Here is a 57,671-nt window from a genome sequence, read left to right as displayed (position 1 = left end):
CTCGGTAACGTGGCGGTCCAGGCGCATCCCCAGCCGCTCCGCCACGCGGAGGGACGCGGTGTTCTCCGGGTGGATGATGGCCACCAGGGGAACCCGCGGCAGGTGACGGGCCGCCAGCGCCAGCGCGACGCGGGACGCCTCCGTGGCGTACCCGGAGCCCCAGGTCTCGGGCGTGAAGCGGTAGGCCAGGTTGAGCACGCGCTGGCCCTCCAGCTCCTTGTGGCGCAGGCCGCTCAGGCCCACGACGACGCCGGGCGCGTCCAGCCGCTCCACCAGCCAGTACCCCACGCCGTCGCGCGCCCAGTCCTCCAGCCAGATGCCCATGATCCGCCGCGCGTCGTCCAGCGTCTGCATGTAGCCGCGGCGGCTGAACCGGTTCGTCGTCGGATCCGAGTGGAGGGCGAAGACCGCGTCCAGGTCGTTTTCGCGAACAGCGCGGAGCAACAGCCGGTCGGTGGTCGTGCGTTCGAAGTGTTGAAACATGCCGGACAGCTTACGTGAACCCATCCCAGTCGATGTCGTCCGGAAGCGGGGACGGCGCACCTCGGCGCCGGGCGGAGACCTCCTCGCGCCAGGCAGCCCGCCCGCCCGGGAGCGGCCAGGAGCGCGAGACGGTTCCCCTGGGGTCGGGGGTGAAGTTGAGCAGGAGCATGCGGTTGACGCGGTCGACGGTCTCCGGCGTCGCGCCCGCGCGCAGCTGGAACTCCGCGCTGAACAGGGCGCCCTCCTCGCGGACGGAGCTCGCGGCACGCGGCGGGGTGACGAAGGGCCACAAGCCCAGCAGCGGAGGCTCCACGCCTTCGAGCAGCGCCGCTTGCAGCCGGTCATGGCCATCCAGCACCAGCCACTTCGCCAGGATGTCCACGTAGAGCAGCAGCACGGGCGGCAACGTCCCGTCCCGTGCGCGCTTGCGCCAGCTCTTCACGCGTCCATCCTCGGCTGAAGAGGGCGCGCGCAGTCCGAGCACGACACCCGGAGTGTGTTCGGTCCGCGCGTCCCACCAGTCCTCATTCCAGGCGTGGAGGAACCGAGTCACGGCGGACAGTGAGTGCGGCGGCATCGGCGGCTGACCGAAGCCCCATTCCATGGGCGAGACAGGATGCCGCTCCGACTTCTCCGCAGCGATGGCGCGCACGGGGCGCAGACACCAGGACCCGGAGTGGAGCACCGACAAAGGGGCCTCCACGAGCGCACGCGCCACCCGCCACTCCCAGGCCTCCCACCAGGGCCCGGTGCCTGGCGCGGCCTCCACGGTCCGGACCTCGGGCGCGGACAGGGACGGCAGGACATGAGGGACGGGGGCTGTTCCCCGGAGGAACGCCGCGCGGTCCCAGTAGGAGTCGATGCGGGCCCAGAGCAGCGTCTGTCCCGCGCCGCGCAACCGGATGCGGTAGTCGGGAGCCGCCTCCAGATGCACGGAGGGACGCCGCGCCCAGCGGCCCGTGGCGGGGACGTGCAGCAGCAGGCCGGGGCCAGGGGTCTCCAACCCCCAGCTCCGGGTGTCATCGGCGACGATGGAGACTCCTGCGTTCATGCGCCGCGCTCCTCCAGATGCCCGGCTCACACGGGCCGCTGGAGCGTAACCGACCGCACGCCAGGCATGCGGCCGTGCACGAACGCCCGCCTCCCCCTGCCGTCTCGCGTGGGCGCACCCCACCTTGGGGCAGGAGGTGATGCGATATGGCGGACAGGATTCTTGAACAGCAGCATGAACACGAGCGGGAGCAGGAGCGCGAGCGGCTGCGCGAGCAGGAGCAGAAGGACCTGGAGGTGGAGTCGCATCGCGGCGCTCGCCCCCTGGAGGGCTTCGCTGGAGGCCACACCACGTGGACTGGCGACCAGGACGACGCTGCCGCCGCCCGCGTGCACGCCGGTGACGCCGAGGCCTCCTGGGAGGCCAGTGAGCGGCAGGCCCGTCTGGAGCCGCCCGAGCCCGACGCCGAGGACGACGTCGGCCTCCGCCGCGAATAGCCGCCCTCCGCGGGCTTCCACACCCCCAGCGCCAGCGCGCCGCGGACCGCCAGGGTCAGGGCGCGCAGTAGCGCACGGACTGGAGGGTATGGGTCGCTATCGGCGTGTTGGTGGCGGTCATCACGAGCGCCCCCATCCAGTGCCCGGGGAGTTCATGCATCCGCACCCATTGCGAGTGGCGGTGCAGGGGCATGGGGCCAGGTCCCGGGCTCCAGTCCGTCGCGATGCCGTTCGGTCCCAGGCCCCAGAACCGGCCTTCATAGTTGAAGAAAGAATCGTCCGTCTTCGCTGGCGACACAGAGTGCACGGCGAGCCAGGCCATCTGGAGACCGCGTGAAGTCATGGTGGCACCGAACCACGGCGTCTCTCCCTCGGTCGCGGTGGCGAGCGTTGCCGGAACGCCTCCAGTGAAGAGGGACCGGACCTGCTTGAGCTGTTGAGGACGGACCGACGTCTCACGATAGAGCAGCAGTGGCTCACCGGGGGTGCCACCTGCCCCCGGAGCCGCGCTCAGCAACAGGGCCGTGGGCGAATTCCCCACGTCCAGCGCTCGCTCCTCGCTCCTGACCGACAGCTCCGGGTCTTGATGCCAGAGCCGGATGCGTGACAGCGCCTCCGGACCGTGGTCCTCCACCACCATCACCAGGAACCCTCCATCCCCGAGCGCCAGCACGGCCGGAGTGGAGAGAACGACCTGTTCCTGCGTCCTGAAGAGGATCCAGGGTCCGCTCAACCGCTTTCCGTCCGCGTCCACGACCAGCCCCTGCGTCTCCCTGTAATCCTCCGTCCCCACGTTCCACACCACCGCGAGCCGCTGCCCGTCCAGGGACACGGCCACCCCCGCGTGGACCGGGAACTGGGGGTATTCGAGAATGACGACGCCTCCCGGAGGGCCCACGGGGTTGCCCTGCTCGTCGAGTTGAACGAGGCGTCCTTGCGAGACGGAGGACGGGCTCATGTACCGGCCCACATAGACAAGCGCCGGTCCGCGCGAGGTCCGAACCAGGCGGACCGACGTGACCGGATCAACGCCGGGCGCCACGGGCACCTGCGTCGTGGCTTGCAGCGCCAGGGATTCATCGAGACGACGAACCTGGACCGTGTCCTGTCCCGCCACGGACACCACGAGGGAGCCCCCTGTCACGGGCAGGCTGTCCACGAGGCTTCCGGTCGGGGGCGTCCCCAGGGGAGCGACCTCCGCCCAGGTGGCCGGATCCGCCACCCCGTCACAGTCATTGTCCAGACCGTCGCAGCGCGTCTCCGACGCCTCGTAGTCCGCGCCATAGGAGCGCGCGGTGCACACGGGCTCATAGGCGCCGTCCACCATCGCCCGCTTCGCCCCCGCGCACACGCCTTGGGTCTTCTCACAGGGCAGGGCTTCCGCCACGCCACTGTCCGGCGTGCCCGCGTCGTCCGTGACGCCTGCGTCGACGGTGACGCCAGCATCCATCTGGGTGCCGGAGTCCGGCATGGACTCGGGTGGCTTCGTGGACGAATCACAGCCCGCGAGCAGCAGGGCCATCACCAACGACACAGGTCCCAACGACATCATTCGCGAATGCATGGTCTCTCGGCTCAAGGAGCGCAGTAACGAAGCGAGTGGAGGGTGTAGGCCTCCGGTGGGACGGTCGTTGCGGTCATCAGGAGCGCTCCCATCCAGTGTCCGGGAAGCTCATGCATCAGTACCCACTCTCCATTGCGGTGGAGAGGCATGGGCGCGGGTCCGGGAGTCCAATCCGTCACGACGCCCGAAGGACTCATGCCCCAGAGCCGTCCTTCGTAGATGAAGCCCGAAGCCTGACCCGGAACGGGCACGTAGCCCATGGTGATCCAGGCCAACTGGAGCCCCCGTGAAGTCATCGTGGCGCCAAGCACGCTGGATTGGCTCCACGCCGTGGACGTCAGCGTCACGGGCGTGCCCCCCGCGAAGAGGTGCCGCACCTCATGGAGCCTGGGATTGTGCCCATCCGGTTCGCGGTAGAGCATCACCGGCTCTTCCCCACCCTCCTTCGCGGGCATCATCAGCAGCGTGGGAATGGCCCCGAACGCCACGGAGAGGCGACGCTCGTCTCCCACGAGTCGCAGCTCGCGGTCATGACGCCTCAACCGGATGCGCGTGTCATCGACCGTTTCCCCCTCGTCGTACGCCGTCACCAGGAAGTTCCCATCCCCCATGCCCATCACCCGCGGCGAGTGGAGGTTGGGTGAGTCCGACTGGAACAGCACCCGGGGTGGGGCCAGGACCAGGCCGGAGGGATCCACGAGCATGCCCTGCACCTCGCGGACACCGAGGATGGACGCGGACCAGACCACGGAGATCCGCTTCCCATCCACGGATGCTGCCACGCGCGCGGCCGGCTGGGTCGTGGGCTGCTCGAAAAGAACGACGCCTCCGGGAGAGCCGATGGGAGCGCCCTGCTCATCCAGCTGCACGAGGCGTCCCTCCGCGGTGGATCCCGTCTGGAAGTGCAGCGCGGTGAAGAAGAGGGCAGGCCCGCGTGAGGTCCGCACCAGTTGCACCTCCATCACGGGAGAGAAGCCTGGATCCAGCGGGATCATCGACGTGCCCTGGAGGTTCAGGGACGCATCGAACCGGAGCACCTGGATCCCCTCCGGGCTGTCGCTGTAGACCATCAGGAAGCCCCCCTCCACGGGCAGGCTGTCCACCGACCTCGCGTAAGGCGCCCACTTCATCGGAGCGACCTCTGTCCAGGTCGCCGGGTCCGTCACGCCGTCGCAGTCATTGTCCAGACCGTCGCAGCGCGTCTCCGTCGCCTCGTAGTCCGCGCCGTAGGAGCGCGCCGTGCACACGGGCTCATAGGCCCCGTCCACCATGGCGCGCCGGGCCCCCGCGCATACGCCCTGAGTCCGCTCGCAGGGCAGGGCTTCCGCCACGCCGCTGTCGGCCGTTCCCGCGTCGTCCGTGATGCCCGCGTCGCCGGTGGTGCCCGCATCCGTCCCGGCATCCACCTGCGTGCCGGCATCCTGCTCGGGGCCCGACGGGCTCGTGGATGAACCACAGCCCGAAACCAGCAGGGCCACCATCAACGACAGGCTTCCCCACAACCCGCCCCACGACGTCATCCGCGATTGCATGTTCCCCTCTTCGTGCTGCCCTGATCCGACAGGTCCCAGTGCCCAAACGGTATCACGCACCCCCGCGCAGCACCGTGAGCCCCCGCAGGAAGTCCTCCGGCAGCGGCGACTCCACCTGGATGAGCTGGCCCGTCGCGGAGGACGGCACTTCCAGCCGCCACGCGTGCAGGGCCTGCCGCCCCACCGCGAGCGCCGCCGGATGCTTGCGCGCCTCCTCCGAGCCGTAGAGCGAATCTCCCAGGACCGGGAACCCGGCCTCCGACAGCTGCACGCGGATCTGATGCGTGCGCCCCGTGTCCAGGTCGATGTCCAGGAGCGCTCCCTCCCGGAACCGCTCGCGCACCGTGAACGTCAGCGCTGCCCGGCGCGCGGAGGGCACACGGGTCGTGAAGCGGCGCGGATCCTTCGGGTCCCTCGCGTACGGTCCTTCCAGGTGCCCCGTGTCCGGCGGACGGCCCAGCACCAGCGTCTGGTAGCGCTTGTCCACGCGCTTCTCCTGGAACGCCTTCAGGAGCGCAGCCACCGCGTCATCCGTCCGGGCCAATGCCAGACATCCGCTCGTCTCGCGATCCAACCGGTGCACCACGCCCGGCTGGACCACGCCCTCCACGTCGAACGGCGGGCACCGCGCCGCGAGCAGCCCCACCACCGACGCCGCCCGCCCCTCCGGCTCCACCACCAGCCCCGGCGGTTTGGCCACGATGACGAGCGCCGCGTCGTCGTACAGCACCGGCAGCTCCGGGCCTTCCACTGAGGCATGAGGCGACGGCCGGGGCTCCGGCGTCTCCAGGGTGAGCTCCTCGCCGCCCCACAGCTTGCGCGTGGCCTGCGCCTTCTTGCCCCGGATGCGCACGCGCCCCGAGTCCAGCATCGCCCGGGCTCGCTCCGGCGTGAGGCCCGGGACGTGCTTCGTCAAGAACCGGTCGAGCCGCTCGCCGGCAATCTCCCGGGGAACCACGAGAACCTTGAGCCGCGTCATGTCTTTCCCCGTCTCCCAAGGCAGCCAGGGAGTCAACCACCGTGTAGGCGTGCGCCCACCGAGCATGCGTCAGGGACGCGCTGTAGAAAGAGTGTCTCCGTGGCCACCTCCCTGTTCTCCCGTTCGGGCTCCGCCCGGGCCCTGTCCCATCGCGACTTCACCCTTCTCTGGTTGGGCACGCTCGTGTCCAACATCGGCACGTGGATGGAATCCGTGGCCCTGGGGGTCTACGTCACGCAGGTGACGGGCCAGGCCGCATGGACGGGCGGAGTCGCCGCGCTGACGCACCTGCCTTCGTTGGTGCTCGCGCCCCTGGGAGGCGCGCTCGCGGACCGCTTCGACCGGCGCACCTTCATGGCCGTGTGCGTGTGCATGCAGGCGCTGCTGGCCGCGCTGCTCACGGTGCTGGCCGGCACGGACAACCTGTCGGTGCCGTGGGTGGCGGTCCTCTCGCTGCTCAACGGCGCGTTCAGCACGCTGGTCATCCCGTGCGCCACGGCGCTCACCGTGGCGGTGGTGCCCTCGGAGGACCTGCACAACGCGCTCAGCCTGGACTCGGCGCAGTTCAACCTGGGCCGCATCATCGGGCCCGTGCTGGCCGCGCTCGTGCTGACGAAGGTGGGCATCGAGGGGGCGCTGTTCGTCAACACGCTGTCCTTCCTCGCCGTGCTGCTGGCGCTCGCGGGGATGCGCGGCGCGGCGAGCACCCTGCCTCCGAAGGTGGAGGCGCTGTGGGACGGCATCATGCGGGGCGTGAGGCTGGCGTGGACGGATCCAGGCATCGCGCTCGCGCTGGGCTCCGGGGCGTTGGTGGGGCTGCTCATCTCGCCCTTCGTGGGCCTGGTGCCGGTGTTCGCGCTGAAGGTGCTGGGTGGGGACGCGACCACCACGTCCATGCTGCTCACGGCGCAGGGAACGGGCGCGGTCATCGCGGCGTTCGGCTCCGGAGCCCTCGTCGCGAGGATGGGGCGGCAGGCCTTCCTGGAGGCGGCGCTGCTGCTCGTGGGGCTGTGCTCCGCCGCGTACTGGCTGTCCCCTTCGCTGCCGGTGGCCCTGGTGACGCTGTTCATCCTGGGCGCGGTGTACCTGGTCGCCTTCACGGGCCTGAAGACGGTGTGCCAGGCGCGCACGCCGCCGGAGCTGCAGGCGCGCGTGAGCAGCCTGTTCCTGCTCCTCGTGAACGCAGGCTACATCCTGGGCGTCTGGGGACAGGGCGCGCTGTCGGACCACGTGGGCGTGCGGCCCATCACCGCGGGCTGTGCCCTGCTCTTCTTCGGCATCGTGGTGGGGATGCGGACCCTGCGCGCCCGGGGTCTGGCCGCGCTGGGCACCTGAGCCTTCAGCCTCCCGAGGTCCCCTTCACCGGAAGGAGCGCCAGCACGCGCGCGAGCACCGCGACACCTTCCTCGTACTCCGGCAGGTCGATGTGCTCGTTCGGCGTGTGGTCCAACGCCGCGTCGCCGGGGCCATACGCCACCGTGGGCACGGCCCACGTGGAGGCCACGGTGTTCCAGTCGGACGTGCCCGTCTTCAGGCGCAGCGTGGGCTTCACGCCGCGCTCGCGGATGGCCTGCTTGAAGACGCGGGAGAGCGCGTCGTTCCCGTTCGTGGACACAGCGTTCTTCCGAGCCACGGTGCGCACCGTCACGGTGGGCACGGTGGCCAGCGCCGCGAGCAGTGCCTCGGTGTCCGTGGACGGGCCGGTGCGGATGCTCACAGCGGCCGTGGCCCATTCCTCCGTCTCCGTGGCGCCGGTGTGGAAGGCGTTGAGGGAGGGAAGGTTCTGCTCAAAGAGGGACGGGCGCTCGCGGTTCCAGTCGTCACACAGGCGTTTGAGTGCGTTCCACGCATCGATGACGTGCTCGGCGGCGGCGCGGTAGTCGCGGCTCGCGGTGTGGCGGCGGCTGGCGCGGTGCTCCAGGTCCAGGCGCAGCAGTCCCTTGTAGCCGATGGTCACCGCGTGCGCGCCGCTGGGCTCGCCGTTGATGACGAAGTCCGGGGCGTACTGGTCGCGCACATGAAGGGCGCCGCGAGTGATGGCGACCTCCTCCTCCACGCAGCCCAGGAGCAGGAACTGCTTGCCGGCGCGCTCCGAGTCGTCCAGCAGCTCCACTGCTTCAATGAACGCGCACAGCGGGCCCTTCGCGTCCACAGCGCCCCGGCCGTAGAGCTTCTGTCCCTCCAGCCGCACGGGCACTTCGCCGGGCACGGTGTCGATGTGGCCCAGGAACGCGATGACGGTGTCCCCGTCCCCGTAGCGAGCGACGGCGTTGCCCACGGCGTCGGTGTGCGCCCGCCAGCCGCGCGTGCCCAGCCGCTCCACCAGCGCTCCAGCGAAGGAGGCCTCCTGGTGGCTGGGGCTGTACTGCTCCACCATCCACCGCAACAAGTCGACGCCTGGCTCACGCGCCCGCATCCGCTCTGCCTCCATCGCGAAGGGTGAACTTCGTGCCGCCCGCCTCCTCCAGCGCGGAGAACACCGGCCGCGCCACGCGTGACGCGCTCACGTACGCGGAAGGGACTCCGCCCTGCAGCGCCCGGCGCACGGCCTCCAGCTTGTAGCGCATGCGTCCGCCCGCCAGCGGCATGCAGCCCTCCACGTCGTCGCTGGAGCGCACCAGCGAAGCGGGGTCCTTCGGATCCGCGAGCAGCCCCGGCACGTTGGAGAGGATGACCAGGGCCTTCGCGCCCAGCGCCGCCGAGATGGACGACGCCACATGGTCCGCGTCCACGTTCACGAGCACGCCGTCCTCCGTCACCGCGGGAGGACACACGACGGGCACATAGCCTCCATCCAGCAGCGTGCCCAGGAGCGCCGCGTTCACCGAGGACACCTCACCGGCCAGATGTTCGCGGTCGATGCGCATCCGCCCGTCGGCGCCCTGCAACTTGAGCGGAGGCCGACGACGCGCGGTGAGCACGCGGCCGTCCGCACCGCACAGGCCCAGCGCGGTGACGCCCTTCACGAGCAGCGCCAGCACCACGGCCTTGTTGACCTCGCCCACCCACGCCATGGTGAGCGCGCGCAGCGTGGGCGCGTAGGTGAGGCGCACGACGTTGCCGTTCGCGGTGGTGGCCTCCGGGCGCGCCATGCCCAGCGAGCCCAGGAGCCGCTCACCCGCCTCCGAGCCTCCGTTGACGACGACGACGCGTTCACCCTGGCGGGCGAGCTCCACGATGTCCGAGCAGACGTTCTCCAGGTCCACGCCCGCCGCGCCGCCAATCTTCACGACGACGGGACGGCGGGGCGAGGCGTCGGGGGTGGCGCTCATCCGATGACGCTCGCGCCACCGTCCACGAGTTGCACGGTGCCGGTGATGAAGGAAGCGCGCTCACTGGCGAGGAACACGGCCGCCGCGGCGAACTCCTCCGGGAGCCCCACGCGCTTGAGCGGGATGTGCGCGCCCATGGCACGAAGGCCTGCCTCCACGTCACCCGCATTACCCGCGGTGCGCTCCACCGGAGGCGTGCGCATGTAGCCCGGCGCCAGCACGTTGACGGTGATGCCGGCGTCACCCAACTCCTGCACCAGCGCGGCGGAGAAGCCGACGATGCCCATGCGAGCGAAGCCGGACAGCGCGAAGCGGGCCACCGGCCGGTGCACCGTCTCCGAGGTGATGAACAGCAGGCGTCCCCATCCGGCCTTCTTCAGGTGCGGGAGCGCCGCGAGCGCCAGGGAGATGGGCGGAAGCAGCACCGCGTCCGAAGCGCTCCGGTACGCATCCACGCCGAAGGTGGAGGCCGCACCCGGAGGAGGACCGCCACTGTTGGTGACGACGACGTGCAGCGCGCCCAGCTTCGCCACCACATCATCCACCCAGCGGCGCACGTCCGCGTCGTCCTTCACATCCACGCGAGTCGCCAGCACCCGGCCGCCCCGGGCCACGGACTTGAGCCGAGCCTCCGCCTGGGCCAGACGGTCCGTGTCCCGAGCACCGATGGCGACATGCGCGCCCTCCTTCGCCAGTTCCTCCGCGACAGAGAGCCCCAGGCCGCTGGAGCCACCAGCGACGAGCGCGACCTTGTTGGCGAGTCCCAGTTCCATCCGCGTCCCTCCAGAAGTTGGCGCACGGCCGCCGCCGAACGAGCACACCGCACGTCACTGAACCGCACCTGCGCGGGTCGAGGCATTCCAACCCAGCCCCGCCCGACATCCGCTCCGCCGACCGCACCACGACCCGCCCCCGCCGAACCCCGCCCGGCACACGTCATCTCCGACCAGGCCCCGCGCCGACGACTGACCCGTCGCGGCAGGCCCAGACACTATCCCTGCCACTTCGAGCCGGACGGAGCCAGGTTGAGGGAGCCCTCTCCCCACCCCTGCCCGGCCGTCCCTCGTGAGCCCGCCCGCGCCGACGTACGGCCCGCCAGCCTCCCGGACAGCCCTGCGCTCCTCCCGCCCGGCTCAGCCCAAACCTGCCCGACTGTCCGACAAGAGTCCGCGGCCCGGCAGGAGCGGGCAGCCCCTCCAGCGACGGCGTTCCAAAACCGGTCCGACTGTCCGACAGGTTTCGGCGGCCCAGATGAACCAGCAGCCTCCCGGCCGCGGTGCGCCAAAATCGGTCCGACTGTCCGACCGGTTCCGTGCCCCAGATGGACCGATGGCCCCCCGGCTGCGGTGCGCCAGAACCTGTCCGACTGTCCGACAGGTTTTCCGCTGCCCGGATGAACCGGCAGCCTCCAGCCACGGTTCTCCACGACCTGTCCGACTGTCCGACAGGTTTCCTGCGGCCCAGTTGGGGCGGCAGCCCTCAAGTACTTGGTTCTCCAAACCTGTCCGACTGTCGGACTGGATTCCTCGGCTCGGGCGGGACGAGGTCCCGGGCCCCGGTTCTTCAAAACCTGTCCGACTGTCCGACAGGTTTCCGCGGCTCGGGCGGGACGAGGTCCCGGGCCCCGGCTCTCCCAAATCGGTCCGACTGTCCGACAGCTTTCCGCTGCCCGGATGGTGCGGCCGGCCCCAGCCTCGGTCCCCCGAACCGGTCCGACTGTCCGACAGGTTTCCGGAGCCTGGCTGGCCTGGAGGCTCCCCACCACGGACCTCCGAACCTGTCCGACTGTCGGACAGGTTTTTTCGGTACGCCTCCGACGGGGGGGTGGCCGGACTCTCGCCTTCGCATCCGCAAGGACAGGGGTCATGTCCGGAGGCTCAGGAACGGGGCTCCGCGCCCGGCGCGGCCCCTCCGATGGGAGCTCGCCGTGCGCCTCTGAAGTACCCGTACTTCGCCATCAGCGGCCACGCGAGCGCCACGGTGAGCGCCTTCGCTCCGGAGGCCAGTTCCCCCTTCCACGCGTCGTCCTCGCCGCGCAGGAGCGTGGGGCCACTGCGGAAGCGGTCCGGGTTGCCGGTAACGGTGTGATTCTTCCCCAGCATTACCGTGCGACCCTTCACCGGGTTCTGCGTGCGTGGCACGCCCGCCAGGTCCAGCACCGTGTCCACGGCGCGGTCCGGCGCGGCGATGAAGTCCTCGTAGCGCAGGAAGAGTGACTGCGCGGGGAACCTCCGCGTCACCTCCTCCGACGCGGCGTTGAAGCCCAGCCAGTACGCCGTGCTGCGCGCGGCGGACATGGGGACGACGTACTGCTTCGTCTTCGTCCACGAGTGCGTCACCGCGCGCGGATCACGCACCAGGTGCAGGTACAGCGGCCGGATGCCCTCCACGCGCGGCAACAGCGCCGCCTCGGACGGGAACTTCCCGCTGTCCACCAGCACCGTGCTCCCCGTCGCCCTCGCGATGGTGCGGTACGTCCGCGCGAGGAAGTCCGCGTGCGATTGAAGCGCGTGCGAATCCCCCGCCTCGTCCAGCACCCGCAGCGTGTGCCGCGTGCGCACGGCGGCCTGCTGCCTGAGCACCACCTCCGCCGCATGCGCGCGCGGCGTCAGGCCCGCCGGCACGTCGGAGGTCAACACCGTGTTCCAGATGCCGCACTCCAACAACTGCTGGCCGCAGCCGCACAACGTGTTGGAGCCGTTCCCGTACGCGTTCTTCCAGAGGAAGCTCAGCTCCCCCACGTGGAAGAAGCCCGGCACCTCGTTGAGGACGTTGCCCAGGATGGTGCTGCCGCTGCGGCACCAGCCGGTGATGTAGAGGACCGTGAGCTGCGCGCCCTCGCCCTTCGCGCTCGCGGAGGCCATCAGGTCAGCGACGCCACGAAGAAGTGGGTGGGCAGGTGCACCGCGAGCGTCGTGTAGACCTCGCCGTAGGCGGCCAGTCCCTCGCGCGGGAAGATACCCGGCGGCGGCTCCGCGAACCGGATGACCGAGCGCTGGCTGTCATACAGCGTCGCCGCGGCGGTGAAGTCCCCGACGATGATGGTGCCCGGGTTCACCATGCGCGTGCGGCACAGGCGGATGCCCATGGCGGCCAGGTCCGACAGGAGCGACTGCTGGCCCACCAGGTGCTCGTAGAAGTCCAACGAGTTGATGACGATGCCGTCAGCGGACCCGCCCATCTGCTCCACCTGCGCGCAGGCGTTGAGCAGCGAGGCCACCGCGTTCTTCTTCGCCGGCAGCCGCACGATGCCCGGCGTGTGCAGGAGGCCGCGCACGCCGTCCCCGCCCTTGCCGATGCACAGCGCCTGGTTCTCCGCCGTGTTCAGCCGCACCAGCAGCCGGAAGTCGATGAACTGCGCCAGCGACTGGGAATCCTCCAGCAGGTTGCGCGGCACTTGAATCCACGCGCGCGTGGGCTTGAGCGCCTGCGTGTCCTGGTGGAACTCGAAGCCCGCTTCCGGGCGCAGGTCCACGTCCTGCACCGGCCCGGTGGGCTTCGCCTGGGGGTGCGTCTCGTACCAGAAGGGCACCGGATCGCGCTCGGCCTTGGCCGTCTTGAACATGCCGCGCACCGCGATGCGCGGACGCCGCTTGAAGCCGGGGAACGCGTCCACGATGGAGTTGTCGTAGTCCACGTGCGCCTGCGTACCGTGCTTCTGGACCGCCGCCGCGAACGCCGCGCCGGGGGACAGCGTCGCGTCCGCCTTCGATTTCGTGCTCAGGATGCTCATGGGGTGAGGCTCCTCGGAGTCAAAAAGCGGGAGTCAGACAGCGGTCTAGAGCGGATGCAAGCCGCGGAAGCCCAGCCCTTCCGTCTCCGGGCGGCCCAGCATCAGGTTCAGCGCATGCACCGCCGTGCCGGCGGCACCTTTCACCAGGTTGTCGATGGCCGCGTTCACCACGATGCGGCCCCGCTCCGCGTCCACGTCCACCGACAAGTCACAGTGGTTCGTGCCCAGGAGCGGCCCGGGCTCCGGGAACGGAGAGAGCGACGCACTGGGGCGCAGCAGCCGCACGAAGGGCTTCTCGCGGTAGCGCGTGGCGATGGCGCGCACCACCTCCGACTCCTCCACCGGTCGCGCCGCGAACGCGTGCACCGTCGCGAGGATGCCGCGCACTCCTGGCACCGCCGTGGCGCTGAAGTGGATGGTGGGCTGCTGTCCGGTGACGCGCGCCACCACGCCCTCCAACTCGCCCGTGTGCCGGTGGCCCACCGGCTTGTAGCAGCGCAGCGCGTTCGCCCGCTCCGGGTGGTGCGAGGAGCGGTCTGGCGTCGAGCCGCCTCCAGACGAACCCGTCTTCGCGTCCACCACCAGCACATCCGGACGCACGAGCCCCGCGTGCAGCAGCGGCAGCAGCGCCAGGAGTCCCGCGTGCGCCATGCAGCCGGGCACCGCGACGTGGCGCGCGTTCGTCAGCGCCTCGCCCATCCACTCCGGAAGCCCGTAGACGAACGCGGGCACGTCATCCGGGCGCGGGTGCTTGCCATACCAGCGCGCGTGCCCCGCGGCGTCCAGGCGGAAGTCCGCGCTCAGGTCCACCACCCGCTCCGCCAGCTGCGACACCTTCGGCCAGCGCTGGAGCAGCTCGCCTTGAGGCATGCAGCTCACCAGCACGTCGCAGGGCTCCAGCGCGTCGTGCGGCGTGTAGCGCAGCGTCCCCACTCCGCGCAGGTGCGGATGCGGGAAGTCCAGGCGCTTGCCGGCGAACTGGCCGGAGGTGGCCTGCACCACCTCCACGGCCGGGTGCGCGAGCAACAGGCGCAGCACCTCGCCGCCGGTGTAGCCTGCGGCTCCCAGCACCGCCACGCGCACGCTCATCGCCGGGCTCCTCCGGCTCCGGACGCGACGTACTCCGCGATGAGGTCCGGCAGCGGGACGCCCGTCTCGTCGATGCTGCGCGCGAACTCCACGCAGTGGTTGATTTCGTTGACGTAGATGTCGCCGCCGCGCGTCTCCAGCAGGTCCACCGCCACCATGTCCCCGCCCACTGCCTCCGCCGCGGCCTCCGCCAGCTTCGCGTGCACCACCGGCACCTCGTAGCGCTCCGGCACGGCGCCTCGCGCGGTGTTGGTGATCCAATGCTCTGAGCGCCGCCTGAGGCCCCCCACCGCGCGGCCGATGACGTAGACGCGCAGGTCGTAGCCCGGCTTGTCCACGTACTCCTGCACCAGCGCCACGTGGTCCTGCGCGCCGCCGGTGCCGAAGCGCGTGGACAGCACGCCTTCCGCCGCGGAGCGCGAATCCAACCGGGCCACCATCCGGCCCCAGCTGCCCAGCACGGGCTTGGTCACCACCGGGTAGCCCTTCTTCTCAATCGCCTCCAGGCACGCGTCCTCGTCGAAGGCCACGAAGGACCACGGCATGGGCACGCCCTTCGCGGCCAGCGCGGCGCTGGTGAGCGCCTTGTCCCCACACAAGGAAATGGTCCTCGCGCTGTTGAGCACGCGCAGCCCCTTCATCTCCAGGAACGTGGCCAGGTAGCGCGCACGCGTGAAGGACATGCTGCGCATCAACACGGTGTCGGCCTCGGTGACGCGCTGCCGGTCCATGGACAGCACCATCCCGGAGTCCTGCACCAGGTTGACGGCGCAGTCGCGCCTGCGCAGCGCCTCGAGGAGGAGCTTCTCCTCGGTGCGCACGCGCGTATAGACGAGGTCGACCTTGCGCATGGCGCGGGGCTACTCCCCCCAGTCTTCCTCGACCTCGGGAGCTTCCTCGAGCCGCAGCGGGTTGACGCTCACCACCTCCAGCTCGGCGGAACAGCCGCCACAGGAGAGCACCTCGCCCACCATCCGGTTGCCGCCCGGCACCGGCTGCGCGCACAGCGGGCACTGCTCCGGCGGCACGGACTGCGTCATCGGGTTCGGGTTCTGGACCTGCATGTCAGTCCCTCCTCGTTGCGGATTCCACGGCAAACACCGGGGTTCTTGGGAGCACTCCCATGATGCGCTCGGCCACCTGCCCGCCCTCCAGCCCATGGCCCTTGAGCAACGCTTCGTGCGAACCGGCGCGCGAGTCGTACCGGTCCTGCAAGCCCACGCGCAGCACGCGCCGCTGCAAATCCAGCGAGCACACGGTCTCGCACACCGCGCTGCCCAGTCCGCCCAGCACGTTGTGCTCCTCCACGGTCACCAGGAGCCGCGTGCGCGCCGCCGTCTCGCGCACCGCCTCCTCGTCCAGCGGCTTCAGCGTGTGCACGTTGAGCACGCGCGCGGAGACACCTTGTGCATCCAGGAGCTTCGCGGCATCCAGCGCCACGGACACGCCCACCTCACCGTGCGCGAGCAACCCCACGTCGTCGCCCTCGCGCAGGAGCGCGGCGCGGCCCAGTTCGAACGGCGGGCGCGGGATGTCCAGCCGGGTGACGCGGTTGCGGCCCAGCCGCAGGTACACCGGTCCGTCGTGCTGGAGCATCGCGCGCGTGGCGTGCACCGTCTCCAGGCCGTCCGCGGGCGACACCACGGTGAGGTTGGGCATCGCGCGCAGCACGGCCAGGTCTTCGATGGCGTGGTGCGTGGGACCGAAGAAGGCGCCCGCCACACCGCCGTAGTCGCACACCAGCTTCACGTTGGCGCGCGCATAGGCCAGGTTCAGCCGCACCTGCTCGCACGCGCGCATCACGCCGAACGCCGCGAAGCTGTGCGCGATGACGGTGTGTCCGCCGTGCGCCAGGCCACACGCCATGTCCAGCATGGTGGCCTCGCAGATGCCCAGGTTGAAGTAGCGCTGGGGGTGGCGCGCCTCGAACGGATCGCCTCCGCCGCCCAGGTCCGCCTCCAGGAAGACGACGCGCGCGTCCTCCTCCGCGAAGCGCGCCGCCGCATGCCGGAACACCAGCCGGCTGGACAGCTCCGGGTGCGCGGCGAGCCACGCCTCCGGCGCCCAGGCCAGGTCCACCGTCGACTCGAGCGACGCGCTCACTGGCCGTCCTCCCCCAGCGACGCGAGCGCCCGGCGCAGGTGCTCCGGCGAGAACACCGCGTAGTGCGGCCCCTTGCCCTTGAGCATCGGCACACCCGCGCCCTTGCGCGTCCGCGCGACGATGGCGCGCGGACGTCCGCCCACGACGGGCGCCTCCAGCGCCGCCACCAATGCGGGCAGGTCGTGCCCGTCCACCTCCAGCGACTGGAAGCCGAACGCGTCCAGCCTCTGCACCAACGCCTCCTGCGACAGGATGGCTTCGGTGGGGCCGTCGTTCTGTCCGCCGTTGCGGTCGATGATCAGCGTGAGGCCGGTGAGCTTGCGGTGCGACGCCACCTGGAGCGCTTCCCAGTTGGAGCCCTCGCCCATCTCTCCGTCGCCGCAGACGACGAAGGTGCGGTTGGGTTCCCCGCGCAGCACATGCCCGAGCGTCAGCCCCACACCCAACCCCAGCCCATGGCCCAGGCTGCCGGTGGCGAACTCCACGCCCGGCACCGCCGCGTTCACGTGGCCGGTGAAGATGCTGCCGTCCGCGTTGTACTCGCGCACCAGCGTCTCCACGTCCACGAAGCCGAACTCCGCCAGCGCCGCGTAGAGCCCCGCCGCCGCGTGCCCCTTGGACAGGATGAGGTGGTCGCGCTCCGGTGACTTCGGCGCGCGCGGATCCACGCGCATCACCCGGCCCAGCAGCGCCACCAGAATCTCCACCATCGACAGCGAGCCGCCCAGGTGACAGCCCGACGGCGTCGCCGCCAGCCGCACGATGGTCCGCCGGATCCGCAGGGCCCGCCGGGGCAGCAACGCCAGCCCCGCATCCGACGCGGCGCCCGCAGCCCCGTCACTGGTGCGGGCAGGCACCACCGGGCCACCGGAGGCCGTGGGTTCATCTGGCGTCCGCGCGTCGCGCGACAGCCCGGGGGTCGTTGGATTCGCCGAGAAAGTCATGCCCGTAGCGTCGCTGTTACAGCCCCGGAATCCGGCTGTTGTGAGACACCCTAGGAAATCGCATCATGCGCCGTCAACGCGGATTTTCTTAAGATATAGACCTACAAGAAAAAACCGTCTTGCCCGGTAATCTCGCGGTGTTACACGCGCGGAAGGCCCGGCATTCCCCGGTTTCGCGTCACTCGGAGGAGACCTTCGCATGGGGCAGCGTTTCCATAACGCAGCGGCATTGGAGAAGGGTTCGGAGTACCGCCGAAAGGGTTGGTGGCGTGACACCACGGTGGTTGACGATCTGCGTCGCTGCGTCCAGGCGCACCCGGACAAGACCGCGATCATCGCCGCACGGTACTTTTCCAAGGACATCACGCGGCTGACGTACGCGGAGCTGGCGCGATACATGGATCGGTTCGCGCTGGGCCTGCGCGAGCTGGGCGTGGGGCGCGAGGACATCGTCGCGGTGCAGCTGCCCAACGGGTGGCACTTCACGGCGCTGGCGCTGGCGTGCGCGCGGTTGGGAGCGGTCATCGCGCCCATTCCGCCGGACTACCGGCGGCGCGAGGTGGAGTTCATCCTCGGGCGCACGGAGGCCTCCGTGTACGTGGGGCCCACGTCGTGGACGGGGCACTCACACCGGGACATGGCGCGCGACATCGCGGGGGTGCTGCCGTCGCTGCGCCACCGGGTGCTGCTGGGCAGCAACACCGACCTCCAAGCGGGCGAGCGGGACTTCGAGCGCCACTTCATCGAGCGCGAGTGGGAGAAGGAAGCGTCTCTGGAGGGCGTGGCCCCGGCGGCCGCGGACGACGTGTGCAACATCCTCTATACGTCCGGCACCACGGGTGAGCCGAAGGGCGTGGTGCACTCGCACAACACGAACTACGGCATCACGCGCGCGCTGTGCGACACGCTGGGCATCGACGGAACGGACGTGGTGGCGCTGCCGTCGCTGCTGACGGCGTCCACGGGGTTCACGTATTCGTACCTGATGCCCATGCTCCTGGGGGCCACGGCCATCTACATGGACGTGGGCGACCCGGAGCTGACGCTCAAGCTCTTCGAGGAGCACGGCGTCACGTTCACGTACGGCATTCCCACGTACCTGATGAACCTCATCGCGTTGCAGCGAAAGCGCCAGCGGAACACCTCCTCGCTCCGGCAGCTGGCCACGGGCTCCATCCCGGTGCCGCCGCACCTCATCGCGGCGGTGCGCGAGGTGTTCGGCGTGCGGCTGCACACGCTGTGGGGCATGACGGAGAACGGTGCGGTCACCATCACCCGGCATGAAGATGCACCGGACTGGCCCAGCCAGAGCGACGGGCGCGCGGTGGCGTGGATGGAGACGAAGATCGTCCCCGCGCTCGCGGAGGACGGCACGCCGTATCCGGACGGGACGGGGCGGCTGATGGTGCGAGGCGCCAGCCAGTGCCTCACCTACTTCAAGCGCGACGACGTGTACGCCGCGGCGACGGACGCGGAGGGCTGGTTCGACACGGGCGACCTGGCGCGCGACGACGGGCGGGGTGGCATCCGCATCGTGGGGCGGCTGAAGGACGTCATCTTCCGGTACGGGTACAAGATCCCCGTGGTGGAGGTGGAGTCCGCGCTGTACTCGCACCCGAAGGTGAAGGAGGTCGCGGTCGTCGCGCACTCGGACGACAAGATTGGCGGCGAGCGGGTGTGCGCCGTCGTCGTGGTGCGCGAGGGCGAGGCCCCGCCCACGCTCAACGAGCTGCGCGACCATCTCAAGCAGCAGGGCATGTCCAACCAGTACTGGCCGGACCGCCTGGACCTCATCGACGAGATGCCCAAGACGGCCACCGGCAAGGTGCGCAAGTATCTGCTGCGCGACAGGCTGAAGCCCGCGTGAGCGGGCGGGAGGAACGGCCATGAACCCGAGCCCTGAAGAAGCCACCAGTCCCACGGACACGGAAGCGAAGCTCGCGGCGTGGTGGAAGGAGTTGCTGGGCGTGGAGGTCGTGCGCCCGGAGGACCACTTCCTGGAGATTGGCGGCAACTCCCTGATGGCCACGGTCCTGTCCAACCGCATCGAGAGCGAATTGGGCGTGGAGGTGTCCATGGCGGAGCTGTTCAACACGCTCCGGGCCGTGGCCACGCTGTGCGACGAACTGCGCCAGGAGCAGTCCGCTTGAGCCGAGCCGCCCCCCGAGGGCGGCCCCTTCCCCGCTTTCCCCCCTGAGCGAGACATGACGACCGAGCACCCCGGCTCCCCTTCCGCCTCCGCGCCGAAGTCCCCGGCGAGGCCCCGTCGTCGAGCACCGCCCGTGGTGCCCGTCCCCCGTGACGCCTTGCTGCCGCTCTCCTTCGGGCAGCAGCGGATGTGGTTCATCGAGCAGCTCACGCCCGGGGGCATCTCCTACAACGTCCCGTACTTCGCGCGGCTCACCGGAGCGTTGGACGTCCCCGCGCTGGAGCGAGCACTTGCCGTGCTGGTGGAGCGGCACGAAGCGCTTCGCACCACCTTCGCCATCGTGGATGGGCAGCCAGTGCAACGAATCGCGCCCTCGCTGTCCCTGCCGCTGCACGTGGAGTCGCTGGAGGCGATACCCGCGTCCGAACGGGAGCAGGTCCTGCGACAAGCCGCGGAGACGGAGGCGCGCGTGCCCTTCGACCTGGGCGCGGGACCGCTGGTGCGTGTGCGGCTCTTGCGGCTGGGAGAAGCGGAGCACGTGCTGCTCCTGATGCTGCATCACATCTGCTGCGACGGCTGGTCGCTCACGGTGATGGAGCGGGAGCTTCAAGCGCTCTACGTGGCCTATCGCGCCGGCACGACGCCCGTGCTGCCCGCGCTGCCCGTGCAGTACGCGGACCATGCGGTGTGGCAGCGGCAGTGGATCCAGGGCGAGCACCTCCAGCAGCAACTGGAATGGTGGCGAGGTGAGTTGTCGGGAGCGCCCGCCGCGTTGGAGCTGCCCACGGACCGTCCCCGCCCCGCCGCGCAGTCCACGCGGGGCGCGGTGTACCGCCATGCGCTCCCTCCGGCATTGGGCAAGGCGCTGGAAGCGCTGTGCCGCAAGCAGGGCGTAACGTTGTTCATGGCGCTATTGGGTGGGATGAATCTGCTGCTCTCGCGGCTGAGCGGCCAGGACGACATCGTCATCGGCTCCCCCATCTCCGGACGCACGCGCCAGGAGGTGGAACCGCTCATCGGCTTCTTCATCAACACCCTGCCCCTGCGCGTGCGGGGTGAAGGTGCGCTCGGCTTCGGAGAACTGCTGCACCGCGTGCGCAAGACGTGCCTGGACGCGTACGCGCATCAGGAAGTGCCCTTCGAGCAGTTGGTGGACGCGCTCCAACCCGAGCGCGACCTGAGCCGCCCGCCCCTGTTCCAGGTGTTCTTCACACTCCAGCACTCGGCCGTGCCCGCGCTGGAGCTGGAGGGGCTGCGCACCTCCGAGTTGGACTTCGAACCGGGCGTGTCGCGAATGGACCTCACCGTCTTCCTGCGCGAAACGCCGGAAGGGCTGGTGGGGCTCTGGGAGTACAGCACCGACCTCTTCGACGCAGCGACGGTGGCGCGCTTCGCGGAGCACTACACGCGCCTGCTGGAGGCCGCGGTCTCTGAGCCGGAGCGTCCCGTGGCCACGCTTCCGCTGCTCACCTCGATGGAGCGGCAGCGCCTGCTCGACCAGGGGACGGGAGCCGCCGTCCCCTACCCTCGCGATGAGTCCCTGCCCGCGCTCTTCGCGGAGCAGGCCGCGCGGACGCCCGGCGCCGTGGCCGTGGAAGCGGGAGGCCACCGGCTCACGTATGCGGAAGTGGAAGCACGGGCCAATCAGCTCGCGCACCACCTGCGTGGGCAGGGCGTGCGGCTGGGAACACCGGTGGGCCTGTGCGCGGGCCGGTCGCTGGAGATGGTCGTGGCGACGCTCGCCATCCTCAAGGCGGGAGGCGCGTACGTCCCACTGGATCCTGGCTATCCCCCCGAGCGCCTGGAGTTCATGGCGCGCGACGCCCGCATAACCGTGCTCCTGCTGGAGCAGGGACGCGAGTCCTCGCTGAAGGGATTGGCCTCACGGGTCGTGGTGCTCGACCCGTCCTGGCGGACCTTCGAGGCTCAACCGAAGGCAGCGCCCGAGGTGCACGTCCCCGCCGATGCGCTCGCGTACGTCATGTACACGTCCGGGAGCACCGGGCAGCCCAAGGGCGTGGGCGTTCCCCACCGGGCCGTGACGCGGCTGGTGAAGGGCGTGTCCTACGTCCGGTTCCGCGCCGAAGACGTCGTCCTCCAGCTGGCCACCACGTCGTTCGACGCCGCGACGCTGGAGCTGTGGGGAGCGCTGCTCAGCGGCGCGAAGCTGTTCCTCTATCCACCGGTGACGCCGTCGCTGGAGGAGCTGGAAGCGACGCTGGAGCGAGAACGCATCAGCGTGCTGTTCCTCACCACTGCGTTCTTCGAGCAGATGGCGCTGAACCGGCCCGCGGCGCTCGCTCGCGTGGGGCAGGTGCTCGCGGGCGGCGACGTGCTGTCCCCGCTGGCCGCGCGCAAGCTGCTGGACGCGGGCCGAGCGGTCATCAACGGCTACGGCCCCACGGAGAACACCACGTTCTCCGCCACGTATCAGGTGAAGCGAGACATGGACGCGCGGATGCCCGTGCCCATTGGCCGCCCCTTGGAGAACTCCCAGGCGCTGGTGCTGGACGCGCGCCTGGAGCCGGTGCCCACCGGAGTCGTGGGCGACCTGTACGTGGGAGGCGACGGTCTCGCGTGGGGCTACATGGACCGGCCGGAGCTCACCGCGGACCGCTTCGTGCCCCATCCGTGCAGCGACGTCCCCGGTGCCCGGCTGTACCGCACGGGCGACCGTGCACGGTGGCTGCCTTCCGGCGAGCTGGCCTTCATGGGGCGCGCGGACACGCAGGTGAAGCTGCGCGGCTTCCGCATCGAACTGGGGGAGATTGAAACCGCCCTGCGCCACCTGCCTGGCGTGGAGGACGCCGTGGCGGAGGTGCGCGAGTACGCGCCCGGCGACAAGCGACTGGTGGCATATGTGACCGGCGCGAGCGTGGACGTGAGCACGCTGCGTTCGCGCCTGTCCGCCCAGCTGCCGGCGCCGCTGGTCCCGTCCTCCTTCGTGAAGCTGGACCGGCTGCCGCTGACGCCCGTGGGCAAGGTGGACCGAAGGGCGCTCGCCACGCCCGTGGGCGATACGCTCGCGGAGGACGGCTACGTGGCGCCGGTCACCCCGACGGAGACGGCGGTGGCGGAGGTCTGGGCCGCGCTCCTGGGCCGCACGCGCGTGGGCACTCAGGACTCCTTCTTCGAACTGGGTGGGCACTCGCTGCTCGCTACCCAGGTCACCTCCCGGCTGAGGGAGACGTTCCAGGTGGACCTGTCCGTGCGAGCGCTGTTCGAGGCGCCCACGGTCACCAGCCTCGCGGCGCGCATCGATGCACTGCGAATGGAGAGCAGCCGGATCCAGTCCCTCCCTCTGGTGCCCGGTCCCCGGGACGGCTGGTTGCCACAGTCGTTCGCGCAGCAGCGGCTGTGGTTCATCTCGCAGCTCGACACGCTGGGGTACTCCTACAACGTGCCCATGGTCACCCGGCTGCGGGGCGCGCTGGACGCGAACGCACTGGAACGGAGCCTCGCGGAGATCATCCGGCGGCACGCGGTCCTGCGCACCACGTTCGACGAGGTGGAGGGTCAGCCGGTGCAGCGCATCGGGCCGGCATGGAACTTCACGTTGGTGAGGACGAACGTAGAGGCCGCGAAGCTCCCGGGGCAGCTGGCCACGGAGGCCCGGCGCCCATTCGACCTGCGGCGAGGCCCGCTGATGCGGGGGCTGCTCCTGCGCGTCGCGGATGACGATCATGTGTTGATGCTCGTCATCCACCACATCGTCTTCGACGGGTGGTCCATCGACGTGCTCCAGCGCGAATTGAACGCGCTCTACCCCGCGCACGGCCAGGGCACGCTGCCGCCCCTGTCCCTCCAGTACGTGGACTACGCGCGGTGGCAGCGTGAGTCGTTCCAGGGGGAGGAACTGGAGGACCAGCTCGCCTGGTGGAGGGAGGCGCTGGCGGGAGCACCGCCCGTGCTGGATCTGCCCACCGACAAGCCACGTCCGCCCGTGCAGACCTTCCAGGGCGCGAACTTCGAAGTGCTGCTGCCCCAGCCCCTCCACGGCTCGCTCCAGTTGCTGGGACAGCGCGAGGGCGCCACGCTGTTCATGACGCTGCTGGCGGGATTCCAGGCCCTGCTTGCGCGCTACAGCGGTCAGGACGACGTGGTGGTCGGCTCGCCCATCTCCGGCCGCAACCACCGGGAGGTGGAAGGACTCATCGGCTTCTTCGTCAACACGCTCGCCCTGCGCGCGGATGTCTCTGGCTCGCGTTCCTTCCGGCAGCTGCTGCGCGGTGTGCGTGAGAGCTGCCTGGGCGCGTTCGCGCATCAGGACCTGCCGTTCGAACAGCTCGTGGACGCGCTCAAGCCGCCGCGAGACCTGAGCCGGACGCCCCTGGTGCAGACGATGTTCGTCCTGCAGCGGGCCGCGACGCCGTTGTCCCTGCCCGGCCTCGCGGTGGAGGACTTCCCGTTCCAGTCGGGTGTCTCCCGCTTCGACCTCATGCTGTTCATGAGGCAGACGCCGCAAGGGCTCGTCGCCTATTGGGAGTACAACACCGCCCTCTTCGAGGAGGCGACCCTCGCCCGGATGGCCGGGCATTACGTGCGGTTGCTCGAAGGCGTCACCGCGAACCCCGAACTGCCTTTGGCGGACCTGTCGCTCCTGTCGCGGGAGGAACGCGAGCAACTCCTGGTCGCATGGAACAGCCGCGAGGAGCGGGTTCCCACGCCGGGGCTGATCCACGTCTGGGTGGAGGCACAGGTCGCTCGGACACCGGAAGCGGTCGCGGTGACGAACGGCGCGGAGTCGCTGACCTACGCGCAACTGGATGCTCGCGCCAATCAGCTCGCGCACCACCTCATCACCCTGAGCGTCACGCCGGGAAGCTCCGTCGGGCTGTGCCTGGAACGCTCCAGCCTCGACATGCCTGTCGCCGTCCTCGCCATACTCAAGGCCGGCGCGGCCTACGTCCCGCTGGATCCGAACTATCCGACCGAACGCCTGGCCCTGATGGTGGAGGACACGCGCGCTCCGGTCGTCCTCGCACATGAGGGCTTCGTGCGGGCCCTTCCTCCAGACACCTCCGCGCGCATCGTGATGATGGAGACCGTCTCACTGGCCTCCCGCTCCACCGCGTCTCCGAACGTGAGGCTGTCACCTGAAGCGGTCTGCTACGTCGTCTTCACCTCGGGCAGCACTGGCAGGCCCAAGGGCATCGCCATGTCCCACCGGGGCATCGGCAACATGCTCGCGTGGCAGACCCGCCGCGCCGTCCGCGCGGAAGCCACCACGCTCCAGTTCGCCTCGCTCAACTTCGACGTCTCCTTCCAGGAGATCTTCGGCACGTGGTGCATCGGTGGCCGTCTGCTGCTCAGCTCCGCCGAACTGCGCCGTGATCCACCGGCACTGCTGCGCTTCCTCACCCAGCACCGCGTGGAGCGCCTCTTCCTCCCCTTCGTCGCGCTCCAGTCGCTGAGCGAAGCATCTCGCACCGCGACGGAGCTGCCCCCGCTCAACGAGGTCATCACCGCGGGCGAACAACTCCAGGTGACGCCCGCTCTCGTCTCCCTCTTCGAACGGCTGCCCGGCTGCGACCTCGAAAACCAGTACGGTCCTTCGGAGACCCATGCGGTCTCCGCGTGGCGTGCGTCAGGTGTCCCGAGCACGTGGCCCGCCCTGCCTCCGGTGGGAACGCCGCTGCCTTCGGTCCAGGCCTACGTGTTGGATCCGCGCCGCGAGCCCTGCCCCGTTGGGGTCCCGGGCGAGCTGTACGTGGGCGGTGAAGGACTCGCGCACGGCTACCACGGCCGGCCAGACCTCACCGCGGAGCGCTTCACCCCCTCTCCGTTTGGACCCACGCCGGGCGCACGCCTCTACCGCACGGGCGACAAGGCCCGCTGGCTCGCGGATGGACAACTGGAGTTCCTGGGCCGTCTGGACGGACAGGTGAAGCTGCGTGGCTTCCGCGTCGAACTGGGCGAAGTGGAAGCAGCCCTGCGCGTCCTGCCCGACGTACGCGACGTGGTCGTCGTGGTGCGCGAGGACACACCGGGCCACAAGCGGCTGGTGGCCTACGTGGTCCAACCGGAAGCATCCTTCTCACCGGAGGCGCTGAGACAGGCGCTGGCGCGACGGCTGCCGGAGCACATGGTGCCCTCCGCACTGGTGCGCATGGACGCGCTACCGCTGGGCCCGAGCGGCAAGGTGAACCGCAACGGCCTGCCCGCGCCCAAGGACGAAGCCGCGGACGACACCGGGTTCCTGGCCCCCATGACGGCGGTGGAGAAGGTGATCGCGGACATCTGGGCCTCCCTGCTCGTGGTGCCGCGCGTGGGCCTGCAGGACCACTTCTTCGAGCTGGGTGGGCACTCGCTGCTCGCCACGCAGGTGGTCTCCCGGTTGCGGGAGGCCTTCCAGGTGGACCTGTCCCTGCGAGTCCTCTTCGAGGCGCCCACCGTCGCGCAGCTCGCCGCGCGGTTGGAGGAGCATCTCCACGGCGCGAACCGGAAGGCCGTCCCGCCGCTGGTGCCCCAGCTTCGCGGCGAGCTCGTTCCACAGTCGTTCTCCCAGCAGCGGCTGTGGTTCGTCTCGCAGCTGGACACCAGCGCGCACGCCTACAACCTGCCCCTGGTCACCCGGCTGCGGGGACGGCTGGACACGCACGCGCTGGAGGACGCGCTCAACGTCCTCATCCGGCGTCACGAGGTCCTGCGCACCACGTTCGACGAAGTGGACGGCCAGCCGGTGCAACGCATCGGGCCCGCGTGGAAGCTCACTGTGAAGCTGGTGGACGTGGATCCGCGCATTCCGCTCCAGCGTCAGGTGGAGGTCGAAGCGCATGTGCCCTTCGACCTGCGGCGAGGCCCCCTGATCCGAGCCACGCTGCTCCGGATCGCGGACGAGGATCAGGTCCTCGTCCTCAACTTCCATCACAGCGCCTTCGACGGCTGGTCCATCGCACTGCTCCAGCGGGAGCTGGATGCGCTCTACCTCGCCCGGCTCAAGGGCACGGAGGCCGAGCTCCCGCCCATTTCCATCCAGTACGCGGACTACGCGCTGTGGCAGCGCGCGTGGTTGCAGGGCGACGTGCTGGAAGAACAATTGGCGTGGTGGCGTGAGCAGCTCGCGGGGGCACCGCCCGTGCTGGACCTGCCGACCGACAAGCCACGTCCACCCGTGCAGACCTTCCAGGGCGCGTACATCGAAGTCCCCCTGCCACCCGCGCTGACCAGCGCCCTCGTCGCCATGGGCCAGCGCGAGGGCACCACGCTGTTCATGACCCTGCTGGCGGGATTCCAGGCCCTGCTCGCGCGATACAGCGGCCAGGACGACGTGGTGGTCGGCTCTCCCATCTCTGGCCGCAACCGCCGTGAGGTGGAAGGGCTCCTCGGCCTCTTCGTCAATACGCTCGCCCTGCGCGCGGATGTCGCAGGGACGCGCTCCTTCCGCCACCTGTTGCGCGGCGTGCGCGAGAGCTGCCTGGGCGCCTTCGCGCATCAGGACCTGCCGTTCGAACAAATCGTGGAGGCACTCAAGCCGCCACGCGACCTGAGCCGTGCGCCGCTGATCCAGGCCCTCTTCGTCCTGCAACAGGCGGCCGTCCCCTTCTCGTTGCCCGGGCTCCAAGCGGAGGACGTCCCCTTCCAGACGGGCGTCTCCCGCTTCGACCTCATGCTCTTCGTGCGCGAGTCGGAGCAGGGGCTGACGGCCTTCTGGGAATACAACACCGCCCTCTTCGAGGAGGCGACCCTCACCCGGATGGCCGGGCACTACGTGCGAATGCTCCAAGGAGCGGTCCGCCATCCCGAGCAGCCCCTGTCGGCCCTGCCGCTCCTCTCCGAAGAGGAACGGCAGCAGGTCGTCGTGAAGTGGAACGCCGCGAAGGACCTCTCTTTCGAGCCGGGCCTCATGCACCGCTGGGTGGAGGCACAGGTCGCTCGGACACCGGATGCCATCGCGGTGACGAACGGCGCGGAGTCGCTGACCTACGCGCAACTGGATGCTCGCGCCAATCAGCTCGCCCATCATCTCATCGACCTGGGCGTCACGCCGGGAAGCTCCGTCGGGCTGTGCCTGGAGCGATCCAACCTCGACATGCCTGTCGCCGTCCTCGCCACCCTCAAGGCTGGCGCGGCCTACGTCCCGCTGGATCCGAACTACCCAGCCGAGCGTCTGGCCCTGATGGTGGAGGACACACGCGCTCCGGTCGTCCTCGCGCATGAAGGCTTCGCGCGGGCCCTTCCTCCGGACACCTCCGCGCGCATCGTGACGATGGAGACCGTCTCGCTGGCTTCCCGCTCCACCGCGTCGCCGAACGTGAGGCTGTCCCCCGAAGCGGTCTGCTACGTCGTCTTCACCTCGGGCAGCACCGGCCGCCCCAAGGGCATCGCCATGTCCCACCGGGGCATCGGCAACATGCTCGCATGGCAGACCCGCCGCGCCGTCCGCGCGGAAGCCACCACGCTCCAGTTCGCTTCGCTCAACTTCGACGTCTCCTTCCAGGAGATCTTCGGCACGTGGTGCATCGGCGGCCGCCTGCTGCTCAGCTCCGCCGAACTGCGCCGCGATCCACCCGCACTGCTGCGCTTCCTCACCCAGCACCGCGTGGAGCGCCTCTTCCTCCCCTTCGTCGCGCTCCAGTCGCTATCTGAAGCAGCGCGCACCGCGACGGAGCTGCCCCCACTCAACGAGGTCATCACCGCGGGCGAACAACTCCAGGTGACGCCCGCTCTCGTCTCCCTCTTCGAACGGCTGCCCGGCTGCGTCCTCGAAAACCAGTACGGTCCTTCGGAGACGCACGCCGCCAGCGCATGGCGGGCGTCAGGGACTCCGAGCACCTGGCCCGCGCTCCCTTCAGTGGGAACACCGCTGACCAACGTCCAGACCTACGTCCTGGATGCCCGCGGGAATCCGAGCCCCGTCGGCGTCCCAGGAGAGGTGTTCATCGGAGGCGAAGGGCTCGCGCACGGCTACCACGGCCGGCCGGACCTCACCGCGGAGCGCTTCGTGCCCTCCCCCTTCAGCGCCACGCCGGGCGCCCGCCTCTACCGCACGGGCGACAAGGCGCGCTGGCTCGCGGATGGACAACTGGAGTTCCTGGGCCGTCTGGACGGTCAGGTGAAGCTGCGTGGCTTCCGCGTCGAGTTGGGCGAAGTGGAGTCCGCCCTGCGAGCCCTACCCGACGTGCAGGACGTGGTCGTCGCGCTGCGTGAGGACACCCCAGGCTTCAAGCGGCTGGTGGCCTACGTGGTGCAACCGGAGACGGCCTTCTCCGCGGAGGCGCTGAGACACGCACTGGCGCGACGGCTGCCGGAGTACATGGTGCCTTCGGCGCTGGTGCGCATGGACGCGCTGCCCCTGACGCCCAGTGGCAAGGTGAACCGCAACGGCCTGCCCGTTCCGACGGAAGAGGCCATCCCCGGGACCGTCTACGTGGCCCCGGTCTCCGCGGTGGAGAAGCTCATCGCGGACATCTGGGCACCGCTGCTGGGTGTGCCTCGCGTGGGCGCGCAGGACCACTTCTTCGAACTGGGCGGGCACTCGCTGCTCGCGACCCAGGTGGCCTCCCGGCTGCGTGAGTCGCTCCAGATGGAGCTGCCCGTGCGGGTGCTCTTCGAAGCCCCGACGCTCGCGGAGCTGGCCGCGCGAATCGAAGCCCTGCGCCAGGAAGCCCATCCCCTCCAGGCACCGCCCCTGGTGCGCACGGAGGCCGGAAACTCCGCGCCCCAGTCCTTCCCGCAGCAGCGGCTGTGGTTCATCGACGCGCTCGCACCGAGCGGGTTCGCCTTCAACGTCCCGCTGTTCATCCGGTGCAAGGGACCGCTCGACGTGGCCGCGCTGGAGCGGTCACTCGCGGCGCTCATCGACCGTCACGAGTCCCTGCGCACGGTGTTCGCGGAGGAGAACGGCCAGCCCGCTCAGCGCGTCCTGACCTCGGTTCCCTTCGCGCTCGCCTTCGAGCGGCTGGAGGACGTGCCACCCCAGCAGCGCGACACCGTCCTGCGCCAGCGAGCCGAGGAGCGGATGCGCCACGTCTTCGACCTGCGCACGGGTCCCCTGCTGACGGCGACGCTGCTGCGGCTGGATGCGGAAGACCACGCGCTCTTCCTGCTCATGCATCACATCATCACGGACGGCTGGTCCACGGACGTGATGGGGCGCGAGCTGGGCATCCTCTACGACGCCTTCACCCGGAACCAGACGCCGCGCCTGCCACCGCTGCCCATCCGATACACGGACTACGCCCGCTGGCAGCGCGCGACGTTGCAGGGCGAAGGGCTCGACGCGCAGCTCGCGTGGTGGAAACGGCAGTTGAACGGCGCTCCCCACGCGCTGGAGCTGCCCACCGACCGGCCTCGGCCGCCCGTGCAGGCCCAGGCGGGCGCGGCCCACATGGTGCGGATCCCCGCCGCGGTGGACGCCGCCGTGCGCGAACTGTGTCACCAGCAGGGCGTCACGTCCTTCATGGCGCTGCTCGCGGGTTTCCACGCCCTGCTGTCGCGATACAGCGGTCAGGACGACGTGGTGGTCGGCTCGCCCATCTCCGGCCGCAACCACCGTGAGGTGGAGGGGCTCATCGGCTTCTTCGTCAACGCCCTGCCCCTGCGCGTGAAGGTCTCCGGCGCCGAGTCCTTCCAGGTCCTCGTCGCCCGGGTGCGCGAGACGTGCCTGGGCGCGTATGCGCACCAGGAGGTGCCCTTCGAACAACTGGTGGACGCGCTCCAGACGCCGCGAGACCTGAGCCGCACGCCCGTGTTCCAGGCCGTGTTCGCCCTCTTCAAGGACTTCCCCGGCTTCCCCCTGCGAGGGCTGGAGACAGCGCCGGTGCCCTTTGATCCAGGGCTCGCGAAGCACGACCTCACGCTGTTCATGCGCGAATCCGCCACCGGGTTGCTGACGCACTGGGAATACAACACCGCGCTCTTCGACGCGGCGACAGTGGAGCGCATGGCCGGGCACTACCTGCGCTTGCTGGAGCAGGTGACACGACACCCGGAGCGGCCGCTCGCGTCGCTGTCGCTGCTGACAGAGGCGGAGCGCCAGCAGGTCCTCATCGAGTGGAACGACACCGCGCTCGATGTCCCCGAGGACCTGCGCATGCCCACGCGCATCGCGGAGCAGGCGCGGCTGAGGCCGGAGGCGCTCGCGCTGGCGGGCGACAGGCAGCAACTGACGTTCGGGGAGTTGGAGGCCCGGTCGAGCCAGCTCGCGAACCTGCTGCGAGCGCAGGGTGTGCAGCCGGAGACCGTGGTCGCCCTGTGCTTGGACCGCACGCCCGGCTACGTGTGGGGCGCGCTGGGCATCCTCAAGTCGGGCGGGGCCTATCTGCCCATGGACCTGACGTGGCCGGAGGCCTGGTGGCGGCACGTGCTCACGGACAGTGGCGCGCGCATCGTCGTCACCCAGCAGGCCTTCGCCTCCCGCTTCGAGGGATGCGGCGTGCGCGTGCTCTGCCTGGACGCGGAGCCCGCGCTGGAGACCCATCCAGTCACCGCGCCCGCAGTGACACTGCACGCGGAGGCGATGGCCTACGTCATCTATACGTCGGGCAGCACCGGCCGGCCCAAGGGCGTCGCGGTGACGCATGGGACGTTGGCGAACCTCGTCGCGGGGCTCGGCACGGCGGCGGGGATTGAACCGGGAGACCGGGCCACGCTGCTGACGGGGCTCGCGTTCGACGCGACTGTCTTCGAGACCTGGCCGTCACTCACGCATGGCGCCAGCCTCCATCTGCCCTCGGACGAGGTGCGTGCGGAACCCGCCCGGCTGGTGCGGTGGCTCGCGGCGGAGGGAATCACGCTCACCACGCTGCCCACGCCCATGGCGGAGGCCGCGCTGGAGCAGCCATGGCCCGCGGACATGCCGCTGCGCCGGGTGCATGTGGCCGGCGACGTGCTGCACCGCCGTCCGGGGCCCTCCGTTCCGGGCCAGTGGCTCAACTGCTACGGCCCCACGGAGAACACCGTCATCGCGACCTCCGGCGTCGTGAAGCCCGAAGCGGCCGAAGGACTGCTGCCTCCCATCGGCAGCCCGGAGCCCAACGTGCGCGTGTACGTGCTGGATGGCGCGGGACAGCCCGTGCCGGTGGGCCTGTGGGGCGAGCTGTTCCTGGGTGGTGCCCAGGTAGCGCGCGGCTATCTGGGTCAGCCCTCGCTCACGGCGGAGCGCTTCGGACCGGATCAATTCTCCCGCGAACCCGGCGCGCGCCTGTACCGCACGGGCGACGTGGTGCGGTGGCTCGCGGACGGGACGCTGGAGTTCCGGGGCCGCGCGGACTCGCAGGTGAAGCTGCGGGGCTTCCGCATCGAACTGGGCGAGGTGGAGGCCGCGCTGCTCTCGCAGCCCGCGGTGAAGGAAGCGGTAGCGCAGGTGCGCGAGGACGTGCCGGGACAACGGCGGTTGGTCGCGTACCTGGTGCTCCGCGAAGGGGCCGCGTTCACGGTGGACGCGCTTCGTTCCTCGCTGCGGCGATCGCTCGCGGAGCACGCCGTTCCGTCGGCGTTCGTGGTGCTGGAGCGACTGCCGCTCACCGCGAACGGCAAGCTGGACCGCAAGGCACTGCCCGCGCCGGACGTCCACCGGCCCGAACTGAGCGAGGACTACCGTGTCCCCGAAGCCGGCCTGGAGCAGACGCTGGCCGCGCTCTGGGCCGAAGTGCTGGGGCTGGAGCGCGTGGGCGCGAGCGACAACTTCTTCGACCTGGGCGGCAACTCACTGCTGCTCCAGTCCGTGCACGCGAAGCTGGAGGCGCTGGTGGGCCGCAAGGTTCCGCTGATCACCCTCTTCCAGTACCCCACGGTGCGCGCGCTCGCAGGACACCTGTCACCGCCGAAGGACACCCCACCTGCGGCGGCTCCCTCGCCCGCGCAGGACCCGGGCGCGCAGCGGCGAGACAACCTGCGGCGCATGGCCCAGCGGCGCGGCCGTCCAGGCTCCAGCTGAGCGCCTCGTTCACGGAAGGAGCGCCGCGAGCTTCGCGCCCAGCCCTTCAGCGTTCCCGCCCGTGAGCATCGACTGGTGGTCGCCGGGCACGGTCTCCACCCGGAGCACCGCGCCCGAGTCCAGCCATTCGAGTTCCACGTGCTTCGGCATGTGCTCGATGACAGTCGCCGCGCGGAAGAACTGGAGGGTGCCACCCTCGAAGCGGGGCATGGCGTAGTCGCGCAGGGCCGTCATGTTCGCCTCCCAGACGCGCACGTACCGACGCTGCTCCTCCGGATCCGCGAAGACCTGCTCCTGCGCGAAGCCCACTCCGCCCACCTGGGCTCGGGCGATGTCCCCAGGGCCCGGCGTGTCGAGCATCGCGCACAGCGGCACCGCGTGGCCTTCCGCCGCCAGCCGGCGGGCCATCTCGTAGACCACCGCGCCGCCGAACGACGCGCCCACCAGCAGGTACGGCCCCACGGGCTGCAATGCGCGCAGGCCCTCCAGGTAGGCCGTCGCCATCTCGTCGACGGACGTGTGCAGCGGTCCGTCCGGCTCCAGGCCCCGGGACTCGAAAGCGTAGGCGGTCCGGCCCGCGTCGATGGCGCGCGCCAGCTCCCGGTAGAACACCGCCTGGCCTCCGGCCGCGTGCACGAAGAAGAGCGGCGGACCGCGTGTGCCCTGCTGGAGCGACGCGACCCCGGGTGGCAGGGACCGGCCCTCCTCGCGTCCGCCCAGCTTCCGCGCCAACAACTCCACCGTGGGCGCGGTCAGCATCTCCTTCAGCGCGAGCCGCTTGCCGAAGCGTTCGGAGATCATCGCGAGCAGCCGGAGTGCGACCAGCGAGTCGCCGCCCAGCGCGAAGAAGTCGTCGTGGATGCCCACGTCGTCCAGGCGGAACAGCGTCTGGAAGCACTCGACCAGGGACTGCTCCGTGGCGTCACGGGGCGCCACGCGCTCACCGCGACGGGGAGCCTGAGCCTTCGGCTTCAAGGGCCCGGTCGCCTTCGCCTTGGCAGCCATGGCGTCGCGTGCGACGGGGATCGGCGTGGCGTCATCCAGGCTGTAGTGCTCGCGGTCGAAGCTGTAGGTCGGAAGGTCCACGCGACGGCGCCGCTCGCCGTCCCGGATGCGTTCCCAGTCCACGTCCACGCCCGCGGCCCACGCTTCGCCCAGGGCCGCCAGGGCGCTCCCAGGCGCGTCGCCCTTCGTCGGCAGGGTGGCCAACACGGGCTGCGTCTTGCGCGCCGGATGTTGCCTCGTGAGCGCGGTGAGCGTCGTGCCCGGGCCCACTTCAATCAGTGCGCGGTCCCCGGACTCCAGCAGGCAGCCCAGCGCATCGGAGAAGCGGACCGTGTGCCGCAGGTGCCGGACCCAGTAATCCGGCGACGTCGCCTCGCGCTCCTGGAGCCACCGGCCGGTGAGGCTGGACACGACGGGCAGCGAGGGCGCGCGGAGCTTCACGCGGGCCACTTCCCGAGCGAAGCCTTCCAGGTACGGCTCCATCATGGAGGAGTGCGCGGCGCGCGCGTAGCGCACCCGCTTGTGCTCGATGCCCCGCGCCGTCAGCGCCTGCTCCGCCGCCTCCAACTCCGGCAGCGGTCCAGAGAGGACACAGGTCTCCTGTCCGTTGATGGCCGCTACCGACACGGCCGGCCCCACGAGCTCCGAGACCTGCTCCACGGACGCGAGCACGGACAGCATCCCGCCCGGTGGCATCGCCTCCATCAAGCGCCCGCGAGCGACGACGAGGCCCAGCGCTTCCTCCAGCGTGAACACACCCGCGAGGCACGCGGCCACGTATTCGCCGAGCGAGTGCCCCAGCAACGCGTCCGGCTTCACGCCCCACGACAGCCACAGCTGAGCGAGCGCCCAGTCGCAGACGAACAGCGCGGGCTGGGACCACAGCGGCCGGTCCAGCTCACGGGCCGCTTCGTCGAAGCGTTCGGGTCCAGCGAAGAGGATGTCGCGGAGGTCCGCGCCCATGGGACCGCGAAGCAACTCCGCGCACGTGTCGATGGCCGCGCGGAACGCCGGCTCGCGAAGGAACGCCTCGCCCATGTTCACCCGCTGCGCACCGCCGCCCGGGAACAGGAAGGCCACGCCGCGAGACTCGCCCTCGTCGAACACGGTGCGGCTCCGAGGAGGCGCGTCCTCACCGGCAGAGGACCGCCCCTCCAGCAGCGCCGCCGCGTCCTCGCCCGGACGGACCACGACGAAGCGGCGCCACGGGAAGCGCGCACGCCCCACCTGCAACGTATGAGCGACGTCCGCGAGCCAGGCGCCCGAAGCAGGGGGCGCGGACCGCGCGGGTGATGCGGCGCCGTTGTCCACTCCCGCCTGCCGTTTCACCGCGACCCCTTCCGCATGCGAAGTCGCTTCCGCGCGCGAGGCCGCCGCAACGGGAGCCGCATGCTCACGCAAGCGCTCCGCGAGCGCCGCGGTCATCCGCTCCAGCGCGCCCTCCGTCTTCGCGGACAAGAGCAGCACCTCTTCACCGCGCCGGGGCGCATCCGACTCCGGAAGAGCCGGCGCCTCCTGCAACACCACGTGCGCGTTCGTGCCTCCAATCCCCAGCGCCGTCACCCCCGCGCGCAGCGGCAACGGGCCCTCCCAAGCACGCGTGCTCCCCACCACCTGGAAGGGACTGCCCTCCAGCTCCAACATCGGATGCGGCTTCGTGAAGTGCAGCGTCGGAGGCAGCGTGCGGTGCTCCATCGACAGCACCGTCTTGATCACCCCCGCCACGCCCGCCGCCGCGTCCAGGTGCCCGAAGTTGCTCTTCACCGCGCCCAGACCACACGCGCCCGGAGGAGCCCCCTGGAACACCTGCTTGAGCGCCGCGACCTCAATCGGATCCCCCAACGCCGTCGCCGTCCCGTGCGCTTCCACATAGGACACGTCCGAAGGCGCCACCCCCGCCACCGACAGCGCCTCGCGGATGACCGCCACCTGTCCCTGCACCGAAGGCGCCGCGAACCCCGTCTTCGCGCCCCCGTCGTTGTTCAACGCCGTGCCCAGCACGATGGCGCGGATGCTGTCCCGGTCCGCCACCGCGTCCGCCAGCCGCTTGAGCACCAGCATCCCCACGCCATTGCCCACAGCCGTGCCCGCCGCGTTCACGTCGAACGGCCGGCAGCGCCCATCCGGCGCCAGGATGCCGCCCTCCTGGTTGCGATGCGCCCCCAGCTGCGGCGTGCGAATGGACACGCCTCCCGCGAGCGCCAGGTCGCACTCGCCCGCGAGCAGCGACTGACAGGCCAGATGCAGCGCCACCAACGACGTGGAACACGCCGTCTGCACCGTCATCGCCGGGCCCGTCAGGTCCAGCTCGTACGACACCCGCGTGGCGAGGAAGTCCCCGGAGAGCCCCAGCGCCCCCGCCAACCCCGCGGCCACGTCCCGCCCCCCGTACGTCGTGAAGCCCGCCCCCGCGTACACCGCCGCCCGCATCGGCTGGCCCCGGGGCGCATACCCCGCGGACTCCATCGCCGCCCACGCGCACTCCAGGAGCGCCCGGTGCTGAGGATCCATCTGCTCCGCCTCGCGCGCCGGGTACCCGAAGAACGCCGCGTCGAAGCCCTCCGCCTCCTCCAGCACTCCCGCCGCGGTGATCCACTCGTCGCCCTGCGGCAGCCCCAGCCGCTCGCGGCCCGCCGCGTCCAGCCGGGTGATGGAGTCCACCCCGCCCACCAGGTTGCGCCAGTACTGGCGCGCGTCCTCCGCCCCCGGAAAGCGCAGCGCCAGCCCCACCACCGCCACCGCCATGGGCGCGTCCTCGTCCCCGGCATCCGTTGAGGCCTCGTTCGCGTGGTCCATGGCTCCCGAGCCTGCCAGGGAAGCCCAGAAACCGGGGGACGCCGAAGCCCGCCTGCTCGCCCTGGCGCGGTCAGCCTTGACGCGGTAGTTCTATTTTCCTCAATTTGCAGCAAATCCAGAATCCGGAGCAGCCCACCATGAGCACACAGAGCGCAGTCCCCTCGCCCATGGAGGCGCGGCTGGCCGGGTACTGGCAGGAGCTGCTGGGGGTGGACGCCGTGCGGCCGGAGGACCACTTCCTGGAGGTGGGGGGCAACTCGCTGCTGGCCACGATGCTGGCCAACCGCATCGAGGACGACCTGGGCCTCCAGGTGGGCATGGTGGACCTGTTCAACACGCTGAGCGCCGTGGCGGCCGTCTGCGAGCGCCTGCAGCAGGAGACCCCGGCCACCGGCTGACGCGCCCCGGAGCGTGGCCGCAAGACGAAGGGCCGGGCGGGTGGACGGGGCTTGCCTCTTTTCCCCCCGCCCCCGGTTGAGCTAGCAGGGAGGCCATGCCCATCCTCGCCCTCGTCCGTCACGGTCAGTCCCTCTGGAACCTTGAGAACCGCTTCACCGGCTTCGTGGACGTGCCCCTCACCGAGCAGGGCCGCGCCGAAGCCCGCAAGGCCGCCGACGCCCTCCAGGACGTGAAGTTCGACGTGGCCTACACCTCCGCCCTCAGCCGGGCGCAGCAGACGCTGGCCATCCTGCTGGAGGCGCTGAAGCAGACCCCGCCCGTCATCCGCGACGCGGCCCTCAACGAGCGCCACTACGGCGACCTGCAGGGCCTCAACAAGGCGGACGCCGCCAAGGAGTTCGGCGAGAAGCAGGTCCACGTCTGGCGCCGCTCCTTTGACGTGCCGCCCCCCAACGGCGAGTCCCTGGAGATGACCGCCAAGCGCGTGCTGCCCTTCTTCGACCGCGCCATCGCGGGCGACCTGCGCCAGGGCAAGAACGTGCTCGTCGTGGCGCACGGCAACTCCAACCGCTCCCTGGTGATGCGCCTGGACAAGCTGTCCGGCGAGACGGTGGTGGGCCTGGAGCTCGCCACCGGCGTGCCGCTCGTCTACGAGATTGGCGCCGACGGCCAGGTCGTCTCCAAGCGAGGCTGAGCCGCCCTGACGGCAGGGCCTTCCTGGGGAAGATGGGAGGGGGCTTGAATGAGCGGCCCTCTTGCCCGTCAGATGGGACGAAGCACGAACACCCCCAAGGATGCACACCATGAAGGCCCTGACCCTCGCCGTCGTCCTGCTCTCCTCCGCCGCGGCCCTGGCCCAGACGGCGCCCAAAACGGCGGAATCAGTCACCATCTCTGGCGGCGCCGAGTTCCGCCGCCCGCCGCCCCCGGGCCAGTCCACGCCGCGCCCGGGACCGATGCCCCAGCCGATGCCGATGCCGGTGCCCTCGCGCAACCAGGTCGTCATCGACCGTGAGCAGGTGGCGCGCCGCATCGACCGGCTGGAGAACGCGCTGCGCGACGCGATGTCCCGCACGAAGGACGCCAAGGGCCGCGAGAGCATCCGCAACGCCATGGAGGAGCTGGACAAGCTGAGTGAGTACGTGGACGACGCCGCGCCGGTGGTGGTCAACCACCCGGCGCCGCTGCCGCCCCCGCCGCCGCCGGTCGTCCGGCCCATCTCGGACGTGCAGTTCCGCAACATCACCGCGGCGATGGTGCGCGAGTCCTTCCCGCGCGAGAAGCTGCGCATCCTGTCGCAGGTGGCCCCGAACGAGAACTTCCTCGTGACGCACATCCTGTCCGTGCTGGGGCAGTTCAACTTCTCCAACGACAAGCTGGAGGTGGTGCGCCTGATGCGGCCCACGCTGCTGGATCCGCAGAACGGCTACCAGCTGTACCAGGCGTTCCCCTTCTCCAACGACAAGCAGCAGCTGCAGGCCATCCTCGACAGCGGCGGGCGCTACTAGCCTCCTCGCGTCACTACCGGAGCGCGGACCAGATGGTCCGCGCTTCCTGCGAGTCCACGGTGGCGTGGACGCTGGCCAGCACCCGTCCTTCCGCGTCCAGCGCCAGGACATAGGGGGTTTCGCTGGGGGAGAGGCCCAGGGCCTTGGCCATGTCACCGTTCTTGTCCAGCCAGGTGTCCTGCCAGTAGGCCTGAGGCACCTGGCCCTTCGCCTTGCCGCGCGCGGTGCCCTCGCTGACGAAGAACGGCAGCTTGAGGGCGATGAGCGACTGGCGGTGCACCGAGTCCGAGACGTGCTGGTCCGCCGCGTCGAACCATCCGCGCATCTGGGCGCCCGCGTCCTTCTCGGTGATGACGACCAGCAGCGTGGGGCGCCCCTTCAACTCCTCGCTCGCATGCTTCCCGTTCGTCAGGTCGCGCGCGGAGAACTCGGGCAGCGACTGTCCCTGGGAAGGCAGCGCGAACGCGCCGGGAGCCGTGAGCAGCACCCCCGCGAGCACTGACACCGTGAGCATGGAGCGTCCCCGTCGCGAGCCTCTGGATTGGCGAGCCATGGAACAACAAATGTTCACGCGGAGTCGGGTTCTCTAGCGGCCGGAATGCCTGCGCACGCACGGCTGCCTGCTCCGGTGGGGATCCGGTAACGTCCGGGTCCCTCTTGACCTTGTACCGGGAGTCCCCCTTGAGAACCCTTTCCCTCACCCTGCTCCTGCTGCCGCTGACGGGCAGCGCAGCCGTGAAGAGCATCACCACCGTGGCCGAGCTCCAGACCGCGCTTTCGTCCGCGAAGGCCGGCGATGAGCTCGTCCTGGAGGACGGCACGTACACCGTCAACGCGAACCTCAACTGCGCCGCGGAGGGCACCCAGGCAGCGCCCATCATCGTGCGCGCGAAGAACCGCCACGCGGCCGTCGTGCGCTTCAACGCGCAGGAGGGCTTCAAGGTGTCCGGCCGGTACTGGACCTTCGACGGGCTCACGGTGGAGGGCATCTGCGCCAACGACCAGACCTGTGAGCACGCCTTCCACGTCACCGGCCACGCGGAGAACTTCGTCCTGCGCAACAGCCGCGTGCGCGACTTCAACGCGCAGCTCAAGGTGAACGCGTCGAAGAACGCCGGCGGCGTGTGGGAGATCCCGCACCGGGGCCTCATCGAGAACAACGAAATCTACGACACGCACGCGCGCGCGACGGGCACGCCCGTCACCAAGCTCAACATCGACACGGGCGACGACTGGGTGGTCCGCGACAACGAACTGCATGACTTCTCCAAGCAGGGCGGCATCTCCTACGGCGCCTTCATGAAGAGCGGCGGCAACCGCGGCCTCTTCGAGCGCAACCGCGTCCTGTGCGTGAAGGACCAGCCCGCGGGGGACACGCGCATCGGTCTGTCGTTTGGCGGAGGCGGAACCGGGAACGAGTTCTGCGCGCCGGCCTTCGACCCGACCGTGCCGTGCTCGCCGGAGCACAAGGACGGAATCATCCGCAACAACATCGTGGCGAACTGCTCGGACGTCGCGGTGTACCTGAACAAGGCCGCGAACACGCGCGTGCTGTTCAACACGTTCATCGGCACGACGGGCGTGGACTATCGCTACGCCCCGTCCACTGGCGAGGCCATCGGCAACGTGATGTCCGGCCTCATCCGCAACCGCGACGGCTCCAGCGTCACCACGAGCTCGAACCGGATGAGCGTGACGACCGGCGACTGGGCGGGCTGGTACGTGGCGCCGCTCAAGGGCGACCTGACCCTCAAGGGCGACGTGTCGGTCCTCGTCGGCGCGGCCCCGCGGAACACCCTGGTGCCGGAGGACTTCTGCGCGCGCCCCCGGCCCGCCACGACGACGCTGGGAGCCCTGGAGCACTCGCTGGGTAACTGCCCAGCGAACACGGGCGGCGGCACGGACGCAGGCACCGGCGGAACCACGGACGCGGGCACCGGCGTGGACGCGGGTACCGGCACGGACGCGGGCACCGGAACCACGGACGCGGGCGTCGTTCCGGACGCGGGCCCGGGCCCGGATCAGGAGCCGCAGGACGGGGATGACGGCGGCTGCAACGCGAGCCCCGGCCTGCTGCCCGCGCTCCTCGGGCTGCTCGTGCCGCTGGCCCTGCGCCGGCGCGCCCGTCGCTAGCAGAGGCCTGGCGAGGCGGCTGGAGACCCCAGCCGCTTCGCTCCCTCACCCGCGCTTCAGAACGCGGTGGAGACGAACAGCCCCGGGCGGATGGCCAGGATGCCACCCACCATGAGCGCCAGCGACACCAGCGTGCCCACCAGCGGCAGCACGTAGCCGGGCGGCGTGCGCCGGCGGTTCGCGGACAGGGGGCCCTGGATGGCGCCCACCGCGAGAATCATCATCACGATGTGCCCGATGAGCGCCGGGTAGTACCCGCGCGTCAGCAGCACGCCAATGCCCACGAGCAACTGCAGCTGCATGAAGCCGGAGTAGGACGCGCCGATGATGCGCCCCACCTTGTCGAACGGGCGCTTCGTGGCGACCGCGAACGCGAAGAACGCGAGCGCGATGACACCGGACAACAGCACCAGGTAGCGAAGACCCGAGTGGAGATGGAAGAAGAAGGTCATGGACTCGAGGGTTTAGCACCCGCCGGGCGGGGCGCGACGTTTCCTGCAAGCTACGACGGGTCCGGCTTGGGCGTGCGCTTCGTGCTGGGGGGCAGGGGCGGCGCGGAGATGCGCTCGGTGGGGGGCAGCTCGCCCGTGAGGCTCTTGAGGAAGGCCACCAGGTCGTCCACCTCGCCGTCCTTCAGCGTGCGGCCCAGCTGGTAGCGGCCCATCAGGCGCACCATGGTGGGCAGGTCCTTCACGCTCCCGTCGTGCAGGTAGGGCCCGGTCATCTCCACGTTGCGCAGGGTGGGCACGCGGAAATAGCCCCGGTCGTCCTCGTTCTTCGTCGCGTCGAAGCGGCCCGCGTCCGTGAGGGCCGGGTACGCCTCCACCAGCCCCAGCTTCTGGAACGAAGAGCCGCCCACCGCCGGGCCGTTGTGGCACGTGGTGCAGCCGGTGGTGACGAAGGCCTCCAGGCCGCGCTGCTCCTGCGCGCTCAGGGCCACGTGCTCCCCCGCGAGGAAGCGGTCGAAGCGCGACGGCGTGGTGAGCGTGCGCTCGAAGGCGGCCAGCGCCCGGGCGGCGTTGGCCAGCGTGACGGGCTTGCCCCCCTTGGGGAAGGCGGTGCGGAAGCGCGTGCTGTATTCAGGGATGGAGGACAGCGTGGCCTCGACGCGCTTCGCGTCCGGCATGGCCATCTCCACCGGGTTCATCATCGGCCCTTCCGCCTGGGCCTCCAGCGTGGCGGCGCGGCCGTCCCAGAACTGCGCGATGTAATGGGCCGCGTTGTAGACGGTGGGCGAGTTGCGGCTGCCCTTCTGCTTCTTGTGACCTTCCGACAACGCCTTGTTGTCCACGCCGAAGGTGTCGAGTCCGTGGCAGCTGTTGCAGGACACGTCGTGGTTCTTCGACAGGCGGGGCTCGTGGAAGAGCATGCGCCCCAGGGCCACCTGCTCCGCGGTGTCGTCGGGCAGCGGCGCCTGGTTGCGAGGCGCCTGGAAGAAGTGCGACGCCAGCTTCGCCACCGCCGCGGCATCCGGTGCCGTGGGCTTCGGAGCCTGCTCCGCCACGGGAGCGGGCGCGGCCGGCTTCGCCTCCGGAGCCTTGTCTGGGGAGCGCTCACAACCGGCGAACAAGCCCGTTCCCATCACAGACAGGGTGAACCCGAGCAGCAATCGATTTCGCGTCATGTGAAGAGCCTCCCGGATGCGGCGCGGAGCGCACCGTACCAGTGCTCCGGGCGGCTGGCGTCGCGACAGAACGTCGCACCCACGGCGCGGGCTTTCCCATTCCATCAGTCTGGCAGCGCCTGCCCGGACGGCGGCCCGGCGGACGCGGCCCGAGCCTTCTGCGGAACAATCCCCGCGCCGCTACCTCTTCTTCAAGGTCTCGGTTACACGCAGTGGCGCATCCGCCAGGAAGCGGGGCGCCACGGAGGACGGCGGATGCAGGATGGAGACACGGGCGGCAAGGGGCGGGAGGTGGACGTGCTCGTCTGCCGCAAGTGCCTGACGAAGAGCGCCCGGAGCGGAGGGCAGGACCTGCCGCGCTGGCTCCAGGGGGAGCTGGCCGAGAAGGGCCTCACCGGTCAGGTGCGCGTCACGCCCACCGGATGCATGAACCAGTGCCCGCGTCGGCAGGTCACCGTGCTCGTCTCCGACTCCGATGATCCCGAAGGCCGCCTGCTGCTGGTGGAGCCCCGGCTGCAGCGCGACCTGCTGCTGAAGTTCGTGGAGCGCCGCGCGCGCCCGGACGCTCCCGCCGCCACGCCCGGCGACGGCGACGCTCCGGGGGGGCAGGAGCACCTCGGTGATGAACCGGTCCACGAGGAACGAGGCCAGTAGCCCCGTCGCGGTGCCGGCGGTGTCCCACGCCAGGTCCTTCACGGAGAAGACGCTGCCGCGAGCCTTGTCGTACACCTCCTTGCCCAACCCCACGCCCAATCCCAGTCCCACGCCAGTGAGCGCACGCGCGCCCGGTGAATCGAAGAGGACGGCGCCGGCCCCGTAGCCCACGCCCGTGGCCGCCGCGCACGCCGCGAAGTGTTTGGGCTTGTCGCTGCCAAACCAGTCATCGCCGGACGCGGCGCGGCCAGAGGCCGGGACAGCGAGGAGCACGAGGGCAGCGAGCGCGGAACGGGCGGACATGCATCCATCCTGTAGCATCCTCCGCGGAGGACGCGACCTGGGCTGAGAGTGAAAATCCGGCGCGTTTCCACGCTTGCCGACCCCCACGGTTGGTGCGTTTTGGAGACGAGGCCCGCACGTGGGCTTATGCTCGACTCGTTTTGAAAGGCTTCGGTCCCTCGCTCAACTTCCGGCAGACCCGGCACCCCGCGTTGGATGGCGCGCGAGGACTGGCCGTGCTCGCCATGGTGATGGGTCACACGCTGGACGCGCTGCTGGCGCCCGCGTTCCGGGACCATCCGTGGATCCAGGAGTACTGGAAGATCCGGGGCATCACCGCGCCGCTGTTCCTGCTGGTGAGCGGCTGGGCGGTGGTGATGGCGCTGGGCACGAAGCCGGGCGCCGCGAAGGACTCCTTCCGCCGCCGGTTCCGCCGCGCGCTGCTGCTGCTCTTCCTGGGCTACCTGCTGCACTGGCCGGGCTGGGGCGCGGTGCGCGAGCTGGGCTTCTCCGAAGCCATGTTGCGCAAGGTGTTCCAGTTCGACGCGCTCCAGTGCATTGGCGCGGCGCTGCTCCTGGGCGCCATGGCGCTGGTGGTGACGCCGCACCGGGGCGCTCGGGCGCTGCTGCTGGGCGGGCTGGCGGTGGGCATCCCCCTGGCGAGCGCCGGGATGTGGGACGCGGGCGCGCACCTGCCGGTGCCGCTGCAGCAGTTCATTGGCAATGGGGAGGGCAGCCGCTTCCCGTTCTTCCCCTGGGCGGGCTTCTTCTTCGCGGGCGCGTTCGCCGCGCACGCCCTTCACCTGCTCAAGCCAGGCCTGCCGCAGGGCTTCTCATTGCTCGCGCTGGGCGGAGCGCTGCTGGCGCTCACCCGTTGGGTGCCCGTGGAGTGGACGCCCACCAGTCCCACGATGGTGCTGTACCGCGTGGCGCAGGGCCTGCTGGTGCTGGGCGTCGTGAACCTGCTGCCGCAGCGGGTGAGCGGCCTGCTGGCGCCGCTGGGACGGCTGTCGTTGTGGATCTACGTGCTGCACCTGCCGGTGGTGTACGGCTGGGCGGACATCGCGGGCCTCGCGCAGCGCATCGGTCCCCGGCTGGGCATCGCGGCGGCGCTGGGTACCTCCGTGGCGCTGCTGGTGGGCTGCTACCTCATCGCCCGGGTGGGCCGCTGGGTCCGCGAGCAGGCCAGTCCGTGGCGCGCCGGCTCCACCACGCTGAACGCCAGCGTCAGCACCGCGCGCCTGGGCCAGTAGTAGGAAGCCCCGACCGTTCACGCGGCCGGGACGACGGCGCGCAGGGCGGCCACGCTCGCGGACTCAGCCCTCGGAGCCGGTGCGCGGCAGCTTCGCGGGCGGCTCGGTCGCGTTGCCACGCGCCACCAGCTCACGCGTCACGGCCTCCAGTGCGTTGATGCGGCGGCCCGCGCGGCCCCGGGCCCACGTCGCCACCTCCGGCGCCTTGAGCAGCTCCACGGCCTGCTCCACGCCGCCTGCCTTGCCCTTGAGCGCCCGCGCGGTGACCAGCCGCACGTTGCGCGCGGCCCTGCGCGTCAGGCCGCTGTTCCACAGCAGGTCCAGGGCGAACGAGGTCCACACCGTCAGCTCGTCGTACGGGCGCAGGAACGCCTCGAAGCGGGCCAGTGCCTGGGCACGCGGCTCACCGGCGCGCAGCTCCTCCTCCGGCAGCTCGACGTGCAGTGACGTGCTGTACGCGAGCGGCTGCTCCGGCGCGATGACCGCCTCGAAGCGCTCGCCCGTGGCGTAGCGGACCGCCACCAGGTGCACCAACTCCGGAGGGATGCCCGCCTCCAGCGGGTGCGCGTTCGCCTCCGCGTAGAAGAGGACCAGCCGGTCCGCGGCATCCGCCAGCGAGCGCAGCTCCAGCGGCGGGCGCCACTCGCCCTTGTAGATGCGGCGGCGGTTGGGCCCCGTGCGCGTCTCCTGGCGCTCCAGCTGCGTGTCCACCATGAACTCGAACGCGCCCAGCATGCGGTCGAAGTACTCGGGCTTGCCCTCCAGTTGGCCCAGGATTTCCGCCACCGCCTCGATGGTGGAGACGCAGTGGTCCGCCGGCTCCGCGCGGATGCGGTAGTTGCTGGGGCGGCGCGGCACGAAGCCGATGCGCGGCAGCGCCGCGAGCACCGGGTTGCGCATCACCACCTTCTTCGCCTGCGGCCAGGTGCCGTCCACGACGATGAGCGTCTCTGGAGGATTCGCCTGGGCCTCCTCCACGGAGATGGCGTCCTCGCCCGGGAAGAGCACCGCGACGCGCTCGGGGTTCTTCGCCAGCTCCTCCAGCCGCGCGTGGCCGGAGAAGTCCACGCCCCGGTGCAGCTCCGAGTTGGTCAGCGACAGGTGCGCCATGCGCGCCGTGCCAATGGCCACGCGCCGTTCCCTCGGATGCTGGAGGAACACCACGCGCGTGCGCGTCTGGAGCTGGGGGACATGCGCGCAGTAGCACGCGCTTTCAGGACGCAGACACTTGATGCAGAAGGTACGCACGCCCGGCCCTTTATCACGGCCCCGCCCCGCCCTGCCCCGGTCGACCGGCACGGCCCCTCCCGGAAGGCTCGCCCCCTCCCCTGCCCGCCCGGGAACGGCTACATGGAGGGGACCGTGAACCTGCTCCTGCTCTTGGACGAGGACTTCCAGCCGGACGGCACCGCCCGGCTCACCGGCCGCCGCGCGCAGCACGCCCGCGAGGTCCTCAAGGCCGAACCCGGCGAATCCCTGCGCGTGGGCCGCCTCAACGGCCTCATCGGCACGGGAGAGGTGCTGGAGAACGCCCCCGGCCTGCTCCACCTGCGCGTCGACCTCACGGACCCGCCGCCGCCCCGGGCCGGCGTGGACCTGCTCCTGGCCATCCCGCGCCCCAAGGCGCTCAAGAAGGTCCTGCCTGCCGTGGCGTCCCTGGGCGTGGACCGCATCGTGCTGGTGAACGCGGCCCGCGTGGAGAAGAGCTACTTCGACTCCAAGGTGCTCAACGAGGCCTTCGTCCGCGAGCTGATCCTCCAGGGCCTGGAGCAGGCCCGCGACACGCGCATGCCGGAGGTGCTGATCCGCGAGCGCTTCCGCCCCTTCGTCGAGGACGAGTTGGACGCTGTCTTCGGCCCGGAGCCGCTGCGCCTGCTCCCCCACCCGCCCGCCAGCCTCTCCCTCCAGGCCCGGGACATCACGCGCGCCACGCGGGTGGTGCTCGCCATCGGTCCGGACGGAGGCTGGGTGCCCTTCGAGACCCAGCTGCTGGAAGCCCACGGCTTCCTGCCCTTCTCGCTGGGCCCCCGCATCCTGCGCGTGGAGACGGCGGTGCCGGTGCTGCTGGGTCAGGTGACGCTGCTCAAGGCGCCGGCGCCGTAGCCGCGGGGGCCACGGCCTTCGGAGGATGGTCCTTCTCCCAGGCCTCCAGCGGCAGCGGCTTGGTGGTCTTGAGCACGGACACCTCCACCTTGTTGGTGGGCTTCTCTGTGCCCGTGCCGTCGATGACGGTGAAGTTCAGGCGGTTGATTTCATGCCCGCTCTCCGTCTCCACCACGACGCGCCAGTCGCCCGGTTTGAGCGGGATGCCCGGCCGCGCGTAGTAGCGGAAGCCGCCCTCCGAGCCGTTGCTGCTCACCGGGGCACGATAGCCCTTGCCCAGCGCCGTCCAGCCCTTCTCCGGGTGGTCATGGAACCAGCGCACGACGACGTAGTAACTCTCGAAGCCCTTGGGCGCGAAGATGCGGAAGAAGTACACGGGCTGCTCGCCGTTGCGCGCCGTGAACTCCTGGTCGCCGTGGTGGAACGCCGTCCAGACCTTCCACCAGGGCTGCTCGTCCGACGTCAGGCGATACACGCCCGAGGTGCCATAGACGCTCTGGGGGACCTTCTCCACCGCGTGGTAGATGCCGCTGTACTGCACCGCCAGGGGCACCGGCGGAATCACGCCCAGGAAGTAGCACCCGAGCAGGAGCGCCTGCGCGCCGAAGCCGGGCACCGCCACCGTGCGCAGCAGCGCCTTCTCATCCGGCCGCCACCGCTTGAGCACGCGAAGCAGCCCATAGATGCTCCCGCAGCCCAGCACGACGGACAGCGTGAAGATCCACCACCCCACCCGTCCGAACAGCACCGGCAGCAGCGACGCGAAGTACAGCGTCACGCACAGGCTGAAGACGGCCACACGGATGACGGGGCCCAGCTGGCGGAAGCGCGGCAGCTCGTTGGCCACCAGCAACCCGAACATGCCCGCCATGAACAGGAGCGGCGTGAAGCCCGACGAGCTCTTGAACAGGAACAGCGTGAACGCGCTCAGCAGGCTGCCCATCAAGAAGTGCAGCGCGTCCTCGCGGAAGCGCCATACCTTGACCAGCAGCTTCGGCGGCTCCACGCCTTCCGGGTAGCGCTGCTCCAGCACCAGCAGGCCCGCGAGGATGGCCAGGTAGACGAAGTTCTGCACCTCCGTGAGCGCATCGTCGACGGGGCTCAGCGTGAGGACGTCGTAGAGGAAGCCCGCGAAGAAGAAGAGGGCCATCTCCTGCTTCTCGTACTTCGCGCGGAGAGCCTGCACGCGGTCCACCAGCGTAGGCGTCTTCTCCGTGCTGACGAGGTCGTCCGGATCCGCGACCGCGGCGCCGGGCGTGGCGACCGCGACGTTCGCGCCGGGAGGAAGGGGCCCCCCCTCGACCGGCACGCCGGGCACTTCGGTGGACGCGTCCTGCGGCTTCGACTCAGGCGGTGTGACGGTGAGCACGGCGGCTTTCAACCCCTCTTGGCGACCGCCGCCCAGTCTACGCGGGGGACGGGGCCCGGGTCTTCCCCCCGGCCCCGCTCCCGCTCAAACGCCTACTTGCCGCCGGCGGCGACCAGGTCCTGCAGCTCGCCGCGCTCGGCCAGCTCCGTCAGGATGTCCGACCCACCCACGAACTTCCCGTGGATGTAGACCTGCGGAATGGTGGGCCAGCTGGAGTAGTCCTTGATGCCCTGGCGCACGGCAGGGTCCGCCAGCACGTCCACCGTGTGCACCGGGCCCAGCGGCTGGAGCAGTTGGAGGGCGCGCGCGGAGAAGCCGCACTGGGGGAACAGGGCATTGCCCTTCATGAAGAGGACGATGGGGTGCGACTTCACCGTCTCGTCGAACTGGGCCTTGAGGGTCGGATCCATGAATCGTTGCTCCTTCTTCAGCGGGGCCCGAGCTTCTTCCACTGCTCGGGCGAATAGGTCTTGAGCGCCAGCGCGTGCAGCTCGCCTGACTTGAGCCACTGCTGTAGCGGCGCGTACACCAGCTGGTGCTGCTCCACCATCGTCTTGCCAGTAAAGGCGGGGGAGACGACGCGAGCTTCGAAGTGGTCTCCCGTCCCCGTGGTGTCGTTGAACTCCACCTCCGAGCCCGGCAGGGCGTCCAGGAGGTAACGGCGAAGCGTCTCGGCGTCGAGCATCAGTTCATCCCCTTTCCCATCACCAGCATGGCCGGGTCCACGCCCAGTCCGCGCAGGGTGGCATCCCACAACTTCGCCGGGTCCTGTCCCAGCACCGCGTCCGCGGTGGCGTCGGCGTACAGCCACGAGCCCGCGGCGATTTCATTCTCCAGCTGCTTGGGGCCCCAGCCCGCGTACCCCAGGCAGAAGCGCACGCGCGGATCCGTCCGTTGAAGCAGGGGCCCCAGCGCGTCCAGCGTGACGCTCAGGTAGAGGCCCGGCAGGACGGAGTGCTTCTCCGCGACGGTGTCGTCGTCATGCAGGACGAAGCCCCGCTGGGGCTCCACCGGGCCGCCCACGAACACCGGCTGCGACACGCGGTCCGTCGAGATGTCCATCGACTGACCGCGCGCCAGCTCACCCAGCGTCAGGGGCGCTCCCCGGTTCACGATGAGCCCCATGGAGCCCGTCTCTCCATGTTCGATCATCAGGATGACCGACCGGTAGAAGTTCGGGTCTCCAAGCTGGGGCATGGCCAGCAGGAAGCCGGAGGCGAGGTTCTTCACGCCAGGGAGCATCGGCCGTCCGGCGGGGGTGTGCAACCGGAACCCGCTCCCCTGCTGCTCTCAGTGCCAGCTCTGGTGCTTGGACTTCAGCGCCTTGGCCAGCTTCTCCGGATCCAACGGCTTGCCGATGAAGAGGTCCGCGCCCAGGCCCTTGCACTTGCGAGCGGTGGCCGCGTCGCTCATGGCGCTCACGCCGATGAGCACGGCCTGAGGGAACTTCTCGCGCAGCTTGGACATGAGCGTGGTGCCGCTGCGGCCGGGCAGGAACACGTCCACGATGGCGGCGTCCATGCGCTTGTTGCGCACGGCGAACTCGGCCTCCTCCGCGCTGCCCACGGGCATGGCGTCGTAGCCCCAGGTGCTCACCAGCTCCACCAGGAGCTCGCGGTGCGCGGCGTCGTCCTCCACAACCAGCACCGAACCCCGGACGGTCTCCTTGCGCAGACCGTCGTCACGCGGACGCTCATCACGGGCAGGCGAGAGGGGGATTTCTTCCGTGGGGAGGGACATGGTGTTCACCTGAGGGCAAAGGGTTTCCGTCCGTGTGAAACCTTTGCCTCAATGTGCGGCATTCCTCACACTTCGCGACGGCTACCTCCCCCCAACGCCTGGGAAGCGAGCGAGGCGCCAAGCACCAGCAGGACGAGCAGTCCCCAGGCGGGAATCACCACGCGGCCGCCGCCCTCGTAGATGAGCGCGGCGTAGGAAGTGCCCAGGTAGCGGCCCAGGGACATGGGCTCCATGCGAGCGATGCCGAAGAAGCTCACCGTGGACTCGGTGAGGATGGCGCTCGGCAGGCGGCTCAAGAACACGGCCAGCACGAAGGGGCGCAACAGCGGCCACAGGTGCACGCGAAGCACATGCACGCCACCACCGCCCAGGGCCCGAGCGGCGGCCACGTACTCCTGGCCCTCCAGCGTGGCCAGGCGGTCGCGGAACATGCGCGCGGGGCCGGCCCAGCCCACCAGGGCCAGGGACGTCACCATCAAGCCAAAGGGGCCCAGGCCCCCGCCCATGCCCGCGTCCATGAGGGACTGGCCGGCGAGTTGGAGCACCATCACCACGAGGACATCTGGAAGGGCGAACACGGCGTCCACCGCACGCAGGAGCACCTGCTCCGTCACACCGCCGGACAGCCGCGCGAGCGCCGCGACGGCCAGCCCCAGCACGGTGGACAGAGCGCCGGCCGCGAGCCCGATGGCCAGGGATACCCACAGGCCACCGAAGGCCAGCTCGCACACGCTGCGGTCCGGGCGGTTCAGGTCCCAGCCAAGCGGACAGGTGTTCGCGAGTGCTTCGGGGAACAGGCGTCCGGCCACGAGGCTCAAGGCGCCCAGGCCCACGAGGAGGACCAGCCCCACCCAGGCGCGCAAGGGGATGCGGCTCAAGCGCGGGCCTCCCGGGCACGTGGATCCACGAGCATGCGCAAGAGCTCCACGGTGAGGCTCACGACGACGAGCACGGTGGCGAAGGTGGTGGTGGACACGACGACGACGGCGACCTGCTTGTTGAGGACGGCGAGCACGTAGAGCTGGCCGAAGTACGGCAGGCCGAAGACGCGCTCCGCGGCGAACGAGCCCGCGAGCAGCGCGGTGGCGACGGGTGTCACGGCGTCCAGGAGCGCGGGCCACACATTGGGGAGGACATGACGGCGCAGCACGGTGCCGGGGTCCAGCCCCTTGCTGAGCGCGGTGCGCACGTAGTCACGGGACAGCTCGGTCTCCAGGGCATCACCGACGAGCGTGCCCAGAAAGGTCCCCGGCCAGATGGCGATGACGACCGCGGCGCAGAGCTCCGGCAACAGGTGTCCGCGCTCCACCACGGCGGGGGCCAGGAGCAGCGCGGGGATGAAGACGGGAGTTCCGAACGCGATGGCGGGGAGCACGTCCCCGAGCACGGCGAAGCGTCCCCGCCGCCAACGGGTACGAAGGAGCGCGAAGCCCACCGCCCAGGCAAGCGCGAGAGGAAGCGCGACCAGGCCCACGCCCACGCTGCCAGAGAGTTTCTGGAGCAGCTCATCGCCGGTGATGCCCTGAGCGCTGGTGCCCAGACGCTCCCCGGAGAAGAGCTTCTCCCAAGGCCGCAGGAACCCAAGCGGCTCACCGATGCCCAGGTCGCGCTGATACGAAGCCGCCAGCTCCGGAGACACCTGACGCTTGTTGTCGCTCTCCGTGGTGAGCGGCAGCGCGGCCATGAGGAAGTACGAGGCCACCGCCACCACCGGCACGAGCACGAGCTGGCGCACGAGGCGCGTCGCGATGAGGCGCATGCGCTACGGCCCCTGCCCTTCCGCGCGGGCCGAGGGCGTTTCATCCGGCCCCAGCCGCAGTGCACGCAGCGCGAGGAAGTTGAACGGATCCACGTCCAGGCCGTGCAGCCGCGCACGCGCCCGGAAATAACGGTCCGGGTGGTACAGCGGCGCGATGACGGCCTCCTCCCCCACCAGCACCTCCTGGGCCTTCGCGTACAGCTCGCGCGCGTGCACGGGGTCGGGGTCGCCGTCCGCCTCCTCCAGCAGCTGCTCGAAGCGGCGCATCGGCTCGCCGCCGCCCTGCGTCTCCCATCCCGTCTGGTGGTTGCCCTGCCGTTCGAACAGCGTGAAGAACGTGTTCGGGTGCGCGTAGTCCGCGCCCAGCCGCCGCAGGAAAAGGTCATACGCGCGCGGTCCCTGCGGCGTCCTGCGAGCCACCTCCGCGGAGAAGTCCGACCGCGAATCCACCACCACCTGCACGCCCACCTTCGCGAACTGCGCCGCGATGCGCTCCGCCAGCGCCTCCTCCGGCACGAACGAATCCCCTGCCTTCACCACCAGCCGCAGCGGACGGTCCAACCCCTTCGCCCCCGCCAGCTCCGCCTTCGCCCGCTCCGGCTCGTAGCGCGGCAGCCGAGCCGCCTGCTCCGGCGTCGCCGCATCCGGCAGCTCCGGAGGCAGCAACACGTTCGTCGCGCGAGCGGCCGGCAGCAGCCCCGCGAGCAGCGCCTCCCGGTCCAACGCCCGCGCCAGCGCCCGGCGCACCTCCGGCCGGTCCAACGGCGGACGCTCCGTGTTGAAGCCCAGGAAGTACGTGGACAACAGCGGCTCCCGCTTCAGGTCCGCCGCCTTCATCCCGCGCAGCGCCGCCGCGCTGTCCACGAAGACGAAGTCCACCCGGCCCCGCTCATACAGCGCAGGACCGATCTCCGACTTCATCAGCGTCAGCACCGGCGCCGGCGTCTCCCCAGGCCCCATCGGCGGGATGAACGCACTGCGCGGGTTGTAGACCAGCCGCACGCGCTCTCCCGCGCGGTCCCACCGCTCGACTCGATAAGGCCCCACCGCCAGCGGTCGCCCATCCCGAGGCCGGTCGAAGTAGTCGCGCACCGCCTCGTCCGACTTGCCCTCCAGGTCGGCCGAAGGCGCGGGAAAGAACAGGTACACGTTCGCGAGCCGCGCCAGGAAGTAGCTCCGAGGCCGCTCCAGCGTCACCCGCAGCGTCCGCGCATCCACCGCCTCCACCCCGACCCGAGACAGCGCCGCCTTCACCTCCGCCTCCGGAGCCCCGTGCTCCTGCAGCGCGAGCACCTCCCCCGAGCCCTGGAGGTCCGCCATCTCGCCGCGCTCGCGGCCCAGCAGCGCCCGGTGCCACCCGAAGACGAAGTCGCGCGCCGTGACGGGCGAACCGTCCGACCACGTCACGTCCTCGCGCAGGTGGAACGTGTAGACCTCATGCCCGGCCGCATCCGCTTCACGCTCCCACCGCTCCGCCAGGCCCGGCTGGACCGAGTGGTCCGCCCCCAACGTGGTGAGCCCCTTCTGCGTGGCCAGCATCACCGGGTAGTTCACCCAGCTCTGCGGATCCGAATGGCTCCAGTCGAGCGTGGTGGGCATCGCCGGCACCACCACCTTCACGCCCGGCTCGGGCTGGAAGCCGCACGGCCCGCAGGCCGCGGCCATCACCAGCACCAGGGAGTAGGACAGGATTCGCGCGCGGGGAGCCACTCCCCGCGTTGTACCCGACCTGCTCGTAAAAAAGAGAGAAGCCAGGAGACCGGCGACTCCTGGTCGGCCGGCATCCTGGCTTCGTCACCACCCATCCCAGGCCCCCTCAAGGGGCCCGGGACTCAAGACCTCAGGAGGCCGGCGCGGAAGGCGTGGACACCGCATCCGGTACGGCCAGCCCCATCTTCAGGTTGTCCCCGGCGCCCTTGCGGCCGAACTCTTCCGGCTTCTCCAGGAGCAGCGCCTCACGCAGCACGTCGTCCACGAACTCCACCGGGACGATGCGCAGCGCCTTGCGGATCTTCAGCGGGATGTCCTTCAGGTCCTTCTTGTTCGCCTTCGGAATCAGGACCGTCTTGATGCCTGCGCGGTGCGCCGCCAGCGTCTTCTCCTTCAGACCGCCGATGGGCAGCACGCGGCCACGCAGCGTGATTTCACCCGTCATCGCCACGTCCCTGCGGACCGGCACGCGCGTGAGCGCGCTCACCAGCGCCGTGGCCATGGTGACACCCGCGGACGGACCGTCCTTGGGAATCGCGCCCTCCGGCAGGTGGACGTGGATGTCGTAGTTCTCGAACACCTTGCGGTCGATGCCGAAGCGCTCCGCGCGGCTGCGCACGTAGGACATGGCCGCCTGGGCGGACTCCTGCATCACCTCACCCAGCTTGCCGGTGATGATGAGCTTGCCCTTGCCCGGCATGGACGTGGCTTCCGTGGTGAGGATCTCACCGCCCAGCTCCGTCCACGCGAGGCCCGTGACGATGCCCACCTGGTCCTCGCGCTCCGCCACTCCGTAGCGGAAGCGGGGCGTGCCCAGGAACTTCATCGCCTGCTTGCGGTCCACCTCGATGAGGTCCCGCTTGCCGTTCTTCAGCACGTCGCGGGCAATCTTCCGGAACACGCCGCCAATCTCACGCTCCAGCGAACGCACACCCGACTCGCGCGTGTACCGGTGCACGATGGTCTTCAGCGCGTCGTTGGTGATGTCGATCTTCAGGTCCGCGAGGCCGTTGGCCTCCTGCTCCTTCGGAATCAGGTAGCGCCGCGCGATGGAGAGCTTCTCCGGCTCGGTGTACCCCGCGATGCGGATGACCTCCATGCGGTCCTGCAGCGGACCGGGGATGTTGTGCATCGTGTTCGCGGTGCAGATGAACATCACCTTGGACAGGTCGTAGTCGAGGTCCAGGTAGTGGTCGTTGAAGTTGTGGTTCTGCTCCGGGTCCAGCACCTCCAGCAGCGCCGCGCTCGGGTCGCCACGGAAGTCCGTGGACATCTTGTCGATCTCGTCCAGGAGGAACACGGGGTTGTTGCTGCCCGCCTTCTTCAGGGACTGGATGAGCTTGCCCGGCATCGCGCCGATGTACGTGCGGCGGTGGCCGCGGATCTCCGCCTCGTCACGCACGCCGCCCAGCGACAGGCGCACGAACTTGCGGCCCGTGGCCCGCGCGATGCTGCGCGCGAGCGACGTCTTGCCCACGCCCGGAGGACCCACGAAGCACAGCACGGGGCCCTTCAGCTTCTTCACCAACTGCTGCACGGCCAGGTACTCGAGGATGCGCTCCTTCGGCTTCTTCAAGCCGTAGTGGTCCTCGTTGAGCACCCGCTCCGCTTCGGTGACGTCCAGCCGGTCCTGGGTCTCGTCGTACCAGGGCAGGCTGATGATCCAGTCGATGTAGTTGCGGACGACCGTGGCCTCGGCGCTCATCGGGCTCATCATCCGGAGCTTCTTCAGCTCCTTCTTGACCTTGAGCGTGGCCTCCTTGCTCATCCGCTTGTTCTTCAGCTTCTCTTCAATCTCCTGGATCTCGTTCTTGAACTCGTCGCGCTCACCCAGTTCCTTCTGAATGGCCTGCATCTGCTCATTCAGGTAGTACTCCTTCTGGGTCTTCTCCATCTGCTTCTTGACGCGCGTGCGGATCTTCTTCTCCACCTGGAGAATCTCGATCTCGCCCTGCATCAACTCGTAGAGCTTCTCCAGGCGCTTGGCCGGGGACTCCGTCTCGAGCAGCGCCTGCTTGTCGTTCAGCTTCAGCGACAGGTGCGCGACGATGGTGTCCGCCAGGCGCGCAGGGTCGTCAATGCTGGCGACCTGCATCAGCATCTCCGGCGGGATGCGCTTGTTCAGCTTCACGAAGGCTTCGAAGACGGAGTGGACGGAGCGAACCAGCGCCTCCAGCTCCACGCTCTTCTCCAGCGTCTCCTCGACCTCGTCCACCTCGACCATGAAGAAGGCGTCGTTCGGGTGGAACTTCTTCACCTTGGCGCGGCGCACGCCCTCCACCAGGACCTTCATCGTGCCGTCAGGCAGCGGAAGGAGCTGGATGAGGTGGCCGATGGTGCCGAAGTGGAAGATGTCGTCGGGCGAGGGGTCGTTCGTCTTGGCCTTCTTCTGGGCGGCCAGCAGGATGACCGCCTTGTCATCCGGCCCCTTGTGGGCCATCGCGTCCTTCAGCGCCGCGATGGACTTCTCCCGGCCGACGAACAGCGGAACGACCATGTGGGGGAACACGATGATGTCCCGAAGGGGCAAGAGCGGGATGGTGAGGCCCCGCTTCTGGGCTTCCTTCTTGTCGTCACGTCCGAAGAACATGTATCCGCCACCCGCTGGCCAGCCGTACAGGCAGGCCCTTCAAGAGTTGCCCACATGGCGCCCAAGCGCTCATGCAGGGTGAAACGCTGCTCTATAACACGCCGGTCGCAGGACCCGTTCCCCGCTCAAGATTGGGGGTCCGCACCCTGCCTTCAAGGGAACACCGAGAGGCAGGAGTGTGTCCTGCCCCGATTCTAGCGACTCTCGGCCGCCACCCCGGCATCCGACCGGGCGACGTCCAGGACCTGGAAGAGGAAGGCATACATGTCCACGCTGGACTCGATGGCCTTGGCCACCTGGTCCGCCCCACCATGGCCTGCGTTCGCCTCGATGCGTAGCAACGTGGGCGCCGGATTGCCCTTCGCGTTCTGCACCGCCGCCACGAACTTGCGCGCGTGCATGGGGTCCACCCGGTCGTCGTGGTCCGAGCTCATCATCAGCAGGGGCGGGTAGCTCACGTCCTGGCGCACATGGTGGTAGGGCGAATAGGCGTACAGGGTCTTGAACTGCCCGGCGTCGTCCGCCGACCCGTACTCCGGCACCCAGGTCCGCCCGCTGCCGAACAGGTGGAAGCGCACCATGTCCAGGAGCGGCACCCCGCACACCACCGCGCCGTACAGCTCAGGGCGCTGCGTCATGGCCGCGCCCACCAGCAGGCCGCCGTTGCTGCCGCCGTAGATGGCCAGCTTCTTCGCCTGCGTGTACTTCTCCTTCGCCAGGTACTCGGCCGCGCCCGCGAAGTCGTCGAACACGTTCTGCTTGTGCGCGCCCTTGCCCGCCTCGTGCCACGCGGTGCCGTACTCACCGCCGCCGCGCAGGTTGGCCACCGCGTAGATGCCGCCCGCGTCCAGCCACGGGAGGATGCTCGCGCGGAAGCCCGGCTGCATGCTGACCAGGAAGCCGCCGTACCCGTACAGCAGCGTGGGCGCGGTGCCGTCCTTCTTCAGGCCCTTCTTGTAGACGAGGAACATGGGCACCTTCGTGCCGTCCTTCGACGGGTAGAAGACCTGCTCCGTGGTGTACGCGTCCGGGTCCATGGGCACTTCCACCTTCGCCCACAGGTCCACCTTCCCGCTCTTCACGGACGTCCGGTACACCTGACGGGGTGTGGTGAAGGAGCTGTAGGCGAAGTAGGCGTCGTCCTGGTCCTCCAGGCCCAGCAGGTTGCTGGCGGCGCCCACGCCCGGCAGCTGCACGGTGCGCACCGGCTTGCCCTCCAGCGTGGTGATGCGCAGCTCCGTCGTCACGTCCTTGAGGTACTCCAGCGCCAGGTGGCCGCCCACCAGCGACACGCTCTCCAGCGTGGCCTTGGGGTCCTCCGGCACCAGCTCCTTCCAGTTCGCGCGCTCGGACTTCTTCGGGTCCACGGCGAAGACGCGCTGGCGCGGGGCGCCCTCGTCGGTGACGACGTAGAAGCGGTCCTTCCAGGCGATGACGGTGTACTTGGCGCCCTTGCCCTTCACGAGCAGCCGCCAGTCCTTGTCCGCCGGGTGCTTCCAGTAGACGTCGTTCTCGCTCCAGCCGCGCAGGATGGACGCGAAGAGGTACTTGCCGTCACGCGACAGGTCGCCCTGGAGGAACGTCGTCGGGTCACCGGTGCGCTCGTGCACCACCACGTCGTTCTTCGGGTCCTGGCCCAGCTTGTGGAACTTGAGCGTGGTGTAGCCCGGGCGCGCGTCCACCGGGATGGAGGAGTCCGTGGGCAGCCACTCGTAGTAGAAGCCCTTGCCATCCGGCGTCCAGTTGGTGTTGGCGTACTTCGCGCCCTCAATCACGTCCACCTTGGACCACTCACCGGTGTCCACGTCGATGACGTGCAGGGTGGCCTCGTCCGCGGCGTTGGGGCGCACCGGGAAGGCCACGCGCTTGCCATCCCACGACGGCACCCAGCGGCCCAGGGACACCGGGGCGTCCTTGCTCATGACGTTCGGGTCCAGCAGCACCTTCTCCTGTCCGGACTCGCCGTCCTTCCAGTAGACGATGGCCTTCTCCTTGTCCTTGTGGGTCCGCATGTAGAAGTAGCGGTTGCCCCGGCGGAAGGGCGCCGTCACCGAGTCCACGTAGAACAGCTCCGTGAAGCGCTTCGTCAGCGCGTCGCGGCCCGGCATCTTCGCCAGCGCGTCACGGGTGAAGCCGTCCTGCGACTTCATCCAGGCCTGCACCTCCGGGGCCTTCTCGTCCTCCAGCCAGCGGTACGGATCCGCCACCTGCTCGCCGTGCAGCGTGTCCACCACCGCGTCGGAACGGGTCGCCGGGTAGGCCATGCGGGACGGGCCCTCCTGGGCCGGAGCGCTCTGCGTCGCTGGGGACGCGGCGGGGGCTTCATCACGCGTGGCTTCCTTCGAGGAAGTACAGGCCACGAGCGACAACAGGGCAGGCATGAGGAGCTTTCTCATGGGGGACAGCAGATACAAGAAGCCCCCCGCCCCGGCCGCAAAAAAGCGTGGCCCGCCCCCACGCCCGGAAGCCCGCTTGGGAAAGACGAAGGGCGCGTCCCGGTCCAATGACCGTGACGCGCCCCGTCATCCCC

The 57,671-nt window shown here is 70.0% G+C and carries 42 protein-coding genes (1 of these 42 running past the window's edge); 11 read left to right on the top strand and 31 right to left on the bottom strand.

The window, feature by feature from the left end:
• Together GTZ93_RS17580 and GTZ93_RS17575 are read right to left on the bottom strand one after the other, a co-directional pair.
• Positions 1–483, bottom strand: the 5' portion of a protein-coding gene (locus GTZ93_RS17580) for a GNAT family N-acetyltransferase (RefSeq protein ID WP_139915568.1). It extends 36 nt beyond the left edge of the window; only the first 483 of its 519 coding nucleotides appear in the window; its start codon is at positions 481–483; its stop codon lies off the left edge, out of view.
• A 10-nt stretch (positions 484–493) separates the two neighbouring features.
• On the bottom strand, positions 494–1,534 hold the full coding sequence (locus GTZ93_RS17575) for a hypothetical protein (protein WP_139915569.1): 1,041 nt from the start codon (positions 1,532–1,534) through the stop codon (positions 494–496).
• Positions 1,535–1,680: 146 nt separating this feature from the next.
• On the opposite strand from GTZ93_RS17575, the gene GTZ93_RS17570 reads away from it, so the two are divergent.
• Positions 1,681–1,971: a hypothetical protein gene (locus GTZ93_RS17570; RefSeq protein WP_139915570.1), complete on the top strand. Its 291-nt coding sequence runs from the start codon at positions 1,681–1,683 to the stop codon at positions 1,969–1,971.
• A 55-nt stretch (positions 1,972–2,026) separates the two neighbouring features.
• Here GTZ93_RS17570 and GTZ93_RS17565 read toward each other — a convergent pair whose 3' ends face one another.
• From GTZ93_RS17565 to GTZ93_RS17555, 3 genes are read right to left on the bottom strand one after another with little or no spacing between them, the layout of a single operon-like run.
• On the bottom strand, positions 2,027–3,535 hold the full coding sequence (locus GTZ93_RS17565) for a putative metal-binding motif-containing protein (RefSeq protein WP_139915571.1): 1,509 nt from the start codon (positions 3,533–3,535) through the stop codon (positions 2,027–2,029).
• 11 nt (positions 3,536–3,546) lie between these two features.
• The gene (locus GTZ93_RS17560; RefSeq protein ID WP_139915572.1) at positions 3,547–5,067 is read right to left on the bottom strand and encodes a putative metal-binding motif-containing protein; all 1,521 of its coding nucleotides are present in this window, start codon (positions 5,065–5,067) and stop codon (positions 3,547–3,549) included.
• Between the two features lie 52 nt (positions 5,068–5,119).
• Positions 5,120–6,046: an RluA family pseudouridine synthase gene (locus tag GTZ93_RS17555; protein WP_139915573.1), complete on the bottom strand. Its 927-nt coding sequence runs from the start codon at positions 6,044–6,046 to the stop codon at positions 5,120–5,122.
• Between the two features lie 99 nt (positions 6,047–6,145).
• Here GTZ93_RS17555 and GTZ93_RS17550 point away from each other — a divergent pair, with 99 nt between their 5' ends.
• Positions 6,146–7,381 carry an MFS transporter gene (locus tag GTZ93_RS17550; protein ID WP_139915574.1) on the top strand — a complete coding sequence of 412 codons (1,236 nt, stop codon included), beginning with the start codon at positions 6,146–6,148 and terminating at the stop codon, positions 7,379–7,381.
• A gap of 4 nt (positions 7,382–7,385) precedes the next feature.
• On the opposite strand, the gene GTZ93_RS17545 is transcribed toward GTZ93_RS17550, so the two are convergent.
• From GTZ93_RS17545 to GTZ93_RS17500, 10 genes are all read right to left on the bottom strand, one after another.
• Positions 7,386–8,462 (bottom strand): M20/M25/M40 family metallo-hydrolase, encoded by a 1,077-nt coding sequence (locus GTZ93_RS17545; protein ID WP_120577830.1) that lies wholly within the window; start codon positions 8,460–8,462, stop codon positions 7,386–7,388.
• Positions 8,449–9,318, bottom strand: coding sequence for a [LysW]-aminoadipate kinase (locus GTZ93_RS17540; RefSeq protein ID WP_139915575.1), 870 nt, complete (start codon positions 9,316–9,318; stop codon positions 8,449–8,451). Before GTZ93_RS17540 ends, GTZ93_RS17545 begins: the two co-directional genes overlap by 14 nt.
• On the bottom strand, positions 9,315–10,091 hold the full coding sequence (locus GTZ93_RS17535) for an SDR family NAD(P)-dependent oxidoreductase (RefSeq protein WP_139915576.1): 777 nt from the start codon (positions 10,089–10,091) through the stop codon (positions 9,315–9,317). The genes GTZ93_RS17540 and GTZ93_RS17535 overlap by 4 nt, the downstream gene beginning before the upstream one ends.
• Positions 10,092–11,195: 1,104 nt before the next feature.
• A complete protein-coding gene (locus GTZ93_RS17530) occupies positions 11,196–12,182 on the bottom strand; it encodes a sulfotransferase (protein WP_139918958.1) in 987 nt (328 codons plus the stop codon).
• A complete protein-coding gene (locus GTZ93_RS17525) occupies positions 12,182–13,051 on the bottom strand; it encodes a family 3 encapsulin nanocompartment shell protein (protein ID WP_120599568.1) in 870 nt (289 codons plus the stop codon). Before GTZ93_RS17525 ends, GTZ93_RS17530 begins: the two co-directional genes overlap by 1 nt.
• A 45-nt stretch (positions 13,052–13,096) precedes the next feature.
• On the bottom strand, positions 13,097–14,140 hold the full coding sequence (argC, locus tag GTZ93_RS17520; protein WP_139918959.1) for an N-acetyl-gamma-glutamyl-phosphate reductase: 1,044 nt from the start codon (positions 14,138–14,140) through the stop codon (positions 13,097–13,099).
• Positions 14,137–14,991: a RimK family alpha-L-glutamate ligase gene (locus GTZ93_RS17515; protein WP_120581078.1), complete on the bottom strand. Its 855-nt coding sequence runs from the start codon at positions 14,989–14,991 to the stop codon at positions 14,137–14,139. Before GTZ93_RS17515 ends, argC begins: the two co-directional genes overlap by 4 nt.
• Before the next feature lie 9 nt (positions 14,992–15,000).
• Complete coding sequence (lysW, locus tag GTZ93_RS17510) at positions 15,001–15,204, bottom strand: lysine biosynthesis protein LysW (RefSeq protein ID WP_139918960.1); 204 nt, start codon at positions 15,202–15,204, stop codon at positions 15,001–15,003.
• A gap of 1 nt (position 15,205) precedes the next feature.
• Positions 15,206–16,243 (bottom strand): transketolase family protein, encoded by a 1,038-nt coding sequence (locus GTZ93_RS17505; RefSeq protein WP_139918961.1) that lies wholly within the window; start codon positions 16,241–16,243, stop codon positions 15,206–15,208.
• Complete coding sequence (locus tag GTZ93_RS17500; RefSeq protein WP_126936445.1) at positions 16,240–17,187, bottom strand: thiamine pyrophosphate-dependent enzyme; 948 nt, start codon at positions 17,185–17,187, stop codon at positions 16,240–16,242. Before GTZ93_RS17500 ends, GTZ93_RS17505 begins: the two co-directional genes overlap by 4 nt.
• A gap of 199 nt (positions 17,188–17,386) precedes the next feature.
• Between GTZ93_RS17500 and GTZ93_RS17495 the strand changes: the two genes are divergently transcribed.
• From GTZ93_RS17495 to GTZ93_RS17485, 3 genes are read left to right on the top strand one after another with little or no spacing between them, the layout of a single operon-like run.
• Complete coding sequence (locus GTZ93_RS17495; protein WP_120581075.1) at positions 17,387–19,054, top strand: AMP-binding protein; 1,668 nt, start codon at positions 17,387–17,389, stop codon at positions 19,052–19,054.
• A gap of 19 nt (positions 19,055–19,073) precedes the next feature.
• On the top strand, positions 19,074–19,337 hold the full coding sequence (locus GTZ93_RS17490) for a phosphopantetheine-binding protein (protein ID WP_120581074.1): 264 nt from the start codon (positions 19,074–19,076) through the stop codon (positions 19,335–19,337).
• Between the two features lie 54 nt (positions 19,338–19,391).
• On the top strand, positions 19,392–32,216 hold the full coding sequence (locus GTZ93_RS17485; protein WP_139918962.1) for a non-ribosomal peptide synthetase: 12,825 nt from the start codon (positions 19,392–19,394) through the stop codon (positions 32,214–32,216).
• A gap of 9 nt (positions 32,217–32,225) precedes the next feature.
• On the opposite strand, the gene GTZ93_RS42805 is transcribed toward GTZ93_RS17485, so the two are convergent.
• Positions 32,226–36,017: a type I polyketide synthase gene (locus tag GTZ93_RS42805; protein WP_261778545.1), complete on the bottom strand. Its 3,792-nt coding sequence runs from the start codon at positions 36,015–36,017 to the stop codon at positions 32,226–32,228.
• Positions 36,018–36,154: 137 nt separating this feature from the next.
• Between GTZ93_RS42805 and GTZ93_RS17470 the strand changes: the two genes are divergently transcribed.
• The 3 genes from GTZ93_RS17470 (at position 36,155) to GTZ93_RS17460 (ending at position 37,924) form a co-directional block, all read left to right on the top strand.
• Positions 36,155–36,415 carry a phosphopantetheine-binding protein gene (locus GTZ93_RS17470; protein WP_139923629.1) on the top strand — a complete coding sequence of 87 codons (261 nt, stop codon included), beginning with the start codon at positions 36,155–36,157 and terminating at the stop codon, positions 36,413–36,415.
• 95 nt (positions 36,416–36,510) lie between these two features.
• Positions 36,511–37,110 (top strand): 2,3-bisphosphoglycerate-dependent phosphoglycerate mutase, encoded by a 600-nt coding sequence (locus tag GTZ93_RS17465; RefSeq protein WP_120581125.1) that lies wholly within the window; start codon positions 36,511–36,513, stop codon positions 37,108–37,110.
• Positions 37,111–37,219: 109 nt separating this feature from the next.
• Positions 37,220–37,924, top strand: coding sequence for a DUF4476 domain-containing protein (locus tag GTZ93_RS17460; protein WP_161662883.1), 705 nt, complete (start codon positions 37,220–37,222; stop codon positions 37,922–37,924).
• 13 nt (positions 37,925–37,937) lie between these two features.
• Here the strand turns inward: GTZ93_RS17460 and GTZ93_RS17455 are convergent, their stop codons facing one another.
• Positions 37,938–38,438: a hypothetical protein gene (locus tag GTZ93_RS17455; protein WP_139923626.1), complete on the bottom strand. Its 501-nt coding sequence runs from the start codon at positions 38,436–38,438 to the stop codon at positions 37,938–37,940.
• Positions 38,439–38,605: 167 nt separating this feature from the next.
• On the opposite strand from GTZ93_RS17455, the gene GTZ93_RS17450 reads away from it, so the two are divergent.
• Positions 38,606–40,057, top strand: coding sequence for a chondroitinase-B domain-containing protein (locus GTZ93_RS17450; protein ID WP_139923623.1), 1,452 nt, complete (start codon positions 38,606–38,608; stop codon positions 40,055–40,057).
• A gap of 56 nt (positions 40,058–40,113) precedes the next feature.
• On the opposite strand, the gene GTZ93_RS17445 is transcribed toward GTZ93_RS17450, so the two are convergent.
• From GTZ93_RS17445 to GTZ93_RS42310, 3 genes are all read right to left on the bottom strand, one after another.
• Positions 40,114–40,509, bottom strand: coding sequence for a hypothetical protein (locus tag GTZ93_RS17445; RefSeq protein ID WP_139923621.1), 396 nt, complete (start codon positions 40,507–40,509; stop codon positions 40,114–40,116).
• A 50-nt stretch (positions 40,510–40,559) separates the two neighbouring features.
• Complete coding sequence (locus GTZ93_RS17440; protein ID WP_121782385.1) at positions 40,560–41,681, bottom strand: cytochrome-c peroxidase; 1,122 nt, start codon at positions 41,679–41,681, stop codon at positions 40,560–40,562.
• 180 nt (positions 41,682–41,861) lie between these two features.
• A complete protein-coding gene (locus tag GTZ93_RS42310) occupies positions 41,862–42,638 on the bottom strand; it encodes a hypothetical protein (RefSeq protein WP_180946209.1) in 777 nt (258 codons plus the stop codon).
• Positions 42,639–42,778: 140 nt separating this feature from the next.
• Between GTZ93_RS42310 and GTZ93_RS17430 the strand changes: the two genes are divergently transcribed.
• Positions 42,779–43,870, top strand: a complete 1,092-nt coding sequence (locus GTZ93_RS17430) for a DUF1624 domain-containing protein (protein ID WP_257979546.1) — start codon at positions 42,779–42,781, stop codon at positions 43,868–43,870.
• Positions 43,871–43,933: 63 nt separating this feature from the next.
• Here the strand turns inward: GTZ93_RS17430 and GTZ93_RS17425 are convergent, their stop codons facing one another.
• Positions 43,934–45,118, bottom strand: coding sequence for a tRNA-uridine aminocarboxypropyltransferase (locus GTZ93_RS17425; protein ID WP_139923693.1), 1,185 nt, complete (start codon positions 45,116–45,118; stop codon positions 43,934–43,936).
• Positions 45,119–45,232: 114 nt separating this feature from the next.
• Here GTZ93_RS17425 and GTZ93_RS17420 point away from each other — a divergent pair, with 114 nt between their 5' ends.
• Complete coding sequence (locus tag GTZ93_RS17420) at positions 45,233–45,973, top strand: 16S rRNA (uracil(1498)-N(3))-methyltransferase (protein WP_161662882.1); 741 nt, start codon at positions 45,233–45,235, stop codon at positions 45,971–45,973.
• Here GTZ93_RS17420 and GTZ93_RS43270 read toward each other — a convergent pair.
• The 10 genes from GTZ93_RS43270 to GTZ93_RS17370 all read right to left on the bottom strand — a co-directional run bounded on the left by GTZ93_RS43270 (position 45,954) and on the right by GTZ93_RS17370 (position 57,522).
• Positions 45,954–47,342, bottom strand: coding sequence for a DUF2914 domain-containing protein (locus GTZ93_RS43270; protein WP_120595423.1), 1,389 nt, complete (start codon positions 47,340–47,342; stop codon positions 45,954–45,956). The two genes, GTZ93_RS17420 and GTZ93_RS43270, sit on opposite strands and share 20 nt — an antisense overlap.
• Before the next feature lie 92 nt (positions 47,343–47,434).
• Entirely contained in the window at positions 47,435–47,752 is a 318-nt protein-coding gene (gene grxD / locus GTZ93_RS17410; protein WP_120580734.1) for a Grx4 family monothiol glutaredoxin, read from the bottom strand.
• 17 nt (positions 47,753–47,769) lie between these two features.
• Positions 47,770–48,027, bottom strand: a complete 258-nt coding sequence (locus GTZ93_RS17405) for a BolA family protein (RefSeq protein WP_139921897.1) — start codon at positions 48,025–48,027, stop codon at positions 47,770–47,772.
• Complete coding sequence (locus GTZ93_RS17400) at positions 48,027–48,572, bottom strand: YqgE/AlgH family protein (protein ID WP_120580740.1); 546 nt, start codon at positions 48,570–48,572, stop codon at positions 48,027–48,029. The genes GTZ93_RS17405 and GTZ93_RS17400 overlap by 1 nt, the downstream gene beginning before the upstream one ends.
• A 60-nt stretch (positions 48,573–48,632) precedes the next feature.
• A complete protein-coding gene (locus GTZ93_RS17395; RefSeq protein ID WP_014394875.1) occupies positions 48,633–49,082 on the bottom strand; it encodes a response regulator in 450 nt (149 codons plus the stop codon).
• A 65-nt stretch (positions 49,083–49,147) separates the two neighbouring features.
• Positions 49,148–49,960 carry an ABC transporter permease subunit gene (locus tag GTZ93_RS17390; protein WP_139921895.1) on the bottom strand — a complete coding sequence of 271 codons (813 nt, stop codon included), beginning with the start codon at positions 49,958–49,960 and terminating at the stop codon, positions 49,148–49,150.
• Positions 49,957–50,841: an ABC transporter permease subunit gene (locus GTZ93_RS17385; RefSeq protein ID WP_139921893.1), complete on the bottom strand. Its 885-nt coding sequence runs from the start codon at positions 50,839–50,841 to the stop codon at positions 49,957–49,959. Before GTZ93_RS17385 ends, GTZ93_RS17390 begins: the two co-directional genes overlap by 4 nt.
• A gap of 3 nt (positions 50,842–50,844) precedes the next feature.
• Entirely contained in the window at positions 50,845–52,506 is a 1,662-nt protein-coding gene (locus tag GTZ93_RS17380; RefSeq protein WP_139921901.1) for a peptide ABC transporter substrate-binding protein, read from the bottom strand.
• A gap of 175 nt (positions 52,507–52,681) precedes the next feature.
• Entirely contained in the window at positions 52,682–55,141 is a 2,460-nt protein-coding gene (gene lon / locus GTZ93_RS17375) for an endopeptidase La (RefSeq protein ID WP_139921891.1), read from the bottom strand.
• 194 nt (positions 55,142–55,335) lie between these two features.
• Positions 55,336–57,522, bottom strand: a complete 2,187-nt coding sequence (locus tag GTZ93_RS17370; RefSeq protein ID WP_257979434.1) for a prolyl oligopeptidase family serine peptidase — start codon at positions 57,520–57,522, stop codon at positions 55,336–55,338.
• Positions 57,523–57,671 lie beyond the last annotated feature (149 nt).

Origin of the sequence: Corallococcus exiguus (assembly GCF_009909105.1) — a bacterium.
In the GTDB taxonomy this organism is placed as follows: Bacteria; Myxococcota; Myxococcia; order Myxococcales; family Myxococcaceae; genus Corallococcus; species Corallococcus exiguus.
Note: the sequence above shows the minus strand (reverse complement) of the source record. Positions and strands in the feature narration are given on the sequence as shown.

Coding starts and splice junctions, on each gene's coding strand:
- GTZ93_RS17565 (WP_139915571.1), bottom strand. CDS start 3,535: ATGCATTCGCGAATGATGTCGTTGGGACCTGTGTCGTTGGTGATGGCC.
- GTZ93_RS17535 (WP_139915576.1), bottom strand. CDS start 10,091: ATGGAACTGGGACTCGCCAACAAGGTCGCGCTCGTCGCTGGTGGCTCC.
- GTZ93_RS17395 (WP_014394875.1), bottom strand. CDS start 49,082: ATGTCCCTCCCCACGGAAGAAATCCCCCTCTCGCCTGCCCGTGATGAG.
- GTZ93_RS17560 (WP_139915572.1), bottom strand. CDS start 5,067: ATGCAATCGCGGATGACGTCGTGGGGCGGGTTGTGGGGAAGCCTGTCG.
- GTZ93_RS42310 (WP_180946209.1), bottom strand. CDS start 42,638: ATGTCCGCCCGTTCCGCGCTCGCTGCCCTCGTGCTCCTCGCTGTCCCG.
- GTZ93_RS17455 (WP_139923626.1), bottom strand. CDS start 38,438: ATGCTCACGGTGTCAGTGCTCGCGGGGGTGCTGCTCACGGCTCCCGGC.
- GTZ93_RS17570 (WP_139915570.1), top strand. CDS start 1,681: ATGGCGGACAGGATTCTTGAACAGCAGCATGAACACGAGCGGGAGCAG.
- GTZ93_RS42805 (WP_261778545.1), bottom strand. CDS start 36,017: ATGGACCACGCGAACGAGGCCTCAACGGATGCCGGGGACGAGGACGCG.
- GTZ93_RS17555 (WP_139915573.1), bottom strand. CDS start 6,046: ATGACGCGGCTCAAGGTTCTCGTGGTTCCCCGGGAGATTGCCGGCGAG.
- GTZ93_RS17370 (WP_257979434.1), bottom strand. CDS start 57,522: ATGCCTGCCCTGTTGTCGCTCGTGGCCTGTACTTCCTCGAAGGAAGCC.
- GTZ93_RS17485 (WP_139918962.1), top strand. CDS start 19,392: ATGACGACCGAGCACCCCGGCTCCCCTTCCGCCTCCGCGCCGAAGTCC.
- argC (WP_139918959.1), bottom strand. CDS start 14,140: ATGAGCGTGCGCGTGGCGGTGCTGGGAGCCGCAGGCTACACCGGCGGC.
- GTZ93_RS17495 (WP_120581075.1), top strand. CDS start 17,387: ATGGGGCAGCGTTTCCATAACGCAGCGGCATTGGAGAAGGGTTCGGAG.
- GTZ93_RS17545 (WP_120577830.1), bottom strand. CDS start 8,462: ATGCGGGCGCGTGAGCCAGGCGTCGACTTGTTGCGGTGGATGGTGGAG.
- GTZ93_RS17440 (WP_121782385.1), bottom strand. CDS start 41,681: ATGACGCGAAATCGATTGCTGCTCGGGTTCACCCTGTCTGTGATGGGA.
- GTZ93_RS17525 (WP_120599568.1), bottom strand. CDS start 13,051: ATGAGCATCCTGAGCACGAAATCGAAGGCGGACGCGACGCTGTCCCCC.
- GTZ93_RS17470 (WP_139923629.1), top strand. CDS start 36,155: ATGAGCACACAGAGCGCAGTCCCCTCGCCCATGGAGGCGCGGCTGGCC.
- lysW (WP_139918960.1), bottom strand. CDS start 15,204: ATGCAGGTCCAGAACCCGAACCCGATGACGCAGTCCGTGCCGCCGGAG.
- GTZ93_RS17385 (WP_139921893.1), bottom strand. CDS start 50,841: ATGCGCCTCATCGCGACGCGCCTCGTGCGCCAGCTCGTGCTCGTGCCG.
- GTZ93_RS17460 (WP_161662883.1), top strand. CDS start 37,220: ATGAAGGCCCTGACCCTCGCCGTCGTCCTGCTCTCCTCCGCCGCGGCC.
- GTZ93_RS17405 (WP_139921897.1), bottom strand. CDS start 48,027: ATGCTCGACGCCGAGACGCTTCGCCGTTACCTCCTGGACGCCCTGCCG.
- GTZ93_RS17500 (WP_126936445.1), bottom strand. CDS start 17,187: ATGACTTTCTCGGCGAATCCAACGACCCCCGGGCTGTCGCGCGACGCG.
- GTZ93_RS17575 (WP_139915569.1), bottom strand. CDS start 1,534: ATGAACGCAGGAGTCTCCATCGTCGCCGATGACACCCGGAGCTGGGGG.
- GTZ93_RS17515 (WP_120581078.1), bottom strand. CDS start 14,991: ATGCGCAAGGTCGACCTCGTCTATACGCGCGTGCGCACCGAGGAGAAG.
- GTZ93_RS17540 (WP_139915575.1), bottom strand. CDS start 9,318: ATGAGCGCCACCCCCGACGCCTCGCCCCGCCGTCCCGTCGTCGTGAAG.
- GTZ93_RS17445 (WP_139923621.1), bottom strand. CDS start 40,509: ATGACCTTCTTCTTCCATCTCCACTCGGGTCTTCGCTACCTGGTGCTG.
- GTZ93_RS17490 (WP_120581074.1), top strand. CDS start 19,074: ATGAACCCGAGCCCTGAAGAAGCCACCAGTCCCACGGACACGGAAGCG.
- GTZ93_RS17380 (WP_139921901.1), bottom strand. CDS start 52,506: ATGGCCGCGGCCTGCGGGCCGTGCGGCTTCCAGCCCGAGCCGGGCGTG.
- grxD (WP_120580734.1), bottom strand. CDS start 47,752: ATGGATCCGACCCTCAAGGCCCAGTTCGACGAGACGGTGAAGTCGCAC.
- GTZ93_RS17530 (WP_139918958.1), bottom strand. CDS start 12,182: ATGGCCTCCGCGAGCGCGAAGGGCGAGGGCGCGCAGCTCACGGTCCTC.
- GTZ93_RS17465 (WP_120581125.1), top strand. CDS start 36,511: ATGCCCATCCTCGCCCTCGTCCGTCACGGTCAGTCCCTCTGGAACCTT.
- lon (WP_139921891.1), bottom strand. CDS start 55,141: ATGTTCTTCGGACGTGACGACAAGAAGGAAGCCCAGAAGCGGGGCCTC.